Annotated in this window: 54 protein-coding genes and 1 tRNA gene (2 of these 55 running past the window's edge); 28 read left to right on the plus strand and 27 right to left on the minus strand. The window is 48.6% G+C overall.

From position 1 onward, the window contains the following. The 5 genes from AAGC78_RS03425 to add all read right to left on the minus strand — a co-directional run. Positions 1-287: the 5' end (the start) of a nucleoside hydrolase gene (locus AAGC78_RS03425; RefSeq protein ID WP_435782633.1), read on the minus strand. It extends 793 nt beyond the left edge of the window; 287 of the gene's 1,080 nt are visible here — the first part of the coding sequence; its start codon is at positions 285-287; the stop codon falls past the left edge of the window. A gap of 74 nt (positions 288-361) precedes the next feature. After that, complete coding sequence (locus AAGC78_RS03430) at positions 362-1,405, minus strand: purine nucleoside permease (RefSeq protein ID WP_435782634.1); 1,044 nt, start codon at positions 1,403-1,405, stop codon at positions 362-364. A 140-nt stretch (positions 1,406-1,545) separates the two neighbouring features. Further along, the gene (locus AAGC78_RS03435) at positions 1,546-2,565 is read right to left on the minus strand and encodes a hypothetical protein (protein WP_435782635.1); all 1,020 of its coding nucleotides are present in this window, start codon (positions 2,563-2,565) and stop codon (positions 1,546-1,548) included. An 89-nt stretch (positions 2,566-2,654) separates the two neighbouring features. Continuing rightward, a complete protein-coding gene (gene mtnN / locus AAGC78_RS03440; protein WP_435782636.1) occupies positions 2,655-3,497 on the minus strand; it encodes a 5'-methylthioadenosine/S-adenosylhomocysteine nucleosidase in 843 nt (280 codons plus the stop codon). A 45-nt stretch (positions 3,498-3,542) separates the two neighbouring features. Beyond that, the gene (add, locus tag AAGC78_RS03445; RefSeq protein WP_435782637.1) at positions 3,543-4,571 is read right to left on the minus strand and encodes an adenosine deaminase; all 1,029 of its coding nucleotides are present in this window, start codon (positions 4,569-4,571) and stop codon (positions 3,543-3,545) included. Positions 4,572-5,025: 454 nt separating this feature from the next. On the opposite strand from add, the gene AAGC78_RS03450 reads away from it, so the two are divergent. The 4 genes from AAGC78_RS03450 to AAGC78_RS03465 all read left to right on the plus strand — a co-directional run bounded on the left by AAGC78_RS03450 (position 5,026) and on the right by AAGC78_RS03465 (position 7,461). Continuing rightward, positions 5,026-5,101, plus strand: a tRNA-Phe gene (locus AAGC78_RS03450). Between the two features lie 96 nt (positions 5,102-5,197). Next, positions 5,198-6,391, plus strand: a complete 1,194-nt coding sequence (locus tag AAGC78_RS03455) for a DUF418 domain-containing protein (protein ID WP_435782638.1) — start codon at positions 5,198-5,200, stop codon at positions 6,389-6,391. A gap of 53 nt (positions 6,392-6,444) precedes the next feature. Beyond that, positions 6,445-6,936, plus strand: a complete 492-nt coding sequence (locus AAGC78_RS03460; RefSeq protein WP_435782639.1) for a DUF1456 family protein — start codon at positions 6,445-6,447, stop codon at positions 6,934-6,936. 108 nt (positions 6,937-7,044) lie between these two features. After that, a complete protein-coding gene (locus AAGC78_RS03465) occupies positions 7,045-7,461 on the plus strand; it encodes a PilZ domain-containing protein (RefSeq protein WP_435782640.1) in 417 nt (138 codons plus the stop codon). A gap of 75 nt (positions 7,462-7,536) precedes the next feature. On the opposite strand, the gene AAGC78_RS03470 is transcribed toward AAGC78_RS03465, so the two are convergent. From AAGC78_RS03470 to AAGC78_RS03480, 3 genes are all read right to left on the minus strand, one after another. Continuing rightward, positions 7,537-8,868: an MFS transporter gene (locus tag AAGC78_RS03470; RefSeq protein ID WP_435782641.1), complete on the minus strand. Its 1,332-nt coding sequence runs from the start codon at positions 8,866-8,868 to the stop codon at positions 7,537-7,539. 308 nt (positions 8,869-9,176) lie between these two features. Beyond that, entirely contained in the window at positions 9,177-9,707 is a 531-nt protein-coding gene (gene ppa / locus AAGC78_RS03475; RefSeq protein WP_435782642.1) for an inorganic diphosphatase, read from the minus strand. Between the two features lie 93 nt (positions 9,708-9,800). After that, complete coding sequence (locus AAGC78_RS03480) at positions 9,801-10,631, minus strand: FHA domain-containing protein (protein ID WP_435782643.1); 831 nt, start codon at positions 10,629-10,631, stop codon at positions 9,801-9,803. A 141-nt stretch (positions 10,632-10,772) separates the two neighbouring features. On the opposite strand from AAGC78_RS03480, the gene AAGC78_RS03485 reads away from it, so the two are divergent. Together AAGC78_RS03485 and AAGC78_RS03490 are read left to right on the plus strand one after the other, a co-directional pair. Next, positions 10,773-11,117 carry a SelT/SelW/SelH family protein gene (locus AAGC78_RS03485; RefSeq protein WP_435782644.1) on the plus strand — a complete coding sequence of 115 codons (345 nt, stop codon included), beginning with the start codon at positions 10,773-10,775 and terminating at the stop codon, positions 11,115-11,117. Between the two features lie 165 nt (positions 11,118-11,282). Then, entirely contained in the window at positions 11,283-13,925 is a 2,643-nt protein-coding gene (locus AAGC78_RS03490; RefSeq protein ID WP_435782645.1) for an efflux RND transporter permease subunit, read from the plus strand. 94 nt (positions 13,926-14,019) lie between these two features. On the opposite strand, the gene axe2C is transcribed toward AAGC78_RS03490, so the two are convergent. From axe2C to leuS, 5 genes are all read right to left on the minus strand, one after another. Further along, complete coding sequence (axe2C, locus tag AAGC78_RS03495) at positions 14,020-15,087, minus strand: bifunctional acetylxylan esterase/glucomannan deacetylase AxeC2 (RefSeq protein ID WP_435782646.1); 1,068 nt, start codon at positions 15,085-15,087, stop codon at positions 14,020-14,022. A gap of 61 nt (positions 15,088-15,148) precedes the next feature. Further along, on the minus strand, positions 15,149-15,898 hold the full coding sequence (locus AAGC78_RS03500; protein WP_435782647.1) for a GDSL-type esterase/lipase family protein: 750 nt from the start codon (positions 15,896-15,898) through the stop codon (positions 15,149-15,151). Positions 15,899-16,024: 126 nt separating this feature from the next. Next, a complete protein-coding gene (gene holA / locus AAGC78_RS03505) occupies positions 16,025-17,074 on the minus strand; it encodes a DNA polymerase III subunit delta (protein WP_435782648.1) in 1,050 nt (349 codons plus the stop codon). A 1-nt stretch (position 17,075) separates the two neighbouring features. Then, positions 17,076-17,597, minus strand: a complete 522-nt coding sequence (gene lptE, locus AAGC78_RS03510) for an LPS assembly lipoprotein LptE (RefSeq protein WP_435782649.1) — start codon at positions 17,595-17,597, stop codon at positions 17,076-17,078. A gap of 78 nt (positions 17,598-17,675) precedes the next feature. Beyond that, on the minus strand, positions 17,676-20,138 hold the full coding sequence (gene leuS / locus AAGC78_RS03515; protein ID WP_435782650.1) for a leucine--tRNA ligase: 2,463 nt from the start codon (positions 20,136-20,138) through the stop codon (positions 17,676-17,678). 196 nt (positions 20,139-20,334) lie between these two features. On the opposite strand from leuS, the gene AAGC78_RS03520 reads away from it, so the two are divergent. The 8 genes from AAGC78_RS03520 (at position 20,335) to AAGC78_RS03555 (ending at position 27,679) form a co-directional block, all read left to right on the plus strand. Further along, on the plus strand, positions 20,335-20,700 hold the full coding sequence (locus AAGC78_RS03520; protein WP_435782651.1) for a hypothetical protein: 366 nt from the start codon (positions 20,335-20,337) through the stop codon (positions 20,698-20,700). 94 nt (positions 20,701-20,794) lie between these two features. Next, entirely contained in the window at positions 20,795-21,724 is a 930-nt protein-coding gene (locus tag AAGC78_RS03525; protein WP_435782652.1) for an alpha/beta hydrolase, read from the plus strand. A gap of 113 nt (positions 21,725-21,837) precedes the next feature. Beyond that, entirely contained in the window at positions 21,838-23,877 is a 2,040-nt protein-coding gene (locus tag AAGC78_RS03530) for a putative bifunctional diguanylate cyclase/phosphodiesterase (protein ID WP_435782653.1), read from the plus strand. Positions 23,878-24,033: 156 nt separating this feature from the next. After that, positions 24,034-24,351, plus strand: a complete 318-nt coding sequence (gene rplU, locus AAGC78_RS03535; protein ID WP_133681513.1) for a 50S ribosomal protein L21 — start codon at positions 24,034-24,036, stop codon at positions 24,349-24,351. A 16-nt stretch (positions 24,352-24,367) separates the two neighbouring features. Continuing rightward, on the plus strand, positions 24,368-24,628 hold the full coding sequence (gene rpmA, locus AAGC78_RS03540) for a 50S ribosomal protein L27 (RefSeq protein WP_007640051.1): 261 nt from the start codon (positions 24,368-24,370) through the stop codon (positions 24,626-24,628). Between the two features lie 167 nt (positions 24,629-24,795). Further along, positions 24,796-25,998 (plus strand): Obg family GTPase CgtA, encoded by a 1,203-nt coding sequence (gene cgtA / locus AAGC78_RS03545; protein ID WP_435782654.1) that lies wholly within the window; start codon positions 24,796-24,798, stop codon positions 25,996-25,998. Between the two features lie 127 nt (positions 25,999-26,125). Further along, on the plus strand, positions 26,126-27,250 hold the full coding sequence (proB, locus tag AAGC78_RS03550) for a glutamate 5-kinase (protein WP_435782655.1): 1,125 nt from the start codon (positions 26,126-26,128) through the stop codon (positions 27,248-27,250). 99 nt (positions 27,251-27,349) lie between these two features. Beyond that, positions 27,350-27,679 (plus strand): hypothetical protein, encoded by a 330-nt coding sequence (locus tag AAGC78_RS03555; RefSeq protein WP_435782656.1) that lies wholly within the window; start codon positions 27,350-27,352, stop codon positions 27,677-27,679. A 1,004-nt stretch (positions 27,680-28,683) separates the two neighbouring features. On the opposite strand, the gene AAGC78_RS03560 is transcribed toward AAGC78_RS03555, so the two are convergent. Continuing rightward, positions 28,684-29,289 carry a PEP-CTERM sorting domain-containing protein gene (locus AAGC78_RS03560; RefSeq protein ID WP_435782657.1) on the minus strand — a complete coding sequence of 202 codons (606 nt, stop codon included), beginning with the start codon at positions 29,287-29,289 and terminating at the stop codon, positions 28,684-28,686. A 51-nt stretch (positions 29,290-29,340) separates the two neighbouring features. Next, positions 29,341-31,857, minus strand: coding sequence for an ExeM/NucH family extracellular endonuclease (locus AAGC78_RS03565; protein WP_435782658.1), 2,517 nt, complete (start codon positions 31,855-31,857; stop codon positions 29,341-29,343). A gap of 319 nt (positions 31,858-32,176) precedes the next feature. Between AAGC78_RS03565 and AAGC78_RS03570 the strand changes: the two genes are divergently transcribed. From AAGC78_RS03570 to AAGC78_RS03580, 3 genes are all read left to right on the plus strand, one after another. Beyond that, a complete protein-coding gene (locus tag AAGC78_RS03570; protein WP_435782659.1) occupies positions 32,177-32,773 on the plus strand; it encodes a GNAT family N-acetyltransferase in 597 nt (198 codons plus the stop codon). 119 nt (positions 32,774-32,892) lie between these two features. Continuing rightward, the gene (locus AAGC78_RS03575) at positions 32,893-35,205 is read left to right on the plus strand and encodes a TonB-dependent receptor (protein WP_435782660.1); all 2,313 of its coding nucleotides are present in this window, start codon (positions 32,893-32,895) and stop codon (positions 35,203-35,205) included. 22 nt (positions 35,206-35,227) lie between these two features. Continuing rightward, positions 35,228-36,556, plus strand: a complete 1,329-nt coding sequence (locus tag AAGC78_RS03580) for a PepSY-associated TM helix domain-containing protein (protein WP_435782661.1) — start codon at positions 35,228-35,230, stop codon at positions 36,554-36,556. Positions 36,557-36,568: 12 nt separating this feature from the next. On the opposite strand, the gene AAGC78_RS03585 is transcribed toward AAGC78_RS03580, so the two are convergent. Beyond that, positions 36,569-37,306, minus strand: a complete 738-nt coding sequence (locus AAGC78_RS03585) for an alpha/beta hydrolase-fold protein (protein WP_435782662.1) — start codon at positions 37,304-37,306, stop codon at positions 36,569-36,571. 190 nt (positions 37,307-37,496) lie between these two features. Here AAGC78_RS03585 and AAGC78_RS03590 point away from each other — a divergent pair, with 190 nt between their 5' ends. Next, positions 37,497-38,183 (plus strand): MgtC/SapB family protein, encoded by a 687-nt coding sequence (locus tag AAGC78_RS03590; RefSeq protein WP_435782663.1) that lies wholly within the window; start codon positions 37,497-37,499, stop codon positions 38,181-38,183. 7 nt (positions 38,184-38,190) lie between these two features. On the opposite strand, the gene AAGC78_RS03595 is transcribed toward AAGC78_RS03590, so the two are convergent. The 5 genes from AAGC78_RS03595 to AAGC78_RS03615 all read right to left on the minus strand — a co-directional run bounded on the left by AAGC78_RS03595 (position 38,191) and on the right by AAGC78_RS03615 (position 42,777). Beyond that, positions 38,191-38,541 carry a cupin domain-containing protein gene (locus tag AAGC78_RS03595; RefSeq protein WP_435782664.1) on the minus strand — a complete coding sequence of 117 codons (351 nt, stop codon included), beginning with the start codon at positions 38,539-38,541 and terminating at the stop codon, positions 38,191-38,193. Positions 38,542-38,571: 30 nt separating this feature from the next. Beyond that, complete coding sequence (biuH, locus tag AAGC78_RS03600) at positions 38,572-39,276, minus strand: biuret amidohydrolase (protein WP_435782665.1); 705 nt, start codon at positions 39,274-39,276, stop codon at positions 38,572-38,574. A gap of 69 nt (positions 39,277-39,345) precedes the next feature. Continuing rightward, the gene (locus AAGC78_RS03605; protein ID WP_435782666.1) at positions 39,346-40,947 is read right to left on the minus strand and encodes a hypothetical protein; all 1,602 of its coding nucleotides are present in this window, start codon (positions 40,945-40,947) and stop codon (positions 39,346-39,348) included. An 83-nt stretch (positions 40,948-41,030) separates the two neighbouring features. Beyond that, positions 41,031-41,723, minus strand: a complete 693-nt coding sequence (locus AAGC78_RS03610; protein ID WP_435782667.1) for a cysteine hydrolase family protein — start codon at positions 41,721-41,723, stop codon at positions 41,031-41,033. Positions 41,724-41,736: 13 nt separating this feature from the next. After that, positions 41,737-42,777, minus strand: coding sequence for a porin (locus AAGC78_RS03615; protein WP_435782668.1), 1,041 nt, complete (start codon positions 42,775-42,777; stop codon positions 41,737-41,739). A 247-nt stretch (positions 42,778-43,024) separates the two neighbouring features. Between AAGC78_RS03615 and AAGC78_RS03620 the strand changes: the two genes are divergently transcribed. The 3 genes from AAGC78_RS03620 to AAGC78_RS03630 all read left to right on the plus strand — a co-directional run bounded on the left by AAGC78_RS03620 (position 43,025) and on the right by AAGC78_RS03630 (position 44,415). Beyond that, positions 43,025-43,168: a hypothetical protein gene (locus AAGC78_RS03620; protein ID WP_435782669.1), complete on the plus strand. Its 144-nt coding sequence runs from the start codon at positions 43,025-43,027 to the stop codon at positions 43,166-43,168. A gap of 44 nt (positions 43,169-43,212) precedes the next feature. Next, positions 43,213-43,887 (plus strand): GntR family transcriptional regulator, encoded by a 675-nt coding sequence (locus AAGC78_RS03625; protein WP_435782670.1) that lies wholly within the window; start codon positions 43,213-43,215, stop codon positions 43,885-43,887. Between the two features lie 63 nt (positions 43,888-43,950). Then, a complete protein-coding gene (locus AAGC78_RS03630; RefSeq protein WP_435782671.1) occupies positions 43,951-44,415 on the plus strand; it encodes a DUF2721 domain-containing protein in 465 nt (154 codons plus the stop codon). A 1-nt stretch (position 44,416) separates the two neighbouring features. On the opposite strand, the gene AAGC78_RS03635 is transcribed toward AAGC78_RS03630, so the two are convergent. The 3 genes from AAGC78_RS03635 to AAGC78_RS03645 form a co-directional block, all read right to left on the minus strand. Beyond that, positions 44,417-45,436, minus strand: a complete 1,020-nt coding sequence (locus AAGC78_RS03635; protein ID WP_435782672.1) for a cytochrome d ubiquinol oxidase subunit II — start codon at positions 45,434-45,436, stop codon at positions 44,417-44,419. Between the two features lie 10 nt (positions 45,437-45,446). Further along, positions 45,447-46,814 (minus strand): cytochrome ubiquinol oxidase subunit I, encoded by a 1,368-nt coding sequence (locus AAGC78_RS03640; RefSeq protein ID WP_435782673.1) that lies wholly within the window; start codon positions 46,812-46,814, stop codon positions 45,447-45,449. A gap of 106 nt (positions 46,815-46,920) precedes the next feature. Continuing rightward, on the minus strand, positions 46,921-47,490 hold the full coding sequence (locus tag AAGC78_RS03645) for a GbsR/MarR family transcriptional regulator (protein WP_435782674.1): 570 nt from the start codon (positions 47,488-47,490) through the stop codon (positions 46,921-46,923). 303 nt (positions 47,491-47,793) lie between these two features. Here AAGC78_RS03645 and AAGC78_RS03650 point away from each other — a divergent pair, with 303 nt between their 5' ends. The 5 genes from AAGC78_RS03650 to AAGC78_RS03670 all read left to right on the plus strand — a co-directional run bounded on the left by AAGC78_RS03650 (position 47,794) and on the right by AAGC78_RS03670 (position 52,103). After that, positions 47,794-47,961, plus strand: coding sequence for a CsbD family protein (locus AAGC78_RS03650; protein WP_435782675.1), 168 nt, complete (start codon positions 47,794-47,796; stop codon positions 47,959-47,961). 297 nt (positions 47,962-48,258) lie between these two features. Beyond that, on the plus strand, positions 48,259-48,699 hold the full coding sequence (locus tag AAGC78_RS03655) for a hypothetical protein (protein ID WP_435782676.1): 441 nt from the start codon (positions 48,259-48,261) through the stop codon (positions 48,697-48,699). A gap of 44 nt (positions 48,700-48,743) precedes the next feature. Continuing rightward, positions 48,744-49,367, plus strand: a complete 624-nt coding sequence (locus AAGC78_RS03660) for a DUF4166 domain-containing protein (protein ID WP_435782677.1) — start codon at positions 48,744-48,746, stop codon at positions 49,365-49,367. A 30-nt stretch (positions 49,368-49,397) separates the two neighbouring features. Beyond that, positions 49,398-50,870 (plus strand): TIGR01777 family oxidoreductase, encoded by a 1,473-nt coding sequence (locus AAGC78_RS03665; RefSeq protein ID WP_435782678.1) that lies wholly within the window; start codon positions 49,398-49,400, stop codon positions 50,868-50,870. Positions 50,871-50,873: 3 nt separating this feature from the next. Next, positions 50,874-52,103 carry a class I SAM-dependent methyltransferase gene (locus tag AAGC78_RS03670; protein WP_435782679.1) on the plus strand — a complete coding sequence of 410 codons (1,230 nt, stop codon included), beginning with the start codon at positions 50,874-50,876 and terminating at the stop codon, positions 52,101-52,103. Between the two features lie 66 nt (positions 52,104-52,169). Here AAGC78_RS03670 and AAGC78_RS03675 read toward each other — a convergent pair whose 3' ends face one another. Then, positions 52,170-53,438: a glycerophosphodiester phosphodiesterase family protein gene (locus tag AAGC78_RS03675; RefSeq protein WP_435782680.1), complete on the minus strand. Its 1,269-nt coding sequence runs from the start codon at positions 53,436-53,438 to the stop codon at positions 52,170-52,172. Between the two features lie 252 nt (positions 53,439-53,690). On the opposite strand from AAGC78_RS03675, the gene AAGC78_RS03680 reads away from it, so the two are divergent. Then, entirely contained in the window at positions 53,691-55,685 is a 1,995-nt protein-coding gene (locus AAGC78_RS03680; protein ID WP_435782681.1) for a phytanoyl-CoA dioxygenase family protein, read from the plus strand. Between the two features lie 57 nt (positions 55,686-55,742). Here the strand turns inward: AAGC78_RS03680 and AAGC78_RS03685 are convergent, their stop codons facing one another. Both AAGC78_RS03685 and AAGC78_RS03690 read right to left on the minus strand, forming a co-directional pair. Beyond that, positions 55,743-56,624, minus strand: coding sequence for a substrate-binding periplasmic protein (locus tag AAGC78_RS03685; protein WP_435782682.1), 882 nt, complete (start codon positions 56,622-56,624; stop codon positions 55,743-55,745). A 391-nt stretch (positions 56,625-57,015) separates the two neighbouring features. Continuing rightward, positions 57,016-57,318, minus strand: coding sequence for a YebG family protein (locus AAGC78_RS03690; RefSeq protein ID WP_435782683.1), 303 nt, complete (start codon positions 57,316-57,318; stop codon positions 57,016-57,018). A gap of 245 nt (positions 57,319-57,563) precedes the next feature. Here AAGC78_RS03690 and AAGC78_RS03695 point away from each other — a divergent pair, with 245 nt between their 5' ends. Further along, on the plus strand, positions 57,564-57,671 hold the beginning of the coding sequence (locus AAGC78_RS03695) for a TonB-dependent receptor (RefSeq protein WP_435782684.1). Its footprint extends 2,088 nt past the window's final position; 108 of the gene's 2,196 nt are visible here — the first part of the coding sequence; its start codon is at positions 57,564-57,566; its stop codon lies off the right edge, out of view.

The following is a 57,671-nucleotide window of genomic DNA, read 5'->3' on the forward strand; positions in this document are numbered from 1 at the left end:
ACAAAATAGCCATCCAGCGGATAATCGTCACCACAGGCAACAGGAATATCTCTTTTTACTTTGCGGGATAAATTCAACAGCGCATTGGTATTGGCAAGCCCCGGTTTGCAATGTGATTCACCGCTGGCCGCGATGGTGATTGCGATAACTTCGCTCTTTGGATGGTGAAGCAAATACAAAAGTGCGGCCCAATCATCGATTGCCATATCGTTATCAAAAATAATCGGCTTGGCATTAGCAAATACACTCATGCTTAATAAGATTGCGGTCAGTAGATATTTTTTCATTGTTGTTTACTCTTTGCCGTTTTGTATTGGCCAAAAAAACAACGCCCGCAATAAGTGCGGGCGCGGTGAAAATATTATTTTGCTGCAGGAATTGTGGTTTGGTATTTATCCCAGCCGCGCAATAATTCTTGTACGACTATATTGCCCAAGCCGTAGGCTGCTTCAATGGCAGGAAGGCCCTTATCTGGATAAGGTGCAGTGGTGCTCCAAGCAGCAGTTTTGCCCGGTGGTGGGAAGCTGAAATTACTGACCGTGCGCAATACCAGTACGCGATTGGTATCCACCAGTTTTGCTTTGGCTAAACGGTGCAGCGCCGTCAAGCTACCGTTGTCTTCCATATTGGTGGTCATAAAATTACTGTCTTTTCCTGCGTGCAAATGCATCCAGTCGTTCGCCCAGTTATTTAATAATTCACCGTGCCAGTAAGTGCTCGAACCGAGTGTATCGCCGATAGTAACGAAGGGCGGGCGCAGTGCTTGCGGAAAGCCTTTGTATTGTTCGCGGAAAGATTTCATTGCTGGTGTATCAGCAACAGGGCTGTCTTTAGTAAGTTGGTAAGCCCAATTAACCAGCGTGGGATTTAAGTGATAAACGATGGTGTCGACGGTCCAGCCAGTAGATTCCTGATTCGGTTCTTTTGCGCCGAGCGGAATTAATCCGTACTTCCAACCTTTGGGAATTTCGCGGCCATCAATTTCATACAGCAGATCGCCATCGACAACATGTTTTGCCCACACGCCTGTGCCGAGCGATACATCAAGTGGATCGCCACCACCAATGCCGGCAATTACCCAATAGGCTTTGGATAAATCAAAACGCGGATCAGTACCCAGCGCCATAATCGATGAAGTAGCGTTAGTAACGCCCCCTCCGGTGCATATAGCGAGCACGCCTGCATCATTCATGTGCAAGTCGTAAGCGCCAAGCGGAAAAGCAAATTTTTTATTAAGCTTCTGGCGTTCAATCCACAGCTGGTATTCGCCAGCTTCATCGCCAGTCACTTCACCATTTTCAAACATGCTTACTACAACAACTTTTACCGGAATCGCAGCGCTGGCGCTGAGTGCGAGCGCAAAGCTGGCAAGTATCAATAATGCACTGCCAATTAAATTCAACATAAATTACCTCAGATAATAGCTTTCAAATTTTAATCACTGCACTTGCTCAAACGGATGTAAGAAAGGCAGCTGTTGTTTGTATGCAAATCATTAACCACTTGGACAATTATTTGCGCAAAGATATGTTTAGCTTTTTGAGGTTATTTGTAGCCACCTTGTAGATAGCGATGAAAGGCCAAATTGACCCAGATTGCAGCAGGTTCAGCCGACCAGGCGGGATTTAATTGCTGGATTGCTTTAACCAATGCGGGCGCTTGATTGGGCAGTGCCAGCAGCAAAGCGGTTTCCTGACCATTACTGACAGCAATTTGCGTGGCGCTGGCGAAACCATCAGCCGCCGTTTTGCTGCGATAAAAGGGTTGCCACCAAGCGCTGCGAATTAAGCCGGTTTGGTTGGCGGAATCTTTTTTTGCATAGCGATCTACTGCTGCAACAAATTTTGCTTTGTCAGTGGCAGAGGGAAATTCAAAGTGCAGGTCATATTCACTCGCTTCAACAAGACGGCGTTTGTTACCCAAATCAATCAATGACTGGCTGAGCGTGCCCCAGTCATCGCGATACAAAAATGCCGAAGTTTTGCGTGAAAAGCCAACGCGTGCGCTCAGCCCTTCGCTCGCCAATAAGGCAAGTAATTGCTGTGCATGATCTATGTCGCTGTGGCCATAAGTAAGCTGACGCTCTGCTGCAAATAGCGGCCAGGGCGTAGTAATCAGGTTGTAGCCAGTGGCAATGCCTTGTCCCACTAATTGGCGCAACTCCAAGGCAAATGCCGAGGGTTTGGCCGCCGGTTGGGTTTTCCAGATGCTTTCAATGCGCTGGTAAATAGACGGCTCATTTAATTGGCCGATATATGCGGCATCTGGTTGGTTGTATTGCGCAATAAATTCCGCGAGTGCTTTTGGGCTTTCTGTTGCTAAAGGCGCACCGAGTAATTGCAAGGTAGCTGCGGCTTGCAGCTCGGGGAGTGATAATTTTTCTTCATCGGGCAAAGTGCTAATCGCAAGTGCTTTATCGCGGCTAAATGTGGCGGCGAGTTCACTAAAGCCCAGTTGTGCAACGGCATCCTGATAAGTTGCTGCGTTGGTGATATTGGTAAAAGAGATGGAGCTGATAAAAAATGCAGCGAGAAAGGATTTGGAATTGAGCGAGCGTATCAACATAAATAGATCCTGAGCGGCGTATATACAAAATAAAAAAGCCCGCAGAGCGGGCAAAGTACTACTACGGAGGAGAGAACAACAAAAATCAGTTACAAAAACTTCATTAAGTGCAAAGAAAATTTTGCGGCTTCGCGCGCGGCAATCGGGCCGAGGCGTAAATAATCATCATTAGGTGCTTCCTGGGCGATATTGCTGCCAGAGCGCACAATCAAGTAGGGCACACCGAGTGTTTCACATACATGGCCGAGTGGGGCTGATTCCATTTCCATAATGTCGGTTTTGAAATTGTTGCGCAGTGAGTCGATACGCACTTGCGGTACGCCAAATAAATCCGACGATGACACCACACCATAGCGCACCGCATTTTTGTAAGTGCTGCCGTTGGCGGTGACAGTTTGTGCTTCGTAAGTGTCCATCGCTTTTTGCGCTACCGCGAGCAGTGATGCGGTTGGTTTGAATTCATTTTTTACTTCTTTGCCATCGTCCGGGCTATTCATCGGGCGATAGACCATATCGTTTTTGGTCAGGCTGCCGTAATCATGTTCATAGGTGTGGGTAGCGACTATGACATCGCCAGTGCGCAGTTGTTGGTTGATGCGTGCACCTGTTCCCGTCATCAACACCAAACGTGGTTTGAATTCAGTAATAAATAATGTTGTGGTCATGGCGGTGTAGGTTTTTCCGATACCGGTAATCGCAACCACCACGGGTTTGCCGTGTAATTTTCCTTGCCAGTAGGGAATACCCCACAGGGATTTCTTTTCCGGTTTTTCCAGTGCGTTGGTCAATACCGGAATTTCTTGCGGCACTGCGCCGAGAATCACAACCGTATCGCTGGGTTCATAATAGGTTGGCTTTTCACTCGCCTCGCTGACATCGATATAAATCGTAAAAGCACAAGCGCAAACAATAATCTGGAAAATAGCTTTCATGATTGTCTCTGAATTGTTTTTTCGTTGTTGGTTCTGCCGAAAAAGTTACTGCACGGTTTCTGGTTGCAGTGAGTAGTTTTGAATGTAAGTTCCCAGCTTGGTCAGGTAAGCCATTTTCTCAGCATCGGATATCCATGAAACACGAAACGCATTGCCAACCAGTGTGGCAATCTCTTCTTCGGTGAAATTGCCTTCGCGCTGTAACTCAATCAGGTTCTCATTCAGATAAGCACGGAAATACGCAGGGTCGTCAGAATTAATCGTGGCCAACATGCCTTTATTCAACATGCTGCGGATTTCGTTGGAAGTCAGTGATTGCACTACAAAACGGTTGGATACCGGGCACACAGTCAGGCCCAAACCTTTAGCTTTGATGGCTTCGCAAAGTTCATCGCTTTCCAGAGAGTTAACGCCGTGGTCAATGCGGTCAACCACGATTTCATCGAGGCATTGCCCGATATGCAATAAGGTATTTTGTTGGTTTACATCGCAGTGCATGGTGAGTTTTAAACCCATCGCGCGCGCTTTTTTGAAAACCTCCGCAAACTTGACGGGCGGGTTATTTTTTTCATCGGAATCCAGTCCCACACCAATGAGCCATTCGCGATAAGGCTCGGCCATTAATAGATGCTCCATCGCCGATTCTGCGCTCATGTCGCGCAGGAAACACATAATCAGTTGGCTCTTGATGCCGAGTTTTGCTTCAGCATCTTCTTGCGCAGCGCGAATGCCGTGCATGATCACACTAAACTCTACACCGCGGCTGGTGTGTGCTTGCGGATCAAAAAACAGTTCAGCGTAAACCGTATTTTGGCTGTAAGCCTTGCTCAAATAATTCCAGGTGAGTTGGTAAAAATCGGCTTCATCGCGCAATACTTTCATTGCGCCGTAATATATTGTCAGGAATGAAGGCAAATCATAAAAATCGTAGGCAGCAATTAATTCTTCCGGTGTTTCGTATCCCAATTCAATATTGTTTTTGCGTGCGAGCGCAAAACTCAATTCAGGTTCAAGTGTTCCTTCGAGGTGAACATGTAATTCTGCCTTGGGCATATTTTCAATAAAGGCTTGCATAAGCAGCTCCATCAAAATGGTTAATGCAATCGTCTATCGGCGTTATTGCAAATCCCGTTCCCGATTTATCAAATTCACTAAATTAGCTGACCAAATGGACAGAAAATTAAATTCCTGACCGATTTGATGATTGTGGGTGCACTACTTTGTTTCGTGTGTGCAGCTGATTGCGCGAATAGCGGTCATTTTGTGCTGTGGTGCGGATTGAAGGGGCTGCGGGTAGCGGCTATCTGATGTGCGGGATTACAAGAGCGATTTGCTCGTGATTTAAGCGTGCTGTTCTTCGTTTAAACAATAGCTGGATTGGGCTTATCCAAAAGCGTTTTGTGCACAAATTAACCATTGATAAAAAAGGACTTTTTTTTCTTTTCGGTATTGACTCAAAAAGCCCAAGCGGGTTTAATACGCGCCTCTTGCAGCCCAGCGCCAACGGCCAGGTTAGTAAGTAGGACACGCCCAGATAGCTCAGTCGGTAGAGCAGTGGATTGAAAATCCTCGTGTCCCTGGTTCGATTCCGGGTCTGGGCACCATATCTAAACCCGAAGTTCGCGAGAACTTCGGGTTTTTTATTGCCTGCCCGTTTGTGTTTTCATTGTCTCACGCAAAGCATCAGGATGAGTTTTAGGATGGACAATAACCCGGCCCCCAATTTACAGCGCATTCCGGCATTGGATACTGCACGTGGTATCGCCGTGTTGGGCGTGCTGCTCATCAATATCTATTCCTTCGCGCTGCCGGAAGTGATGCGCTCCAATCCGTTGTTGATGATAGATGCCAGCCGTTTGGATGAGGCAATCTGGTATCTGCTCCATATCTTTGCTGATACCAAATTCATCACCATGCTCACCGTAGTTTTTGGCGCTAGCCTGTGGTTTTTCGGCGCGCATAAAACTGGCGATGATCCGGCGCTCGCCAATGGTCTGCAGTTGCGCCGCAGCTTGTGGTTGATGGTATTCGGCCTGCTGCATGCCTATCTGATATGGGATGGCGATGTGCTCTTTAGCTATGCGGTCTGTGCGTTGATCGCGTGGCATTGGCGGCAGTTGGGCGATGGCGTGCTAATGAAAATAAGCGCGGCCCTTATTGTTATCGGCAGTTTGCCAATGTTGCTGATCGCCGCTGCGTTTCCCGAGGTGATGGATGAGTGGATGACTTTTCAAAGCGCCGATGAAATCGCCAAGGAGGTCGCCCATTATCAGCAGGGCTGGTGGGACTTGGCGCCGGATCGTATCCGTGCGGCAATAGATATGCAGCTGGGTGTGATTGTGTCCGGCTGGTCATCGCTCGCGCTGATGTTGGTAGGGATTGTATTGGCGCGGCGCGGGTTTTTAACCCTTCAGGCGAACGCAGATGCTTATCGCAAACTGATTGCGATAACTCTGGTGCCCGGCTTGTTGTTGGTGAAGCTGGGCTTAGGGAAAAGTATCGAGCACGATTTTGCTGCAGCTTACATTTACACCTACGGTTATGAGCTGCATTTTTGGGGCAGTACCTTGATGGGGATCGCCTATGTGTTGTTGGTGATGCAGTGGTCGCATGCAGGCAGCGGATTATTTTTGCGCCGCATTCTGGCTGCGGTAGGACGCATGGCGTTAAGTATTTACATCATGCAGTCGATTATCTGCACCTGGTTATTTTACGGCTATGGGCTTGGCTGGTTTGGTCAATTGCCGCTTACGCAACTTCTGCTGGTGATTGGTGCTATTTGGTTGTTCCAGTGCATGTTCGCTTGCTGGTGGCTCAACCGTTTTCACTATGGGCCGCTCGAATGGTTGTGGCGTAGTTTGGTATATCAACAATCGCCATTACTGCGGCGCTAAACACGGTTTTGATGCGATAATAGCGGCCGCACTTTTCATTTCAGGGTTTTACTATGACCAACAACGATATCCTTCGCCGTCTGCGTTTTGTTTTTGATTTTGGCGATTCGCAAATGATGTCCCTGTTTGCATCGGCCGGATTTTCTGCATCGCGTGAGCAGGTGAGTAATTGGTTGAAGGGAGATGAAAACCCGGATTTCAAACCGCTGCGCGATGTGGAGCTGGCCTATTTTTTAAATGGCCTGATCAATAAAAAGCGCGGCAAGCGCGAAGGCGAGCAACCGGCGGCTGAGAAGGTGTTAAATAACAACATCATCCTGCGCAAATTAAAAATCGCGCTGGATTATAAGGATGAGCAAATCCTTGAGGTGATGGAGCGCGCTGAGTTCCCCTTGGGCAAGCATGAGCTGAGTGCCTTCTTCCGCAAGCCCGGGCACAACAATTATCGCGAGTGCCAGACGCAAGTGCTGCGCAACTTCTTACGTGGGTTGCAATTAACCTTGCGCGGCGCTACGCGTGACCATTCCGACACTACCGAGCAATAAACAAACGTTCTAACGCGTTAGTCCCTTCATAGCAATTGCTTCCGTTAAAGCGAGTTTGCTGGATTACACTCTAACTGTGACCAGCAAATTTGTTGCGAGTAATTGCCGATGCGAACATACATACGACATCCCACTTCAATACCCATTCAGGTCTGCGCGGGCGGCGACGAAGACTCGCGTGTGCGTGTGCGCAACCTGAGCGCGGGCGGTTTGTGTTTTGTCACTGACCAGCCGGTTAAAGTGGGCACCTTCGTTGAGTTTGATATTCCGGTGACCAAGCCGGATTACCACGGACGCGGCGTTATTGTGTGGCGCCGCGAACAATTATCCAAACAATATGAAGTGGGCGTGCGTTTTACCAGCGACGACGAATATTTTCGTACGCGCATGGTCGAGCAGGTGTGCCAGATTGAAGATTATCGCCAGCGTCTGGCGTTGCGTGGCAGGCAACTCAGTAGCGAAGAGGCAGCGATGGAATGGATCGCACGTTACTCAGCGGATTTTGACGGTGCGGCGCAGAATTAAGTTTGTTGATGCGGAAATAAAAAAACCGGCGTTGTGCCGGTTTTTTTATTTTATGCGAAAAATATTTTCGCAGTGTTAGTCGTGTTTGTGTGGGAAGGGTGCAAACCAGCAAATCAGGAAGGATGGAATGGTGGCGGCCATTACGAATACAAAGTAGCCGATGTAACCCATAGATTGTTGCAACACGCCGCTGACCATACCGGTAAGCATCATACATAAACCCATCAGTGCAGTACCGAAGGCGTAGTGAGTGGTGGCGTATTTTCCTGGAGCAAGTTGTTGCATCAAATAAATCATAAAGCCGACTGAGCCGATACCAAAAAAGAATTGCTCGATAATGACGCCTGCACTAATGAGCAGATGACTTTCTGGTTGGTAAATTGCCATCAACAAGAAAGTGACGTTAGGAATGTTGACGCAGAGGCAGAGCGGGAAGAGTGCTTTTTGCAGGCCTTTTTTAGCAACGTAAGCGCCGCCAATTAATGAACCTATCAGCAAGGCAACCAAACCGAAGGTGCCGTAAATAATGCCGAACTCCTGATTGGTAAGTGCGAGTCCGCCGTTATCAACGGTGTCTTTCATAAACAGCATACTTGGTGCGTTTAAAAAGCCGAAGCTGATGCGGAACAATAATGCAAAACCAATCATCATCCAGATGCCTTGCTTCTGGAAGAAGGTGATGAACGCATCCATCAAAGTGCTAATCGCTTCTTTCGGATTTCTTGGTGTGTTTTCAGCGCGCGCGCCATCGGGCATCACTCGCCAGTGCCATGCGGCCATGATCAACATCAGCACGCCTAATAATGCAAAAACGATTTGCCAGGATTTAATCCACTCGGGACCGGATACATGTGGGTCGAGTTTGAAATAGTGTTCGTGCAATACACCGCTCAACACCACCATCACACTCATCATCGCAAGCTTGCCCAAGTTCCAGCTCAGACTTTGCCAGCCGCAATAAAGTGCTTGGGATTTTGCATCAAGCGATGTGACGTAAACGCCGTCAGTGGTGATGTCTTGTGATGAACCTATAAACGACAGCACCCAGAAGAACAGCAGCATCAAGGTGATGTAATTGGGCAAGTTCATTACCAGCGCGACGCCGATAAAACCTACGCCCAAAATAATTTGGCAGAGCAATACAAAAAACTTTTTGGTTTTATACATTTCCAAAAAGGCGGCGAAAAAAGGTTTGACGGTGTAAGCAAGGCCAAGTGCGCTCGCATAAGCGGCCGCTTCCGCGTTATTCATGCCGAGGTTGCTAAACATAACCACTGCAGCGGCAGTCAGCATGTTGTAAGTCAGGGCCATCGTAAAATAACCGGATGGAACCCAAAGCAAAGGATGTTTTGTTGCAGGGGCAGGGCTGGTAGCAGGAGTGGGTGTCAGGGCAGAGTCAGAACTCATGGTAAGTACCTTGTGTTTTTTCTTGCTGTTGTTTTTTTGTGATAACGGCGGCCTGCGTATTTTGGATTCAAGTTTTGTTTGCAGGTTATGGGTGCGTTACTCACTGCCACTGGTTTTATTCTGATCGGCCTAATCCTTGCCGCAATTTTTTAAACTGCTGGTATTACCCGCTTTTGAAACCGCGAGCCATTCAGTGAATGGCTCGCGGTGATCTCTCTCACCTGATCAAGCGGTTGATACTGCTTTTTCGGTTTTACTTTGTTGTGCTTTTTAGCACTATTTTTTTGCCGTCGATGCGGCTTTTGGTATTACTTGCCAGCTTTGTAGGTTTCAGCGGCTTTCAGGATTTCTGCGCGCGCTTCTTCCAGATCGCCCCAACCAGCGACTTTTACCCACTTGCCTTTTTCCAGATCTTTGTAGTGTTCAAAGAAGTGTTCGATTTGCTTCAGGGTAATTTCTGGCAGGTCTTGCAGGGTTTTTACATTGCTGTAAATGGTGGTGAGCTTGTCGTGCGGAACGGCAACGATTTTTGCATCTTCGCCCGCTTCGTCAGTCATCTTCAATACGCCCAATGGACGGCAGCGAATAACTGAACCCGCTTGTACTGGTTGCGGGAATACCACCAACACGTCGGCTGCATCGCCATCACCGCACAGGGTGTTAGGGATGTAACCGTAGTTGCATGGGTAGTACATAGCGGTGCTAACCAAACGGTCAACAAACAGTGAATTGCTGTCTTTGTCGATCTCGTATTTGATGCCGCTGTTCATCGGGATTTCGATCACAACGTAAAAATCGTCGGGCAGGCTTTTGCCGGCAGGGACAAGTTCAAAACTCATGGTATGTTCCTGAGGTTTATGGTTGAAGATAAAGGGTTAAACGTTATTGGATTACGGGTATTGAGTATTAATAGAGCTGATAGGCGGCGGATTCTACCACAACAAAAAGGCGGCGATAGCAGCGACCGCTACTGTGGCGACCATCAGTGCCAGCCATGCTTTGCGGCGGTTCTGGTGCAGGCTTGGTTCGATGCGGTTGCCCGGTGAGGTAGGGCGGGTTTTCCAGCGTTTGGGTTCGCTACTAGGGAGTTTGCGCTCAACCGGTTTGGCCAGCTCATCAATCGGTTTGCGGATACGGGTTTTGCTGTCTTCGAGGTCAGGTGCAACTATGCGGAAGGTGTAAACATCGAGGCGCAGGCGGTCGCCATTGTTGGCGGTGGCATTGTCGATACGCAGTTCGTTCAGAAAGGTACCGTTGGCTGAGCCCAGATCCTTGATACGTAAGTGATTTCCTTCGATGCTGATTTCGGTATGGCGGCGCGATAAATGGGTGCCCGGAATAACAATATCGCATTGGTTGCCGCGCCCGATAACCATGCTGCGCTCCGGCGGCAAGATAAAATGCTTGCCCGCCAACCAGCTGCTGTCCGAGACAAGGCGCCAGGGAGCGACATAGGTATCTTTGGATTTGTCGGGCAGGCTGCGCGGATCGAGCACGATAATTTCGGCATTGCCAAGTTTGATAATATCGCCCGGCAGGATTTCTTTTTGGGTAATGCGCTGACCGTTGACGAAGCAACCGCTGCTGCTGTTGTGGTCTTTGAGAAAATACTTGGTGTTTTCCTGGATGACTTTGGCGTGGAGCGGGTCAATATCGTCTTCATCTATGACCAGATGGTTGTCGGCTGCCCTGCCAATCGAGAAGAGTTTCTCAACGACCCACACGGGTGGACGTCGATTGTCCTTAAAATGAAGTTTGAGCATGGCAGATTCCGTATTTTTGTCGTGAAAAACATTATTTATGCAACTATCTACCCTGAATTTGCCTTGTGTGTGGCGCCGATCCTGTGATCTTGAAGACCTTATTACTGAATTCTATTAACTCATAACCCAAAGGGCAATCATATGACCGATATTAGCGGGCAATCGTCTCAATCTACATCGATTCCGGCGGTTCCCACGGCCAAAAACAAGGTGGTCATTCACTATTGCAACCTGTGCCGCTGGATGCTCCGCTCCGCATGGCTGGCCCAAGAGCTACTGACCACCTTCGATGGTGAGTTGGATGAGGTGGCTCTGCATCCGGGCACGGGTGGAGTCTTCCATGTGTGGCTAAATGGTGAGTTGATCTGGGACAGGGTTAGCGATGGCGGCTTCCCTGAAGCCAAGGAACTAAAGCAGCGCGTGCGCGATCTACTTTGCCCGGAGCGCTCGCTTGGGCACAGCGATGGGCACAAGAAAACGGACTGACTTTTGTAACAAATCGTTTCGCTAATGGTTAGTTTTTAGCCTTTTTACTGTTTTACGCGGGGGTGGCTGGCATAATGGCGCCTGTCCTCCGTCCCGGGTTATATACGGCAATCTTGGGTTGATAAAGGTTGTTGCCCAGGGAACATTCACCAATCGGATTTATTCATGCAGCTACTTTCTCCGTTCTACCGTTTGCTTGACAAATTCTACCGCGCTGTCGTTATCAATCGTCCCTTCCTGATGCTGGCCTTGTTGGCGGTACTGACTGTCTTGTCGATAGTCGCCATGAAAAACCTGAAGTTGGATGCCTCCTCTGACTCGCTCACTCTTGAGCACGATACCTCCATCGATTACTACCGCGAAATTTCCAAGCGTTACCAGAACGGCGACTTCCTGGTGCTGACCTACACACCCAGGGTTGATATTTTTTCCGATGAATCGATTGACCTGCTCAAGCAGCTGACCGACGAATTGGAAAAAGTAGATGGCGTGGCCAGTGTTTTCTCTATGATCGATGTGCCGCTGTTGTATAGCCCTATGCGTCCGCTTGCGGAGCAGAAAGCGTCGACCCGCACCTTGCTGACACCGGGCGTAGATCGCGCGATGGCCAAGCAGGAATTTTTGAATAGCCCGATCTACCGCAAGATGTTGCTCAGTGCCGATAGCAAAACCTCGGCGATCCTGCTCAACCTTAAAGTGAACAATGAATACATCGAGATGGCGCGTCATCGCGATGCCTTGCGTTTAAAGCGTGATACCACCGGCTTAACACCGGAAGAAACCCAAGAACTGGAAAAAGTTGCGGCTGACTTCCTTGCCTATCGCACCCAAGCGGCAGTTAAAGATGGCGAGCGGGTAGAAGTTGTGCGCGGCATTGTGGCGCGCTACGAAAATAAAGCCGAGATATTCCTCGGCGGCGTGAGCATGATCACCACCGATATGATCACCTATATCAAAAGCGATTTGGTGGTATTTGGTGCGGCGCTGATTGTGTTTATTGTAGCGATGCTCGCGTTTTTATTCCGCGAATGGCGCTTTGTGATTTTGCCGCTGACTGCGTGTTTGATGTCAGTGATTTTTATGCTCGGCTGGTTGAGCTGGATCGATTGGCGGATGACGGTAATTTCGTCGAACTTTGTAGCGTTGCTATTGATTTTGGTATTCGCGTTTACGATTTATCTGGTAGCGCGCTACCGCGAAATCCAGGCGCAATCACCGGAGCTTGAGCAATCGGAATTGGTAATGGCTGCTGTGCGCGCGATGGTGGTTCCCTGCTTGTATTCGGCGCTCACCGCGATAGTTGCGTTTATGTCATTGGTGGATAGCGGCATTCGTCCGGTAATTGATTTCGGTTGGATGATGACAATTGGATTGGTGGTTGGCTTCTTCCTCACTTTCCTTGTTGTGCCTGCGGGTTTGATGGCATTGCCTAAAGGTGAGCCGAGATTGAGCGCAAACAATTCATTGCCAATCGCTGGCCAGTTTTCGCGCTTTACCGAAAATCATGGCGGAAAAATTCTGATCATTGCGCTGCTGTCGATCCTGTTTAGTGCCTGGGGTGTGAGCAAGCTCGAAGTTGAAAACCGTTTTGTTGATTACTTCAAGAGTGACAGCGAAATCCATCGCGGCCTGACCGTAATTGATCGCCAATTGGGAGGTACGGTAACCCTCGATATTATTCTCGATGCCGAGAAAAGCGATGTACAAGTTGTTGCATCGGATGCAGCAGCGAGCAGTGAGCCAATTGAAGTTGATGGCGAAGTTTTATCAGATGATCCATTTGCCGATACTCCCGTTACTGCAACCGATTCTGCGGCAGCAGAAAGTGCGGGCGATGAAGAAGATCCATTTGCAGATTACGGTGATGACGATGCCTTTGCGGAAAATGGCGCGACAGCAAAAGCTGAACCGAGTTACTGGTTTAGTGTTGCTGGCCTTGATCAAGTTAAGCAAGTGCACAACTATCTCGAATCTTTGCCCGAAGTAGGTAAGGTGCAATCACTTGCCACCGTGTATCAATTGGCACACGACATTAACAAAGACAAATTGAATGACTTTGAATTGAATGTGTTGCGCAACATGTTGTCCACCGATATCACCAACTTTCTGATCAAGCCTTATCTGGTTGATGAAAAACAACAAACCCGTATCACCTTGCGTGTTATTGAAACCACCGAAGGATTGAAACGTGCTGAGTTGGTTGAACGTATTCGTTCGCACATTATTAACGATATTGGGTTGAAGCCGGAGCAAGTTCACTTCACCGGTATGTTGATCCTGTACAACAATATGCTGCAGAGTTTGTTTGACTCGCAAATCGCGACCATAGGTTTGGTGTTCACCTCGATCATGATCATGATGCTGCTGTTGTTCCGCTCGATCAGCATCGCGTTCACTGCAATCCTGCCGAATATTCTGGCCGCCGGTGTGGTGCTCGGCGCTATGGGTTTTGTAGGTATTCCAATGGATATGATGACCACAACTATCGCAGCGATTGTGGTGGGTGTTGGGGTAGACCAGTCGATCCAATATATTTACCGCTATCGCGATGAATTTAAAGTGGATCACAATTACATTGCTGCTATGCATCGCTCGCATGTATCAATCGGAAGCGCGATGTACTACACCTCGGTCACCATCGTGGTTGGTTTCTCTATTCTGGTGCTCTCGCAATTTATCCCGACTATTTACTTTGGTGTGCTGACTGCCTTCGCTATGTTTATGGCAGTGGTGGGCTCCTTGACCTTGCTGCCGAAATTAATCCTGCTGTTTAAGCCATTCGGCCCAGAGACAAAACCTGCTGAGTAATATCAGCAGGGATTCATTTCCTGCCAATAAAAAAGGGACGCACATGTGCGTCCCTTTTTTATTGTCTTAACGTTATTGTTTTTGAATAATCCTTCTACCAATCCATTAACGATTTTAATTGCGGAGCCAGATCTTTTGCCATGGCAGCATGCTGCTCTTTGGTGGGGTGTGCATCACTCGCATCGCCGGGATAATACGTTGAGGTTACCTGATGTACGCGTGAGTCATTCACGCGCGAAATTGCCTCGCGGATATAATCAATCAAGGCCGCTTTTTTCTCGCTGTTCAATATTGATCCTTCTGTTAAGGCAATGTGCGCCTTGGGATGATTGGCCAACAATTTATTGATCAGTTTCACGTAGGCGGTAACGTAGGTTTCGCGATCGGGAATACCTTGGCTGAAATCATTGGTGCCAATTGCACTCACAATAAGATCCGGCTGATATTGTTTGTGATCCCATTTGTAGGCTGGGTTGTTATCACCCACCGCATATTCATAAAAATCCGGCAGGTTGGCGTCATCGGTTTTACCGTTCCAGCTGCGGATTAAGCCGCGGCCGCCCCAACACACTAGATTCACTTGTGCATTGAGCGCTTTTGCGGTGAGCATGCCGTAGGACTCGTGCGCATTCCACCAGCGGGTATTTTTTTCTTCACCGGCAACGCGATCAATTGCTTCGCCGCAGGTCACTGAATCCCCCAGCACTAACATCTTGCGTTTTGGTAATGCGGCTGGAACAAAAAAAACGCCATCCGTTACCGCGAAGTTATTGAGCGTGACACTGCCGTGCCAATTTTCCGAACGATGGATAATTTCTACGCGATGTTTTGCGGCGCTAGAAAAATTAAATAATTCAATATCAGTGGCTTGCTGCGGGACCCTGATGGTTTGCGGTGTGCCGCCATCGACGATTACATCAATCCAGGAATTGCCTGCGCTGCTTTGCAGGTTCGCGCTCAGTTTTGAGCCCTCCACTTCGGTAATAAAAGTTACACCGGGAAAACCAAAGGTTTGGCTTTTATCCGCGTTGGTATGCGTGCGGCCGATGCGCGTAATAAAGCTGTCACTGGCGGCAATGTGAGTAGTAGCGGGTGGAGGTGGTGCGCTGGTACAAGCATTAAGGGTTAACATGGCGGTGGCCAACAGTAATAATTTTTTCATGGGTATTTATTCCTCCAGTAAAACAAAAAGCGCAATCTGCATTGCGCTTTCAAGGAAGTAGTCAGGGTTTCAGTAATGCCTCAATATCGGGGGTCATTGCATTGGCCCAAATCTCGTAACCTTTCGGGGTTGGATGCAAAAAGTCTTTCATGATATCTGCGGGAATGCTGCCGTCTTTTGCCAGCAGTAGCGGGCCGTAATCTTTAAAGAAAATGATTTTGTTGTTGCCGAGTTTGCCGATGATTTTATTCAGCTGTTTCACTTTAGCGCGGTTGGGCGATTTGGCATCTTGATCAAACGGGAATACGGCGTTTAATAAAATTTTGCTGTTAGGCCAGGCGAGTTGCAACTGCTGCACTACGCGTGTAACACCATCGGCTGCTTGTTCAGGTGATTCTTGCAATCCGCCAACGTTATTCACACCAATCAGCAACACAATTAATTTCGGTTGCAAATTGCCCACTGCGCCATGCTGCAAACGCCAGAGCACATTGCCGGTGTTATCACCGCCGATACCGAAGTTGGCTGCGTTAAGTGGTTTGAAATTTTTCTCCCAGATTGCCCAATCCCAACCAGCGGTAATCGAGTCGCCAACAAAGAGTACATCGACAGAATCATATTGTGCAGCGAGCACATCTTCCGCGTGCATTTTGTCCCAGGTGTTTACTGACATCCACGGATAATCAATGGTGCGTTTGGTTGGCGTAATGCCATTGGGTGGAGTGGGTGATAAAGCGCTGCTGAATTGGCAAACAGCAGCAAGGGCGATGCCGGAGCAAAAGCGGATCAGGTTTTTGTGGTGCAAAATCATTGTAATTATTCCTGCTCAATAGTGGTTGGAAAATTACTGTCGCATTGTTTGTAGCTTTTAACGATGCGACAGAACTGTATTGCAGGCCGTGTGTTTTTTAATGCGTGCACATAAATGTGCTTATTGTTAATTTCGCAGGCTTAAACGTTCGTTTTGTACATTTAAACTTTGTACGCCAGCGATATTTAAAATCAAATCGAGCAGCTCATCCCAAGGCTCGGCGTTGCGCATGCCTTTTACTGCTTTGTCGATGCCGTTGGCTTTGCGCAAGAGTTGCTGTAGCTGTGCGGGTTTTAGTCGGCGCAGTGCGGCTTGTATCAGTGGTTGGCGTTTATCCCACACGCCGGCTTGTTTGGCTGCCCATTCAAAATGTTTGCCTTGGGATACCGCTTGTGAAATTTGCACCAGCGCGCGTATCTCGCGCGTAACTGCCCAGAGCACATTAATCGGTTCGGTGCCTTCGGTTTTTAAACCTTGCAGTGTGCGCACGGCTGCGCGTGCATCGCCGTGCAGTGCTTTATCGGTGAGACCAAAAACATCGTAGCGCGCGCTGTCGGCAACTACAGATGCCATTAATTCATAACTGATGCGATTATCGTGCGCGAGCAGTTTTAATTTTTCAATTTCCTGCGCAGCGGCGAGTAAGTTGCCTTCAATACGCGAGGCGAGCAAATCGATTGCATCGCTATCGGCTTGTAAACCGGATTGCTGCAAACGCACGCCTATCCAACGCGGCAATTGCGCCGGAGTGACCGGCCAAATTTGGATGTGTTGCCCGGCATCTTCAATCGCTTTAAACCATTTACTTTTTTGCGTGGCGCCGTCGAGTTTTTCAGTGACGATTAACAGCAAATTATCGGGGGCGGGCGATTGTGCGTATTCTTGCAGAACTTTGCCGCCTTTATCGCCCGGCTTACCGTTGGGCATGCGCAGCTCGATAATTTTTTTCTCGGCAAAGAGAGAGAGGCTGTTGGCTGCTGCGAGTAGCTGACCCCAATCGAAACCCGTATCGGCGTGATACAGCTCGCGCTCGCTGAAACCATTTTTGCGCGCGGCGGCGCGGATCTGGTCGCAGCATTCCTGAATTAATAAAGGTTCGTCGCCCGACACCAGATAAATTTGCGCCAGCTGTTTGGAGAGGGCGGCAGTTAACTGTTCGGCGCGCAGCTTGGGCATGTTATTGCGCTGCAGCCGGTGCAGGTTTGGTGCTGAGATTTTTCACACGGCGCAAAATAGTTTGGGCAAGTTCGCGACGCATTTCGCGCAGCACTAATTCTTCTTCCTGTGCCGCGCCGTTTGCATTATTAACGTTGTAGTTGTAAGTGCGGGAAACGCGCGCGCTGGTATCGAGTGGCGTGATGATGGTGCCTGCGTGACTGATGCGGTAATCCACGCGCAGGATCAGTTCGTAGGCGCTGGTCAATGCATCGCTGCCAACACCGGCAGTGCGTTTGTCCAAAATTTCGCGGTCGAGCGTTAGCGTGAAGCCGCTGGCGGATTCGGTAACTTCATTAATCTTGTAGGTGCCCAAGGATTGACGTAAGGCGTTTATCACCGGGCTGTGGTTGTCTTTGGTTTCAATCACCAAATCCATTGGTGTGGTCATGGCGAGTTTGTCGTTGCCACCAGCGCTGCCGCGCAAATGCCAGCCACAGGCAGAGAGTGTGAAAAGTAACACGGTGACAATAATTTTATTCATAACACTCTCATGTCCGATGGGCGTAAATCCCTTTTTGGTAAAGGGGATGAAGGGATTGGGTTGCAATCCCTTCCGGCATTAATTTGCGACGATATTGACCAGCTTGTTAGGGATCACAATCACTTTGCGCACGGTGATGCCCTCAAGGAAGCGCTGCACGTTTTCCTGTGCGAGTGCATCGGCTTCAAGCTGTTCTTTTGGTGTATCAATTGCGACATCCAATTTGCCGCGCAGTTTCCCATTCACTTGAATAACCACTTCAACGGTAGAGCGAGTCAATGCGCTTTCATCGAGAGTTGGCCATTTTTCATTGAGTGGAATGCTGGTGTGGCCGAGTGCGCTCCAGAGCGAGTGACAAATGTGCGGCACGATTGGCGCGAGCAACAAAATTGCAGTTTCCAGTGCTTCTCGTTCAACGGCTAACCCAAGCGGATTGGCGCGGTCGGCGAGTTTGCTGGTCTCGTTAAGCAATTCCATGGTCGCAGCAATGGCGGTGTTAAAGGTTTGGCGACGGCCATAGTCATCGCTGACTTTTTGGATAGTCTCGTGGGTTTTGCGGCGCAAATCTTTCTGTGCTTGCGGTAAATCTGCAACGACTAACTTGCCCGCCGCACCGGCATTGATATGGCCTTCTACCGCTTTCCACAAGCGACGCAAGAAGCGGTTTGCACCTTCCACGCCGGAATCGCTCCATTCCATGCTTTGCTCTGGTGGAGCGGCAAACATGGAGAACAAGCGGACGGTATCGGCGCCGTATTGGTTGATCAGCTCTTCCGGGTCAACGGTGTTGCCTTTGGATTTACTCATCTTGGTGCCGTCTTTCAACACCATGCCTTGGCAGAGCAAGCGCTCGAAAGGTTCATCGCAGCTCACCAGACCTTCGTCGCGCATCAACTTGTGGAAGAAACGCGAGTAGAGCAGGTGGAGGATGGCGTGTTCGATACCGCCAACGTATTGGTCTACCGGCAGCCAGTAATCGGCTGCGGCTTTGTCGAGCATGCCGCCTTCAAAATTCGGGCAGGTGTAGCGCGCGTAGTACCAGCTGGATTCCATAAAGGTATCGAAGGTATCGGTTTCGCGCTCAACGGCTTTGCCATCCAGCTCGGCTTTACGCCATTCGGGATCGGCTTTGATCGGCGAGTGAACGCCGTTCATCACTACATCTTCTGGCAGCAACACTGGAAGTTTATGTGCAGGAACCGGAATCTCGCCGCCGTCGGGCAAGTTGAACATAGGGATAGGTGCGCCCCAGTAACGCTGGCGGGATACGCCCCAATCGCGCAGGCGATAGTTGGTTTTCACTTGGCCTTTGTTGGCCATTTCCAGAGTGCTGGCGATGGCATCGAAGGCGGCGTTGAAATCCAGTCCGTCGTATTCGCCCGAATTAACCAGCACGCCTTTTTCGGTGAAGGCAGCTTTGGTCAGGTCAATCGCTTCGCCATTTTGCGGGGCGATAACCTGAGTGATTGATAAATCGTATTTCTTGGCAAATTCGTAATCGCGTTGGTCGTGTGCGGGTACGGCCATCACCGCGCCTGAGCCGTAGTCCATCAACACATAGTTGGCGATCCACACCGAAACTGGCTCGCCGGTAATCGGGTGCAGCGCTTTAATGCCGGTATCGATCCCGCGTTTTTCCATGGTCGCCATATCGGCTTCCGCGACTGATTGCACTTTGCATTCAGCGATAAATTGCGCGAGCGTTGAATTCTTCTCGGCCAGCAACTTGGCAATAGGATGCTCGGCCGCGAGGCTCACATAAGTCACGCCCATGATGGTGTCGGGGCGCGTGGTGTAGATATCGAAGCCAGTGAACTCGCCAACAGGTGACGCCAAATCAAAATGCATATCCAGACCGCGACTCTTGCCGATCCAGTTGCGCTGCATAGTTTTGACTTGCTCAGGCCAGTTGGGCAGCTTGTCCAGATCGCCCAATAATTCTTCGGCGTAATCGGTGATTTTAATAAACCACTGCGGGATCTCTTTGCGTTCCACCAGCGCATCAGAACGCCAGCCGCGACCATCAATTACCTGCTCATTGGCGAGTACGGTTTGGTCGACCGGGTCCCAGTTCACTGTCGCCATGCGCTTGTAAACCAGACCTTTTTCGTAAAGACGGGTAAAGAACCACTGTTCCCATTTGTAGTATTCGGGCTTGCAGGTGGTCAGTTCGCGCGACCAGTCAAAACCAAAGCCGAGCTGCTTCAGCTGGCTGCGCATATGGTCGGCGTTGGAGTAAGTCCAGGCAGCAGGCGCGGTGTTGCGCTGCAGTGCGGCGTTTTCTGCGGGTAGACCGAAAGCGTCCCAACCCATTGGATGCAATACGTTTTTACCCTGCATGCGCTGGTAGCGGGCGATCACATCGGTGATGGTGTAGTTGCGCACATGCCCCATGTGCAGCTTGCCGCTCGGATAGGGAAACATCGCCAGGCAATAGAACTTTTCTTTGCTGCGATCCTCAATAACTTTGAAGCTTTGATGTTCTTCCCAGTACTGCTGGGCTTGGGCTTCAACTTCGGCGGGAGTGTATTGATCTTGCATGGGGCGCTCTTGCATTGATTGTACGGCCTATACTTAGGTTGGATTGTGACCAAATGGAGTTGTGAAAGGCGGTGATTATAGAGGCTGTACCGCCTGCTGGGTATAACTAATATCGATTCATTGAAACGGATCGATGTGTGCTGCAGAACCTGTTCTTTAGATCCCTTTACCGGCGAGCTGCTGAGGAGAATTTGCCATGAAACCTACCAATAATTCCGGTTCAAAACCGCTCGATAATCCCTACCACACCCACCAAATCAACTTGCCGCTCAACCCGGATGAAACCAGCGCGCTCGGAACCCTGCGCAGCGGGATCGAGCATGAAGTAGAAGATCTGGTGAAACTTGAACTGACCGCCGAGCAAATGGTGGGTGACGAAGTGCGCCTTGCGCGCGAATACGTTGCTGAAGATACCGGCCATTTCTGGCATGACATAAAGCAGGGGTTTATTGATTGGGAGCTAGCGACTGGCCAGTTGCTGCTAAGCGCCGCCGACCCCACGCGGGTGGATTGGCAAGAGCATCAGTGGTGGGGTGATGAGGAATCGCAGCTGCGGCACTAGATTGTAGCGGTCGTCGCTTAACTACATTTATCCGATAAGTTTGCTAAGCTCTCGCTCACCTGAATTTTTTAAAAAATAATGAGCGAGAGTCGCCATGTCTTTTATATTGCAACGTGCTTTGTCTGCAGTCGTTCTGTTTTTATCCTGCCTGCCTGTTATTGGAGTTGCTGATCCTGTGCCTGAATTGCCTGTTGACCCCATTTACCTCTGGGCTGAAAAACCATTGGTATCGCCTGATCGCGAGCATATAAAAGACCAGCGAGTCTACGCGGTAGATAATCCCTCCATGATTCCCTACTGGCCTGCAGCGGAAAAAGCCAATGGCACAGCGGTAGTGATTTTTCCGGGTGGTGGTTATGTACGTCTGGCGATTGATCATGAAGGGCACGATATCGCCAAGTGGTTTGCCGAACGCGGCGTTGCGGCCTTTGTGGTCAAGTATCGGATGCAAGAGCATGGTTTTCCTGCGCCTTTGCTGGATGGCCTGCGTGCCGTGCGTTTGGTGCGCCAGAATGCTGCTGACTGGGGGATAGATCCCGCCAAAATCGGTGTGATCGGCTTCTCGGCGGGCGGTCATTTGGCGGCCAGTGTTGCCACTCGCTCTGACTTCACCTTTGCGCTCGATGATCCTTTGGGTGATGTCAGCGCCCGTCCGGATTTTGCGATTCTCGGGTATCCGGTCATCGCCCTCTATGGTCCGGATGCGCACGCGGGATCGCGCAAGGCGCTGCTGGGGGAGAACCCCGACCCCAAGCGCTTGCATGACAATTCCTTACAATTTCAAGTTAAGGCAAATGTACCACCGGTGTTTATGCTTCACGGCATTGGCGATCAGGCCGTGCCGGTCGGCAATAGCCTGGCGTTTTTCAGCGAGGTGCAAAAGCACAACAAACAATCTGAATTACACATCTATCAAACCAGTATTCACGGGGTGGGGATGATTCAGGGGCAGGGAACCGTATCAAGTTGGCCGCAGGCGCTCGAAGCCTGGATGAGCCAGAACCAATGGATGGGAAAACAATAATCGGTGAATGGGTTGTTTCACATTCATTAATCGTGTCATCCACGTGTGCAGAAACGTTCGTGTTGTAATCACTGTGTGGGTGATGCGATTTTGTAGCATCGGGAGATGCCTGTATGGCGCCATTATCGTCATTGTCGTTAAGTGAACGGCAGGTTGTAGAAGTCCAGTTAATCCGCGATAAAGCATTGGTGATGTATCGCCAATTGCCCAATGTGTTGATTTTTACTTTTGTCGCCACCTCCGCCCTGATCCTCTATTACCGCGAGGTGGAGCAGTTGTGGTTTTGGTGGGCGGGCATGCAGTTGGTGACCGCGATGCGCTTTGTCACCCTGATGTTCTGGCGCCGCCACTGGTCGACCACCGGTGTGGTGGCTGACTCGCAAAAAGCCATCCGCTTGTTTGTGGCGTTTTCGCTTATCTCCGGCCTTCTGTGGGCGGTCTTTTCCATCTCCTTTTTTGCTGCTTCTACCTCGTCGCAGAGGTTGGTGATCGCGCTGGTCATGGCGACTGTCGCGGCGGGCAGCGTTAATGTGCTGGCGTTGGTGCCTTGGGCAAGCCGACTGTTTATTGCCTTTTTGATTGCTCCTTTGGTGGTGCTGTTTGCCAGTACCGGGCAGATGGATGATCTGGTTGTCGCCGGATTGGGGATTGCCCTGTTTATCGGTCTGACCGGTTTTGCCAAAGTTGCCAGCGGTAGCGCGAGCCATTTATTGGTCGCGGCGCAGCAGCGCGAATTTCGTCTCGCCAATGCCGCCAGCCAGCGCGATGAATTGCTGCGCGATAAAAATTCACTGGAGTCGCGCCTCGCCGAAAAAATCGAGCGGCTGGAATTCGAGATCACCCTCAAAGAACGCTACGCCCGCGAGCTGTCGCGTATGGCGGAGCTGGATACCATGACCGGCCTGCTGAACCGCAGTGCGTTCGAGCGGGAGCTGCATCATCAATTGGATTGGGCCACTTCTGCCGATGCCCCAATCGCGATTTTTGCACTCGAAATTCTGCGTTTTGATGTGCTGGAGTTGCAGGGCGCTCGCGCGACTGAGCAGATTCTGGTGTCCATGGCTGGCCGTTTGCGCCGCTTTTTTGGTGAAGATGTATTGATCGCCCGCTGGGGTGGGGCGGAATTTGCGGTAGCAGTGCCTGACCCTGAGCAGCGCTGGAATGATCGCGGCCTGTTCCTGCGCGCCAATCTGCAAGAGGCAATTGAAGTAGATGATGGCGCACTGCGCGTCGATGTGATGATCGGCATTGCCCCGGTGATGTATGCGGTAGATCTCGATACCTTGATCTATCGTGCTTCCGTCGCCAAACACAGTTTGCGCCAGCAGGGCATTGGCGGCGTTAAAGTGTTTGATGAAGCGCTGGATGTGGTGATCCGCCAGCGCCAGAAGTTGCGTCGTGCGCTCCATGCCTCACTGGAAACGGATGATCTCAAGCTGGTGTTCCAGCCGATCGAACCCTGCGCAGCGAACACTGGGGGCAAAATTGTCCCGCGTAAAATGGAAGCTTTACTGCGTTGGGATGAGCCTGAGTTGGGGGCGGTATCACCTGCCTTATTTATCCCCGTCGCCGAAGAAAGTGGTCTGATCATGCCTTTGGGGCGCTGGGTTTTGCTGGAAGCTTGCCGTACTGCGCTCGCCTGGCCGGATGCGGCGATAGTCTGCGTTAACGTATCGGTGCAGCAAATACTGGCGGGTGATTTGCTGCAGGATGTCAATCGCGCGCTGGCGATCTCGGGGCTGGTGCCTTCCAGGCTGCAAATTGAAATCACTGAAAGTGTGTTCTCCCAGGATATTGATCGAGTCTGCAGTGTGCTTGAGCAGGTGCGCAAACTGGGCGTTACCCTTGCGATTGATGATTTCGGCACCGGTTATTCCTCGCTTGCATACTTGCGCCATTTGCCGGTCGATGTGATCAAGATTGACCGCAGCTTTATCCAGGATCTGGATCAGGGTGCGAGAAAATTATTGGTGGCGATGGTCAGTATGGCGCGCGGGCTGGGTTTCCGTATTGTTGTTGAAGGGGTGGAAACCGTCGAGCAGCAAAACCTGCTAATCAGCATGGGGGTGGATTACTTGCAGGGTTACCTGATTGCCCGCCCCATGGCCGCGAACGATGCAAAAGGGTGGCTGGCGCGCGGAAAACAGGGGTGAGATGATTACAAATTACCCAAAATCCAGCTTGCAGTTGGCTATTGGCTTCGCATACAATCGTCGCCCCTGAAAACCTGTATACGACGCTAGTCCCAAACGCCATGGCATGTCGCCAAGCTACTTCGTGTCGTCCAAGTGTTTATTGGAGCAATGTAAATGAGTGCATACGCAATTTTTGAAAGCGGTGGTAAGCAACATCGCGTAGTTGTGGGCGAAACCCTCAAACTCGAAAAAATCGATTTCACCACTGGTGGCGTTGTTGAATTCAACAAAGTGTACCTGGTTGCTAACGGCGCAGACGTCAAGATTGGCGCTCCTGTTGTTGAAGGTGCAACTGTTACTGCTGAAGTGGTTGCTCATGGTCGTGCCGACAAAGTGAAGATCATCAAATTCCGTCGTCGTAAGCACCACATGAAGCGTCAAGGTCATCGTCAGTGGTTCACTGAAGTGAAAATCACTGCAATCAACGGTTAATTGAGGAGGCTAGAAAATGGCTCACAAGAAAGGGGTAGGTAGTTCCCGTAACGGTCGCGATTCAGAAGCGAAACGCCTTGGTGTTAAAGCCTACGGCGGCGAATTGATCTCTGGCGGCAGCATTATTGTTCGTCAACGTGGTACCAAGTTTCACGCTGGTGTAAACGTAGGTCTGGGTAAAGACCACACTCTGTTCGCGAAAGTGGACGGTACCGTTAAGTTCGAAATTAAAGGCGCGTTTGGCCGTCAATACGTAAGCATCATTCCTGCTGCTTAATATTGCGCTAAAGCGATAGCCAAGCTTACTGCTTGCAGTGGGCAGATGAAGAACAATAAAAAAGCCCTGTCGTTCACGATAGGGCTTTTTTATATTCAGGGCGGCACTCTGCGCCCTAGCATGAATAAGTTGTTGTTTTCTTTTTTTAAGTCCTTCTGGAGTTAGCTGTGAAATTTGTTGATGAAGCACCCATTCATGTCGAGGCCGGTAATGGCGGCAACGGCTTCATGAGCTTCCGGAGGGAAAAGTTTATTTCCAAAGGCGGCCCCGACGGCGGTGATGGTGGCGATGGCGGCAGTGTATTTCTGGTTGCCGACGAAAACCTGAACACGCTGATTGATTATCGCTTTGTGCCGAAATATCGCGCTGAAAATGGCGAGAAAGGCGGCAGTAAAGATTGTACCGGTGCTAAAGGTGCGGATTTATTTTTGCCTGTTCCGGTAGGCACTACGGTTATCGATACCGATACCGAAGAAGTGTTCGGCGATTTGACCCAGCACGGCGAAAAATTAAAAGTGGCGCAAGGTGGTTTCCACGGTTTGGGCAACACCCGTTTTAAAACCAGTACCAACCGCACGCCGCGCAAAACCTCTCCGGGAACGGAAGGTGAAATGCGCAATCTGAAACTCGAATTAAAAGTACTTGCCGATGTGGGTATGCTCGGTTTGCCGAATGCCGGTAAATCCAGTTTTATTCGCGCGGTGAGTTCAGCAAAACCAAAAGTGGCGGATTATCCGTTTACTACTTTGGTGCCGAATCTCGGTGTAGTAAAAGTGCAGCAGCACCGCAGTTTTGTGATCGCCGATATTCCCGGTGTTATTGAGGGTGCAGCAGAAGGCGCTGGTCTCGGTGTGCGTTTCCTCAAGCATTTAACCCGCTGCCGCGTGTTGATGCATATGGTCGATATGGCGCCGGTAGATGAATCCAATCCGGCCGAAAATGTGCGCATTATCGCCAACGAATTGGAAAAATTTAGCCCGACACTCGCCAAGCGCGATCGCTGGTTGCTGCTCAATAAAATCGATTTGTTGCCGCCCGATGAAGTTGAAGCGCGCTGTCAGGCAGTGATTGATGAGCTGGGCTGGACTGGTCCGGTATTCCGTATCTCTGCTTTGAATCGCGATGGCACTATGCCGCTCGCAGGCAAGGCGATGGATTTACTCGAAGAAATTTGGGAAGAGGAAAAATCCAATCCTGAAGCGCGTGAGCGCGAACTGGAATTGCAAAACCAAATGGCGCAGGAAGCGCGTGATCGCATTGAAGAGTTGCGTGAGCGTCAACGTGAAGCGCGTCGTGCACGCGGTGAAGATGACGATGACAACTTCAATGAAGATGATTACGACGTTGAGGTGATTTACGTTAATCACTAATTGCCGCTGCTCAGTTTCAGCTGCAAAATAGTGTAACCTTGCGCCCGGGTCCTTGCCCGGGCGTTTTGTATCTGTAGTACGATGATTTTAAAAACTTCACTTATTTATTCTTGAGCACATCCTATTCATGAGCAAAAGAGAGATTATTCCCCACGCCAAGCGCTGGGTAGTAAAAATTGGTAGCGCACTGCTGACCAATGACGGTAAAGGTTTGGATGCAGAAGCCATTGCCGGCTGGGTCAAACAAATGGCCGAGTTGCGCTTGCGCGGTATTGAATTGGTATTGGTGTCGTCCGGTGCAGTTGCTGCTGGTATGCGCCGTTTGGGCTGGACCACTCGCCCGACTGAAATTCATCAACTGCAAGCGGCGGCGGCAGTGGGTCAAATGAGTTTGATCCAAACCTACGAAGTAGAATTCCAGCGCTACGGTTTGCTCACTGCGCAAGTGCTGCTCGATCACGATGATCTCTCTTCGCGCCAGCGCTATTTAAATGCGCGCTCCACGCTAAAAACCCTGATCAGTTTTAATGTGGTGCCGGTGATTAATGAGAACGATACAGTTACCACCGAAGAGATTCGCTTTGGCGATAACGACACGCTCGGCGCACTGGTTGCGAATTTACTTGAAGCTGATCTGTTAGTAATTCTCACCGACCAAAAAGGTATGTACGACAGCGATCCCCGCTCAAATCCCGATGCGCAATTGCTGGGTGAAATTGCAGCTGATGATACGCGCCTCGAACAAATGGCCGGCGGCACTGGCGGTGCGTTGGGGCGCGGCGGAATGATTACCAAAGTGCGCGCTGCCCGTGTTGCGGCGCGTTCAGGTGCTGATACGGTTATCGTCGGTGGTCGTATCGACAACGCATTGCTGCGCATTGCTGCGGGCGAAAACCTCGGTACTTTTTTGTGGGCCGAACAGCAGCCGCAAGCGGCACGCAAGCGTTGGATTTCCGGGCAATTACAAACCCGCGGCACCATCGTTCTGGATGACGGCGCCGCGCGCGTTGTGCGTGAACAAGGCAAAAGTATTTTACCAGTCGGCGTAAAAGAAGTGCGCGGCGATTTTACGCGCGGCGATATGGTTATCTGCGAAGATCTGAACGGCAAAGAAATTGCGCGCGGTTTAATTAATTATCACGCCGATGAAGCGCGCAAAATTATCGGCAAACCCAGTAGCCAAATCGCCGATATTTTGGGTTATCAAGATGATAATGAATTAATTCATCGCGACAACCTTGTTCTAAGTTAAAAGGTTAGTATTGAGTTAATTGATGTTGAATCCCTCTTGTCGTATTGATAAGAGGGAGATTTTTTTGCAAGCAAGGCATGAAGCCTGTAGGGAGTCTGTATGAACAAGGTGTTGGTAATAATTGTAGTATTTGCCGCTGGTGCATTGTGTGGCTATCAATTTTCAGTGGCTACAGATAAGTCTTCTCCCTCTCCGCTTCCCTTTCTAAAAAATAATCCAGTAGCTGATAATGTGGCGTCAGTGAATGAATCGCCCTCAGTGACTGCTGCAGTTGTTAAAAACGATCCCGATGAGCTAATAAAATCATTGAGTGTGCAAACGCCAAAAACTCAATTTGAACGTTATCGGGCTTTTCAAAAACTGGATCAATTATCAGTTGATGAAATTGAACAGCTGTTGTGTCAATCGATGATTCCCAGTTGGATTTAAAGCGGCAGGTTGCCTGGTTTTTCAGTGGAAAATTTCCTGAGGCCGCGTTTGATTTTATGGAAGCGTCTATGGGCGATAATCAAATGCCCCTCGCGCAGATGTTATACGAGAACCTCACCAGCAATCATCCCGAAAAGGTATTTGATTGGCTGCAAAATAATGAAAATGATTTTGTGATGCTATATCCCGTAGCCGAACAGAAATTTGAACGCAAGATGGGATTGTTCCAAGCGCTCGCAGCGCTCCCTGATTGGAAATGGACTGCCTATGAAGCGGGGTTGAAGTTGGTTAAGGAAAGTATGCGTCCGCAAGATAATTGGACTTCACAAACCTTGGCTCAAGCAGTGGCGCAGGCTAATCCAATGGATGCTATCAACTATGCATTGGCGCAGCATAATGGTGCTGTGGACAAGCGCCTGCTCAATGGTGCTTTAATTGCTTTAGGTAAAACAAATCCAGTCGAAGCGAAAAGGCTGCTGGTAGAAAATCAGGCTCATCTTGACGAACTCGCGGTGGCTCCAGTCGTGCATGACTTGATGGCTCGTGGCGAATTTAATGAGCTTTATAGTTTGACTAACTCGTTGACCGACAAAAAAATGGTTGAAACTGCTGTCTCTAACACAGCCAGTGGCCTGCACAGTTACGGTAGCGAAAAGGTTGTTGAATTTATCGGTGCCATTAAGGACCCAGCGTTAAAAGTAACAGCCGTTAATTCTGCTACCAGCTATATGTCGGTTGCGGGCTACCCAGTTGAAAAACAGCTGGAAATTATAGATGGGGGATTACAGGGGGTTCCTGTGGATCAAAAAGTTTTTAGCTATGCATGGACCATCCAAAAGGGTTACAAGGAAAATCCCCAAGCTGCAACCGCATATCTGAATCAGATGAAAATTCACAACAAGGAGTTGGCCGTAAAAGTTGAAGATTTACTTACTATGCTTAAGGAGTCGCAAAAAATAAAAAGCCCGCGCAAAAAACGTGGGCTTTTTTATTGGTTGAGACTATTACCGACGTTGTGCCGATTTTACGCGCAACATGCCTATCGCCAAGATGCCTACCAACAGCAGCAACACGCTGGATGGTTCAGGTACAGATACAGCACCTGCAGTTACTTGAGTGCCATTGATCTGGTCGGCAACCAGATTATCGCCGTAAGCATCGCCCAGAGAATTGGCTACCAGTGAAAAATTACCAGTACCGGCGGCAACGGTATTCAACAGAATACTGAACAGTGTGAACTCACCAGATTGCAGCACATTTAAATCCAGTGCATCGTCAAATGACAATTCAAACAAATTCAACCATCCGCTGCCACTAGAGCTATCTTGCAAGCTGCCAAATCCGGAAAGGTCTAATTGGTTTCCTTGCGCAGAATCGCCCCAGCTAATGCTATCAAAAGTAAACAAGCTGTTATCAAATTGGAAGTTAACATCGTACACACCGAGTGACGGTGCGTTTGCATCATTTAATCCGCTGATGCGCACCGCAACTTCAAGGCTATCGCCAACGCTCACAACTGATTTATTGGCAACCAAATCGATGCTGATGGCGTTGGCATTCAAGGAAAGGCTTAATCCCAATGCGCATAAACCGATAAAAAACTTTTTCATAATAATCTCCGTGTGAATTAGCGGCCCCTGTAAAAACAGAGGCTTTTTTAATTAATTGGTGGCGCAGCCAGGACGAGTGCATTGCAAAGTGAGTGCGCGTGTATCCAGCGCATTAATAACGCCGTCACCGTTGACATCGCGTTGATCAAATGCAGTTGGAATTACGCCCCGTGCATTGGTAACTATTTGCACATCCTGTTTATCCACATCGCCGTCACCATCCAGATCCAGCACTAATTTCAATGAAACCAGCAGCGGGTCATGGTCAGACGAGCGGTAGGCATCGGCTGAGTAGAAGCTATTAATTTGTGCAGAGGATTTGTATTCGGTGTTGTAGTCCAGGCTGATAGGTTCATCGGCGTTGATATGCCAGTCAGCTGCGAATAACACTTGTGGTGTTAATGCGGCGCTTGCAAGGCCGTGATCCAAATAACCTGCTTGTCCATCAAACACGTAAGAGTAAGTTGCATCGCCGCCAAATAGTTTAATCAAGTCGGAATAACCAGCATTCAGGATTTGCGCGATCGGATTTTCTTTGGCGTAGGCATTCAGGTCGCCGATGATTAAATAATCGCGGTCATTTACACCGGTTGGATTGGTGTTCAACCAATTCACCAATGCGGTTGCTGCCTGGGTGCGAGTGATATTGCAATTGCCTTGGCCGTCGCCGATATCCAAATCACCAATGTCGTTACAGTCAGAACCTTTGGATTTGAAATGATTGACCACTGCGGTTGCGATAGCGCGATTGCTATTCACACGGAAACTTTGCGCAAGTGCAGGGCGGTTTTTGTTGTCGATAAATAGCGAGTCAACACTGGAATCCAGGATTGCTGTTTTACCGATTGCAGTGGCTTTGTCGCTGCGATAAATAAAACCGACTGCAATTTCATCAGTACCGATTTTATTTACACCCGGGTTAATAAATTTCCACACGCCGGTGCCGGTCGCGGTATTTAATGCAGCTGCTAATTCAGCGATTGCACTGTTGCTGCCGTAACCGTCGTTTTCAATTTCGATAAGGCCGATAACATCCGCGTCCAAACCAACAAGCGCGCTAACGATTTTGGTTTTTTGGCGAGCAAATTCTGCCGCAGTATTTGCACCGCGCGCCGTTGGGAAGCCGCCGCCCATGCCGTTACCGTTGAAGAAATTCAACACGTTGAAGCTGGCTATTTTTAAATTCGCCGCTGAATCAGCAATAGGTGCTAATGGGCGTGGATTGCTGTTAATAAATTCCGGCGCAACGGTTGGTATAATACGGTAGATACCAAAATCATAAGTGATCACGCCGCGCAAATTGGCAACAGTATCGCCGCTGCGCAATGTGTTTTCGGCAGACAAGCCCGGTGCAGGGAAAATAACCGGATCAGGATTTTGCAGGTTGCTCGCATCATCCAGCATCAATTTATTTAAATTGTTTTGTGCTTGCAGTGCGTTGGCGGCAGCGCCGGGTTCTGCAACATGGGTTGGTTGTTGCAAGCGACCGTTGGCGAGTAACACTTGGCCGTAGCGACCGAGTTGATAGGTCTCATTCACGGTCAGTGCCTGCGCAATCGCGACTGACATTCCTTCAATCGCTTCGAATGCATCAAGCGATGCTACCGGCAATGAAATGGTTGCCGGTGTCGGCAGTGGCTGGTTGCTCGCACACACAGTGACGTTGGTGTTGCTGAGTTGGGTTAACTGAAAAGTTTCCGCAACAGTGCCGTTCACACGCACGCGGTCGCCAACGGCAACAGGCGTGGTGCTGGCGATGTAAATACCTTCAGATGTTGCCGGATTGTTATCGCTGTGGATATCGGCATCTTGCACAAAGAACCCGCCCAGCTCATTCGAGTTTTGGTAATCGGCAACCACAATCGCTTCAATACTAACGCTGTTGCCCACTAACGGACTGCTCGCACCTGCGCCCTGGATTTGCGCGATGCGTGTTGCTGCTTCGCCGCAATTTCCACCGCCGGTGTTGCCGCCGTCATCGCCACCACCACCGTTACTGCTGCCTTGGTGAGTGCCGAGGTGATCGAAGGTGTCTTGTGCGTAACCATCCCATTCGGTGGCAGGGTCAAATGCATTGGTAGGATTGGTGTCGCCGCTGGCGATAGAAGTTTTGCGACGCAAGGTATTGTCGGCGGTGCTAGTGATGCCGGTGCCCCACTCGGTGCCTGGGTCTACGCCTACCTGGCCGATGCTATCCAAAATGGTGTTGCCATTTTTCAACACAATTGCATCGTCGCCATTGAACCAACCGGAGCTGTTAGTTTGGTTGGCTTTCGCCAAAATGGTCACATTTGCGCTGCCGTGCGCAAGTACGAATACACCGTTCGCTGGAATGGTGCCGCTCAGGTTTACCGTGAGCCCGGCGCTGTTGCTGCCGTTGAAATACATCTCTACTTTGTAGCCGCTCAAATTAATCGCGCTGGCGCTGCTGTTGTAGATCTCCAGCGCTTTGTTATTGCTGCTGCCTTCAATGTATTCAGAAAAGTACAGATCGGCGCTGGCGGGCAGGGCGCTGAGGCTGGCCATTGCCACGGCAAGTAAGAGTGGCTGGTGAGGTTTGTATTTCATAACTGGCTCCCTTGAAGTAGTGGTTTATTGATCTTGGAGCGCAGCATAGGTGGGCTATGTTACGGAGCTGTGGCGGGATTTAGACGGTTTTGTGATGTTTTGATGAATGCGGCCTGCAATGGTTAATAAATTGGCTATAGCGAATAGTTCTACAAGGAAATGTAAAGATGGGGAACTTCAGCGGAAACAGGGTAGTCCGAGCTCCTCATCCTTTTTTATTAGTCCATCGCTCGATAGGGTTAATCAACTTGAAACGATAACGCTGTGATCTGTACGTCTGCATCTGTGTAGACAAAGACGCTGTATGGAGGTTTTTTTCATGAACACCAGAAACGATCTTTTGCTCGATAAGATTGAATTCCGCGCACCCCTCGCCTCTGATGGTGACGCGCTCAAAGGCCTGTTGGATACCACCCCCGTCCTCGATGGCAACTCCGTGCAATGCACGCTCCTGCAATGCGGCCATTTCGCAAAAACCTCGGTGGCGGCTTTTCTGCACAATGAATTGGTTGGATTCGTGTCCGCCTATTATCCGCCCAATGAGCCGGGAACCCTGTTTGTGTGGCAAGTGGTCGTCGACCAATCCCTGCGCGATTTAGGGCTGGGCAAGAAAATGCTGCACTGGCTGATCGCGCAACCGGCCTGCGAGCAGGCGACCAGACTGGTCACTGCTATCGGCATTAAAAACTCGGTCTCCTGGTCCATGTTTGATAGTTTCGCGCGCGACATAGGCGCACTGCCGATAAAATCCTTCGTCACCCCCTTAACCGACAAGCAGCAAACCACTCCCGACGAATACCTCTTGCGTATTTCCCCGCTCCCTCAGCGCACTGAACAAGTCGCTCCCAGCCCGTTGGAAGGCCTCAGGGCAAGTGGCGGTTCGCATATTTCTGCGATGCGCCGCTGGCTGGATTAAGCTCCTATTGGTGCGACTCTCTGTCGCACCCCTGCGACAATTTGTCACTGTGCGTGGCGTTTGAAAGCGCCTAAAGTCCTGCCTCACAACTAGTGTAAAAATGGTGAGGGGCAGGGCAAGTGAGACGGGTCAAACTGGCATTAATTATTGCTGCGGCAAATTTGGGGCTGACAGGTGTGGCGAGCGCCCACGATGAAGTCCTTCATGGTAAAAAACCGAAAGTTGAAGAAGTCACCGTATGGGGCGAAGCGCGCGATAGCTCGCAGTCCGGCTACACCAATCCCACCAGTGTGCTGACGCAGGAAGATATCGTCAGCATCAACGCCACCACCACCGAAGACATTGTTAAATACGAACCGAGCATCGTTATTCGCAAGCGTTACATTGGCGATTCCAACGGCACGCTCGGCTTGCGCGGCTCCAATATGTTTGCCACCGCGCGCTCGATGGTATTTGCCGACGGCGTGCCCCTGCATTATTTATTACAAACCCGCTGGAGCGGCGCGCCGCGCTGGACCATGGTGAGCGCTAGCGAAATTGCGCAAGTAGAAATTCTCTACGGACCTTTCTCCGCCGAATACAGCGGCAACTCCATGGGCGGTGTGGTGCTGATCGAAACTGCAATTCCGCAAGAGCGCGAAGTGCATGTGGATCTGGATTATTTCTCGCAAGATTTTAATGCCTACGGTTTTGATGATCGCTTGAGCGGTTACAAAACCTTTGTCTCCTACGGCGATAAGTTTGGCGATCTCAGTGTTTATCTTTCCTACAACCATTTGGAAAACGATAGTCAGCCGCAGTCCTATTATTTTGATGCGCGCACGCCGGCAGCCAATGCTATTCCAGTAACGGGTGCGGTAGTTGATAAAGATGTATTTGGTAAGCCCGGCTATTATTTTGGTGATACCGGTGTCGAGCAAGCGACGACTGATAATTTCAAATTAAAACTCGGTTACGATTTTGAAAACTGGTCAACTCTATTAAATCTTGCTTACGAGGACCGCACTACGTTGCGCGATTCCCCCAATAGTTATATTCGCAATGCCGCAGGTGAAACACTTTGGTCTGGTAATTTTAACCAGAATGGCGTGGGCATGAATGTAGCGGCCAATCGCTTGGGTGTCAGTGATCTTGAGCGCCGCAGTTTATCCACCGGGTTCCGTGTTAAAGGCAATCTCACTGACAGCACCCGCTTTGAAGCGAACATCAGCGACTTCCGTATTTTGGAAGATAACAGCCGCGCATCCAGCCATTCGTTGCAAGATCCTTTATTTAAAGGGCGCGGGCAAACGACAGATTACGAAGACACAGGTTGGCAAACACTGGAAGGAAAATTTGTATTTTCCGATCTGGGTGTAAAAGGTTTGGAATTAATTACCGGCGCGCGCTACGAAGCCTACGAATTAAATATGGATGTATTTAATTCAGCTGATTGGACCAAAGGTGATAACGCCGTTTACGCCAGCCGCAGCGGTGGTGAAACCAATATCAGTGCGGCATTTGTGCAAATGAATTGGGATATTGACGCGCGCTGGGATTTGGCGATTGGTGGTCGTTATGAGCGCTGGGAAAGTCACGACGGCTATTTCAATAAAGACCTTCCATCTACTCCTGAATTTGATTTGGTCGACGTACCTGAAGCATCCAGTAGTCAATTCTCACCCAAGTTTTCTCTCGGCTATGTTCCTGCCGAGGATTGGTTAGTGCGTTACTCGCTCGCAAAAGCCTATCGCTTCCCAGTCGTGGAAGAGTTGTTTATGCAGAGTCAATCCTATTCAACTGTTGTTGAAGCAAAACCAGATCTCAAACCGGAAAATGGTTTGCATCACAACCTGATGCTTGAAAAACAATTTACGACTGGCTATGTGCGCGTGAATTTATTTACTGAAACTATTCAGGATGCAATTGAATCCCAATCCAATTTATTGCCCGGTGGTGGTTCAATTACAACCTTCTCTGCTATCGATGAAGTGCAGACCGACGGTGTGGAATTGATTGTGAATCGCTACGGTGTATTGGTGCCGGAATTGGATGTCCGTTTCAATGTTGCTTACACCAAATCCATTATTGAAGATAACAGCACAGCAGAAGGCGCTAATCCAGCCAATAGTATTGAGGGTAATGATTACCCGCGTATGCCGCGCTGGCGCAGCAATTTAATGACGACCTATCACCTGAGTAGTCGTTGGGATATAAGTGCAAATGTGCAATACGCCGATAAAAGTTTTGGCCGCTTGGATAACACCGATATCGCCGAAAGCGTAATGGGCGCGCAGGACGGTTACACCCGTCTTGGCATGAAGACAACCTACGATATTAACGATCAAATTGAAGTGGGTTTTGGAATTGATAACGTCACTGATGAAGTTAGTTATGTGGCGCACCCATGGCCGGGTAGAACTATGTACTTAAGTTTTTCTTACGATATGTAACCTGCGCTAAGTGAGAAAAATAATGGCCGATAATTTCTACAACCAAAAAGCCCTGTATCGCACAATCTGGCGCTGGCATTTTTATGCTGGCCTTTTTTCTATTCCGTTTGTCATTTTGCTCGCATTAACCGGTGCGATTTATTTGTTCAAACCGTATTACGAGCAATGGCAAGAAAGCCAATTTCATCATTTGTCAGTAAGCGGCGAACGCTTATCAGCAAACGAGCAAATCCAGGCTGCGCTCGATGCAGTGCCCAATGGAAAATTTCTCAGCTATCGTTTACCGCAAGCTGAAGATGAATCGGTATTAGTCAATGTACAAGCGCAGGAAAACTGGCAAGTATTTGTAAATCCCTATAGCGGTGAAATTACCGGCAAACAGGAAAGCGGTTTGCAATTGATGAATATCGTCAAAACTATTCATGGCGAATTATTGCTTGGAAATGTTGGTTCGATATTAGTAGAACTTGCGGCCTGCTGGGCGATTGTATTGATTGTTACCGGTTTGTATTTGTGGTGGCCGTGCAATGCGCAGGGCATGGCGGGAATTATTTATCCACGTTTGCGCGATGGCAGTCGTACTTTTTGGCGTGACATCCACGCGGTTACTGGTATCTGGATCTCCGCACTCGCCTTATTTTTATTAGTCACCGGATTACCCTGGGCGCTGGTGTGGGGGGCAGCATTAAAAGAAGTGCGCAGTTTTGAAATGACACCAGTGCAGCAGGATTGGACGCAAAGCCGCGCGCAGGAGCATCAACATTGGCGTGCACAGGCTGCGGATGTATTCGATCTGGCTCCAGATGTATTGCGCACTGCCGAACAATTGCAATTAGCATCGCCGGTAGAGTTGAGTATCGCTAGTGTTCACCATATGCACGCCCCTGAAACTCACGCGCACACTAGTCACTATACATGGAAAGCATCGTCGCAAAGTGCAAACCGTCCGTTGCGTGCAGATGTATGGATTAAAGGTGATGGCAGCGTTGAAAAACAAAGTGGTTTTGCGGAGAAAAAATTATTGGATAAAGCCATAGGCGTAGGTATTGCTGCGCACGAAGGTTATTTGTTCGGTTGGTTTAATCTGGTGTTAGGCGTACTCACCTGCGCGGGGTTAATCCTGATCAGCGTTAGCGGTTTTATTTTGTGGCGCAAACGCAAACCGCAATCGGCATTGGGTGCGCCACCAGCAATGCCTGCACGTGTTGGGTTTGCAGTAGTTGCCATAACTATCGGCTTGGCGTTGTTCCTGCCATTGCTGGCAATTTCTTTGATTGCATTATTGGCAATCGAATTCTTGCTCTTGCGTCGTGTGGACAGCTTGAGCCAATGGTTGGGTTTGAGTAAATAAATTCAGTTGGATTTATTGCTTGGCTACGTCCGGCTTTGCTAACAAAGCCGGCCATAATTGCTCCCATGTTTTCCAATGGTGTTTTCCGCGCTGCACTAAGACTTGCTCCGGAGAAATATACTTAGCCAGCAAGTTATTCGATGTGGCAAATTTATCCTCAGCGCCATAGGCCAGATAAATTTTTTGACGTGTTACATCGGGCAGGCTGGTAAGCCAGAGCCAAATGCTATTTTCCGTTGGTGCCGCTGTTGTCGATATCTCTTTCGTAGAGTCGGCAAGTAAATAATCATAGTCCTGTGCTTCGCCAAGATAGGGCGCCATGATAAATGCCTTGGCGATATCCTCCGGATATTGTCGGAGGTAAAGTAAAGAACCAAATCCCCCTAGCGAAATCCCGCCTAAATAAATTTCCTGATATCCCGCATCACGTGCCGGTTTGATAATGTCGGTGCGTAGCTGCTCGGTAATAGTCCGCGCTTGGTAATATTTTAAATGAGCGTTTACTGCAATCACGTCCATGTCCGGATATTTGTGTTGAATCATATCGACAACACCGTGCTGGTAAAACTTTTCTGCTCCATCACCTATTCCAGGTAACAGCACCATAAGCTTGCGCTGGCTGTTATTTTTGTCAGTTCCATTTTTAGAGAGATAACTGACCGTCTCCATTGGCGTGGATGGACTTTGCAGATAATAACAACCACTCAGTAAAAAGATTAACGAAAAGGATATGACTGCCTTTAATTGCATTTGATTTCCTTAATGGCTAAATGGCATTTCATTATGTTGATGCGCAAACAGCCCTATAGTTCACCAGCTCTCCGGCAATAAGTATATAAGCAAATAGTATTTTCCCGTCGAAACAGGCCTCAGTTAGGATCAGGAAGTTTAAGGTGATGCGAAGCGGGGCACATGATGGACGTAAATGTGGTGAGCGTGAGTGCTGATCAACTTGAAATTATTGCCCATTTGTTTGGAGCGCTTATTGCGGGCGGGATTGTCGGGTTGGAGCGCAGTTATCATGGCCGTCCTGCGGGGATTCCGCACGCACACGCTCGTATGTCTCGCATCCAGTTTGTTAATGATGATTACCTACTTCCAATGGAAATGGTTGCCCGCAGTACCGCCGGATACGGTGCGTGCTGATCCAACAAGAATGGCGCAAGGGATTATGACCGGTATTGGTTTTCTCGGTGCCGGCGTTATTTTCAAAGAAGGGTTGAGTGTTCGTGGACTGACTACGGCGGCGTCGATCTGGATTACGGCGGCAATTGGAATCCTTATTGGTGTTGGTTTTTATTTTCCGGCGATTATTGCCACCATCATGACGGTGAGTGTGTTGTCGCTATTTCGCATCATAGAAGCGAAGTTGCCCGGCCAATGTTATGTTCATCATCAAATCAGTTTTGATCGCGATCAGGTCATGCCGGAAAAAGAATTAATTGCGCTGTTGCAGCAACAGGGATTCAGTGTTGCAAATACCAGTTATCGTGTTACCGAAGAAAACCAATTTGAATATCGCATGGTCATCAGAACTGCTGATCTTAAAAATGTTTCGCGTTTGTCTGATCTGTGGCGAACGCAAAATACCGTGCGCGAATTTCGTATTTCACCAACGGGTGATTAGCAGGACTTCAATCTACAAACTCAACCGGCTTTTCCCACACCGCTAATACCACACAGCCTTCTTCGCTGGTGATTTCATGGCTGGTAGTGGCGGGGTTAATGAGAAACGTACCCTTGTGATATTCGCCGCGTTCATCGCGCTGGCTGCCACGCAGAATCAATAAAAATTCCATGCCGACATGTAAATGCCGTGGAATGTGCGCGCCGGGGTGATAGCGAAGCAGGGCAGAGGAGCACCCCTGACTTGGATTGCCATAGAGCGGAAGAATATCCACTCCATCGCGGAACTCTCGCCATTGTAATTCGGGATCATCAAAGTTCCTGTTGATTAAATCTGCCCAAACCAGATTTTTTTCCACAAGCGTCTCCTATATCAATTTTCCAGTTCACTATTTTTTCAATGTGTTTAATACATCTAGCGATGTGGCCACTGCACCAAAAACACCGCCTTGCATTTTGATCATTGCCAATGCGGCGGCATGATTGGCGGGGTCGGTTGCCGCGCAACAGTCAGAGAGCAATACACATTCAAATCCGCGATCATTTGCTTCGCGCATGGTGGTATGCACGCAGACATCGGTAGTGATGCCGGTGAGTAATAAATTGCGGATACCTTTGGTGTGCAACACCAATTCCAGATCGGTCGCGTAGAAAGAACCTTTGCCAGGTTTGTCGATAATAATTTCACCTTCAAGCGGCGCCAGCTCGGGAATAATTTCCCAGCCGGTTTCGCCGCGAATTAAAATTTTTCCGCAAGGGCCTTCATCGCCAATGCCTGCGCCAATTTGGCGTGAGCGCCAGCGTTTATTTGCAGGTAAGTCTGCAAGGTCTGGTCGGTGACCTTCGCGGGTATGAATAATATGAAAACCCAGCTCGCGCATCACCGGCAGTAATTTTCGCAGTGGCTCGATAGGCGCGCGTGTTAAATTGATGTCGTAACCCATGGTGTCCACGTAACCGCCTTTGCCGCAAAAATCGGTTTGCATATCGATAATAACCAGCGCCGTGTTATGCGGATGCAAGTTGCCATCGTAAGGCCATTCATAAGGCGTGCTATTGAGATAGCGCGGCGAGTTATTTAAAAAAGAATTCATGGTTGCTCCTTAATTAATGCATACCTTTTAGTTGATGTCTTTTAAGTGAGGTCTTTTAATGGAATCTGCTTAATGCACAGGTTCAATTACATCAGTATCGTGGTGTTTGTCGGGAGCTTTGCTGGATTCCACGCTAAATTTCGCGCAGGCAAACAACACGCCGGCAACGGCGAGATACGCAAAAGCTACAGTGGGTGATTCGGCAATTCCAATCGCTTCGCCGTGCATTAATCCAAAGAAAGTCAGAACTGCACTCGCGCAAGCGAAGAGGCCGGCTTTATTAAAACTGCGGTCGATAATAAACGCGGTAATTGCACCGAGCATTAATCCGCCCAGAATCGCTCCACCACCTAGCACCGATAAACCTTCATAGAGCACACCATTTTGTGCGAGCTTATCGAGACCGACAGCGGCGGCATTAGTGCCTGCAGCACCGAGCACATTATCTATTTGCAATTTCCCCCAGGCAGCCAGGTGCGGCATAAGTGAAACAATAATCGCGGGCGCGTGAGATTTTGGGCTCTCTTGAAATGCTTGCGAACCGATCAACATGCCGATGTAAAGCAAAATAGGTGAGATGGCGACCAGCGGAATTGCGGATGAAAATACCGCGATAATTCCAAACCAACAGAGAATTAAAACGGATATTCCTGTCGCTGCCGAATAACCAATTCCACCGCCCATGGATTTCCAACCGGGATGCCCGATGTAAACAGCGTTGATAAATGGATTGCCCATGCAGCAGCCGATCAAACTGATTGCGCCATCGGCGGTGAGTACACGTGTTGTCGGATAACTATCGCCCGCTACTGCAGCGCTCTCTACGTTGTCCATGGCTTCGACTAAATCGTAAATGCCGAATGGAATTGCGGTAACTAAAATAATCCCGATAAATTCAAAGCCGGAAAATACATGGCCAACAGCGGGAATCGGAATTGAAAATCCAAAACTGGTAAGTGATTGCGTGAGTTTTTCCAAACTCAATCCGCCAAAATTCAAACCGATTGCAGTTGAGCCCCATGCGATTAATGTGCCCACTGCAATAGCAACTAATCCCGCCGGAATGCCTTTGAAGTAGCGCACTCCACCAAACCAGCTCAGTAAAATAATGGCAAAACACACCACACCGATCACCGGCGTCATAAACATTTCCAACGCGGGGCGCAGCGAAATAAAAGCGATCGACACACCGGCAAGTGTGCCCAGCAGTGCAGCGCGCGGTGTAATTTTGCGAATGTAGGGCGCGATATAACCGCCGAGCATCAACACAAAACTTTGCACAAACACCCAGGTTAATCCCGCTTCCCAACCTTTGATTGGATCGCCGGTGGTAAGGGAGATCGGCAGCATGATGACAAATACCACCACAAACATATGCGGCACGCTAATACCGGAAGGCAGGGCGCATACATCAGTGCGGCCAGTTTCCAGTGTTAATTTGTACGCGAGGTAGGCATAGTAGAGTGTGCTCAAACACATCATTAAACCTACGGCGGGAAGAATGCGGCCAAACACAATGTCGTCTGGCATTTGCAGCACAAAACGCAGCAGGCCGGTGAGCACTAACAGGTTTACCAAAATATTGGTGCCGAAACCGAAGAGCGCGTTCCAGTCGCCGGGTTTCCACAATTTCACATTACCGGGCATATTTTTATTAACGATGGTAGTCATGGTCTTATCCTCTCCTGTTCGTGTAGTTGGCTAGCAGGGACGGCGTTTAAGAAAAATATTTTTTGAAAAATGTATATGTTGGTTTAAGAAATTACGGTGCTGGACATGCGTTTGGGGGCGAGCGCCGCGACAACGGCGGTGCTGTTGCTCACCCAACCAAAAATGCCGCCCTGCGCAGAAACCATCGCAAGGGCAACACGGTGGAACTCGGGGAAATAAGAGGCGCAGGCATCACCGACCACAACGCAGCGATAGCCGCGGTCATTGCCTTCGCGCACAGTGGTGTGTACGCAAACTTCGGTAGTGACACCGCACACTAATAAATTTTCGATGCGCTGTTCTTTCAGCACATCATTTAATTCGGTGCGATAAAAAGCGCCTTTGCCGGGTTTATCGATAATGATTTCGCCTGTGACCGGTGCTAGCTCCGGAATAATTCCGTGACCCGGCTCGCCGCGCACTAACACCCGTCCCATAGGGCCGAGGCTGCCGATACGTAGCTCCGGTTTTCCACGCATCACTTTTGCAGGTGGTGCATCACTTAAATCTGGCAAGTGACCTTCGCGGGTGTGAATTACCAGCATGCCAATTGCGCGCGCTGCGGTGAGCAATGCCTGACAAGGTGCAATCGCCGAGCGCAATAAACTCACATCATTGCCGAGGCTTGCGCCGAAGCCGCCGGGTTCGAGGAAATCGCGCTGCATATCGATAATCACCAGCGCAGTGTGTGCGAGTGATAAATCAATGGCTTCGGGTTGTGCGCTCAGGCTGATCATAGTCTGGCTCCTGTTAAAAACGATAGCGGCCACCAAGCCCCAAGGTGCGTCCCTTCTGCTCAACACCATCCGGGTCATCGCTGGTGAAACCGGCGTAGAGGTCAGTCTCTTTACTGAGTGGCAAGTTGTAGACGATGGTGTAAATGCTGCGGTCAAAATCGCCGCTGTCGGTGCTGGTTTCGGTAAGGCCATAGCTGAGATAAAACGCGCCCGAGCCGGCGGTGATAGAGGCGCTGAGCACCAGTGTGTCGCGGTCGATATCACCCACGGCAAGTTCATCGCGCATCATTTGATACTGTGCGTAGACGGTGCTTTTGCCTATGTCGTAACTCACACCGAGCAGCGAGGTTGTTTGTTCATCGTCGGCGCCAAGTCCAGTCGCACCGGTTTGGGTGCCGGAAATTTTTTGCACAGCGGCGGTAAAACCAAAATCACCCGCTTTATAAAAAGTATTGGCAGCCATTTTGTTGGTGCTGGTTTCACCTTCTTCCTCACCAAAGGCGTAAGCCAGATTGGAGGTGAAGCCGCCGAGTGTTGGCGTGGTGTAAGCGATGGAATCGCTCCAGCCGGTATCGCCATACAATCCCCCGCCGCCATAACTCATCAGGATCATGGGAGAGAATGCAAAAGAGTCGCCAAAGGGATTAAACGAAATCGCAGAGATAAAATGGGCAGCGGCAACGCGTCCAATTTTTACTTCACCAAAGTTGCCGCTCAGGCCGACATAGGCGCTGCGCGCAAAAAAGATATCGTCCTCAAAGCGGCCATATTCGGCTGAGTCGGGGCGGAAAAACATTTCTACTGCCGCTATGGCTTTCAGGTCGTCGTTGAGTATGTGTTCGCCATGAACGCCCAGCCATGAGGTGGTCATGCCATTGGATTCAACTCCCTGAGTGCTATCACTATCGGCGCCTGCGGCTTGGTAGTCGCGGAGGTAAATATCCAGTTCGCCTTTAAAATCCACAGAAGATTGGGCTGCTGCAGTCGCTGCCAATAGGAGGCAAACAGCGCTGGCGGATACGCGAAATAGCATGCTTGTTAACGCAATTCTCATAGTTGTTTCCCTCGGCGAAAATCGGTGATTGAAAGTGGTTGCCTGCAATGGATGCGCGCTAGCCAGTAGTGGGCTGGCGCGACTGACCTCCTTGTCGGTGTATAGGATGTTAGTTTTTAGATCATCGTTGTATACAACGATGTGTTTGCATAAGCTGTGCCAGACGAAAGTGAGGTCGTCTTTTATCGACGCAAGCAGATGAATTGCTTGGGAATTTTGGTTGGGTTCGAGTAAGAGAGATGCAGCTATGAGCCATGTTCTGACGCTGGAAATGGCACTAAAGCAATGCTCGTCAAATACGCTGTGCACTGGCGAAGTGCGCCGGTTCGGCAAAATCGGCGGGTTGGATGAGTTGGTTTACAAGGTGGTAGTGCTCGCCTACCATGCATGAACAGGTGCGCGCGCAAGCGCAGTTAAGTAGACGGAGCAGGTTCTTTGACAACCCCTAAATCAGCTGCACAACTGGTATACGACCAGCTCAAAAAAAAGATTATCGATTTCGAAATCTACCCCGGCACCCGCATCACCGAGTCTGAGATCGCTGAAGATTTCCAAGTCAGCCGCACACCGGTGCGCGCTGCATTGCAACGGCTGGAAACCGAGGGGCAAATCACCATCATGCCCAAGCAGGGCTGCTTTGTACGCTCGGTGGATATTGAAACCATCAGCCAATATTACGATGTGCGCATCATGTTGGAGGCCAGCGCCGTCGAACTCGCGTGCGACCATATGGAAGATGAGGATCTGGATGCATTGCAAGAAGATTGGAATGCAGAGCGATTGGACGATGAGTTGGATATGGAAGAAATCAAAGCGCGCGAAGAGGCATTCCATATTGGCATTGCGATTGGCAGCGGCAATCCGGTGCTCGCCAATTATCTGCGCGATATCAACAATAATATCCGCATACTGCGGCGCTTGGGCTTTCCGGATCGCCAATCGGTAATCGAAACCTGCGAAGAACATTTTTCGATTTGCCAATTAATCCGCGAAAAAAATAAAACCCAGGCCCGCAAAGCTATGACCAAACATATCCGCAAAAGCCAGGAGCTTGCCCGCAGTGTTACCTTGAGCCAGTTGCAACAGGCGATCAAACGGCATAAACCTTAAAACAAATCGAAAATAGTCAGTTGCACAGAAACTATTAAGAAAAACAGTTTATCGAGACCAATAATGAATTCCATTCCAGAAGCCGCCATGAATTTTGGCGATATCACTCATGCAATCCAGCTCGCACTTGCGCCAGTATTTTTACTGACCGGTATTGCCGGACTATTAAATGTGATGGCGGGTCGCCTCGCGCGGATCATTGATCGCGGTCGTAGTCTGACTGAAAAAGAATTGCCGCAACATCTGCAGGATTCTGATGCACTACATAAAGAATTAAATCGCCTGGAGCGCCGCCGCCACTACGCCAGCTCGGCTATTACCGCTTGTACTTGCTCTGCGTTGTTGGTGTGTATGGTAGTTGCAGTAATCTTTTTGCAGGTGCTGTTACAGGTTGAACTGAAGTGGGTGATTAGCGCACTGTTTACTGCGTCAACAATTACCCTGATTGTCGGGCTGGGTTACTTTTTGCGTGAAGTGCATCTTGCTACGCGCACAGTGAGAATCCAGGTCATTGCGCGCGCTAAGTAAATTAATAATATTTCAGTTGCGTCGCCTTGCCGTGAAATACTTTGTACGCAAAAAAGGTGTAGCCGAGAATGGTTGGTAGCACCACGATCACACCGTACAAAATAAACATCAGTGATTCCGGTGCGCTCGCTGCTTGCCATACATCGAGTTTGTTGGGCACCACGTAAGGGTAGAAACTGTAAGCCAAGCCGATAAAACTTAATAAGAAAATCATTGCGGCTGATGCAAAAGGAATCCAACAACCGAAATCGTTCGCGTAGGGCGCGCGACGTAAGTAGCGGTCGGCGATAAAAAATAATACGAAGCAAAATACCGGAATTACCCACAGCACCATTACCAGTGGCGAACCAAACCATTTATCAAAAATAGTGCGACTGACGAGTGGATTGACGATTGATACCGCGATAATTCCCAGTAGCATCAACCATGCACAGCGACGTGCCCACCAAGCGGCGCGCTTTTGTAATTCACCTTCAGTTTTCATCACCAACCATGCGGCACCGATAAAGGTGTAGCCCGCGGTTACGCAGATTGCACTGAGTGCAGCAAATAAATGTGCGGCGGCGGTATCTTCAAAACCCATTACAAACAGGCCAAGCATATAGCCCTGTGCAAGAGTGGCGAGTAAGGAACCAACCTGAAACGCTCGGTCCCACAACTCTTTGTGATCTTCTGGCGCTTTGGCACGGAAGTCGAAGGCAACTCCGCGCAATATTAAACCTGCGAGCATTACCGTTACGGGTAAATACAGATTAAATAAAATCATGCTGTGTGCTAATGGAAATGCAATTAGCAAAATTCCCACGCCTAGTACCAGCCAGGTTTCGTTTGCATCCCAAAAAGGGCCGATGCTGGCGATCATGGTATCGCGCTGCGCTTCGGAATCTTTGGGCAATAAAATGCCAACGCCCAGATCGTAGCCATCAAGAATCGCGTAGATAAAAAAGGCGAGCCCCATCAAGCCAATAAAAATAACAGGGAGCCAAAATGCTTCGCCGGATAAAGTGCTGATATCGGTCATGGTGTGTTCCTCACAGATTTTTTTCGACGAGTTTTTCTTGCAGGGTGTCGACTTCTTCAGGGCGATCCACCAGCACAGATTTTCTTGCCATAACAAACAGTGTGCGAATATAGGCAATCAGTAACACTACATAGAGTGTTAAATAAATAGCGAGTGATGTTCCAACGTTGCTCGCGGGTGTGCTGGTTACTGCATCTGCTGTTTTTAATACGCCGGTTACCAGCCAGGGCTGACGGCCGATCTCGGTGACATACCAGCCGGATAGTGTGGCGATCCAACCAGAGAAAGTCATGCCGACAAATACTTTCAGCATTAGCGGTGATACTTCTTTGCGGCGATATATTTGCCAGCAGCCAACCCAGGATACCAGCAACATCAACATGCCTACGCCAACCATAATACGGAAGCCGTAAAACAGCGGTGCTACAGGCGGATGCGCATCGGGAAACTCATTCAACCCTTTGAGTTCGCCATCCGTTTTGTGCGTTAAAATAATGCTCGCCATGTTGGGAATTTGAATCGCGTATTTATTGCTTTGGGTTTCTTTATCGGGAATCGCAAATAGCACTAAAGGAGCGCCTTTTTCGGTGTGCCATACAGCTTCCATCGCCGCAATTTTCGCGGGTTGATGATGGAGAGTATTGAGACCGTGCATATCGCCGAGCAATATCTGGATTGGAATTAAGATCGCAGCGGCAGTGGCTGCGGTTTTTAGTGCAAGGCGCGGCGCAGGTTTGTGATCATCTTTTAAAATGCGATACGCGGAAATTCCCGCAATTAAAAATGCAGCAGTTAAACCGGATGCCATCAACATATGCGCTAAACGATAAGGCATAGACGGATTAAAAATAATTGCCCACCAATCGAGCGGAAAGGCTTTCATGGTGTCGCCCACCTGACGCATTTCAAAACCGGTTGGCGTTTGCATCCAGGAATTGAGCGCGATAATCCAGAAGGCCGACATACTGGTGCCGAATGCCACGAGGAAAGTTGCGAGTGTGTGAATGCGATTGGATACTTTGTTAATACCGAACAGCATGATCCCTAAAAATGTGGCTTCCAGAAAAAATGCGGTCAGCACTTCATAACCGAGCAGTGGCCCCGCAATATTACCCACAGTTTCCATATAGCCCGGCCAGTTGGTGCCGAACTGAAAACTCATGGTGATGCCGCTCACTACTCCCAATGCAAAGGTCAATGCAAATACTTTTACCCAGAAACGATAGGCGCGCATCCAGACTTCGTCGCCGCTGCGGTTGTAACGCACTTTGAAATAAAATAAAAACCAGCAGAGCGCGATGGAAATAGTGGGAAATAAAATATGGAAGGAAATATTGGCGGCAAACTGGATGCGGGACAGCATGAGTGTTTCGAGCATAAAAGTACCTCGATGAAAATGGAGCAATCCTTTTGATAAGCGTCAGCCGTGGACGTTCTCCGTAAAAAATTGTAGTGCGTGTTGCAAAATAATTACGTCGGATTGATTACTTGGTCGTTTCTTTTTTGCCGGAGCCCAACAGGCGATCTTTCATATCCAACACTTTGCCGATACTGCTGCCGAGTTTGAGCAGCTTGCCTAAATTAGCGGAGTCGAGGCGTTGGATTTCCTGCGTCCATAGCGTAATCATCTCAATCAGCTCGTGCATTTCGCGCATCCGCTCTTGCGCATATTCCTCATCAGCATTGGCCGGTGTTTCGATTAGCAGATTGCGCAAAGTGGAAAGCGTTGGGTCGATTTCACGCTTGCGGCGCTGCTCGATCAGGATTTTCGCGATATCCCACACATCCCCCGGTGCCGAGTAGAACTCTTTGCGCTCGCCGGGGCGATGCTGCAGCTTTACCAGCTCCCACGACATCAGCTCTTTCAGCCCCATGCTGGTATTGGAGCGGGAAATTCCCAGTGCTTCGGTAATGTCGTCCGCACACAGCGGCTCTTTGCTCAATACCAGCAGGGCGTACATTTGCCCCACAGTGCGGTTTATCCCCCATCGACTGCCCATTTCACCGAAATGGAGGACGCAGGATTGGATCATTGGGGTCAGTTTTTCGGACATGCTGTAATTCCTGAATTTTCAGTATTTACTGAAATTACAGAATTTTTTGATCTGCGTCAAGCAATTTACCTATTTCTCAGGCGTTGCGGCAGGGTTTTATTTGAGCACTAAAAAAGTGGATTTTATGTTTGGTTGCGCACCGAGGCAGGGCAATTTTGTGGATATCTTGGAATCGTTGAATGCTATTCCGATCTGGATATGAACTTCATACACAAGATCAGAGTCAGTATTCTAGAGGGAGCTATTTATTGTTACTCATTGAATAACTCCTATTGAACTTTAATTCATCGAGAGGTAATTATCATGAACAAAGATCAAGTGAAAGGCTCAGTGAAGCAGGCTGCTGGTAAAGTGCAGCAAAAAACTGGCGAAGCTATTGGCAGTGAAAAGCAACAGGCCAAAGGCATCGCTAAACAAGTAGAAGGTAAGGTCCAAAAAGGTTACGGTGATTTGAAAGATAATCACAAGTAAGTTGCTTTTAAGTAAGCGCCTTTTTAAAAGTGACGGAAAACTTTCGATCTACCGACGCAATGGATTGCGTTAACTCCCTCGCTAAATAATCCCGCCTGTAATAAGTTTCCGTTTTAACTTTCCCTTCTGTTGCTCGGTTTACTTCGCATCAATCCATCTGGCTTCACAAACAATCCCTGCCGGTCTTTCTTCATCCGCGCTAAAAATATTTTTCACTGCTATTGGTGTTTTTTGAATTTTCAGTATATTCTGAAATTACAGAATATTTTGATTTCAATCAAATGGAGTGATGGACAAATGCCAGCAAGCGCGTCAGTGCGGTCTTGGTTAGTCAGTTGGTTATATCTGGTTGCTGTCGGGCATTTTGTTATTGCGCTCGGTGTTACCTGGTGGAGCGACGCTTCGTGGTTTGCTGCCTATCAACAATCCATTCTGCATTCTTTTGGTTTCCCGCAAGATACTGGCACGCTTGAATTACAGTTGTGGTGGATCTCGCTTTTCGGCGCAACTCTCCAAGCCTTTTCTTTATTTATGTTGGCGCTGATGTATTTGGCTAATAAACATCGGCTTGCATCTATCTGGTTAATTCTCGCGGGCGTAATTTTATTATGGGCACCGCAGGACATTATTATTTCTATTCAAAAAAATGTGTGGAGTCACGCATGGATCGACTTGGCTGCGATCATCGCGCTAGTGCCGACTCTCTTAATTTTGTGGCGGTTGGATCGTGTTAAATAATTTGAGATTGAAGATTAAAAAATAAAAAATAATGGAGGTTTTTTGTGCAATTAGTTGTATCTGAAGGTGAGCTTTTTCGCAGGATTTTGGGCGATGAGTGGCTTAAATTGCATCCTGATATTCAGGAACGGTTCGCTAAAAATCCGGAGCCAGGAAAACCACTTTATTATCGTGGTGAATTAAGTGAGCTGAGTTGTTCGCGATTTGGAAAGTTTCTCGGTTTTATTACTATGCCTCTTATTAAGGGAGCATTGATTCCATTTAATGACCAGAATTTTCCGGTTGATATTGAAGTCTATTCCAAGAAAGATTGTCCCTTTATTTTCAAGCAGCGAATTTATCGTTTGAACAAGCGCAAGCCTATTCAATTCACCTCTTATATGCGTGAAAGCGAAAAAGGTGAAGTGTTGGAATATGTGGGGAAAGGTTTGGGAATGAAGCTCAAGTTACATGTGCAAGATGGAAACTTGCACTTTACCAGCGATGGATATTTTTGGGATGTGTTTGGTGTACGCATTCCGCTACCCGGTATTCTAACCCCAGGTAAAACTTTCTTGTGTCATCGCAATGATAATCCTAGCCAATTTAATATTCGCATCGAAATACAGCACTGTTTATTAGGCAGGACATTTGCTCAGGTAGGTGTATTTCACGATCTGCAGCATTAGTAAGTTCGTTAACAAATTCAGGAGAGTGTGATGGATATTCATCTGCTGGCATTGTCGTTAATGGCTGCGCAAGGATTAATGGGCGCATTCGATACCCTTTATCACCACGAGTTAACGGAAACACTTGCACAGCGCACCAGCGCAAGGAAAGAACTTTCAATTCATGCCCTGCGTGCGGTTATTTATTCGCTGCTGTTTATTGGGCTTTCCTCGTGGATATGGCAGGGATGGTTTGCACTTGTTTTGATGTTGTTATTTGTTGTGGAGATTGTATTGACCCTGTGGGATTTTGTGATTGAAGATCAATCCCGCATGCTGCCGGCAACAGAGCGCGTAACCCACACACTGCTTGCAATTAATGGCGGTGCTTTTATTACGTTACTTGCATTGCAAATACCCTATTGGTGGAGTCTCCCTACCGCATTGATGTGGCAGCCGCATGGAGTATTAAGTGTTTTCCTTGCGCTTTGTGGTATTGGTGTTGGGCTTTCGGGTATACGTGATGGATTAGCTGCAATACAACTCGGAAAAATAGTTAATAAGGATGCGCATATGTCACCTTTGCATTTTAGTAGTCAACGCCAGCAAGTGTTAGTGACTGGTGCAACAGGATTTATCGGGCAGTTATTGGTGCGTGAATTATTGGCTGATGGGCATGATGTTATTGTGCTGAGCCGTAATCCAACTGCTGCCGCTTTTTTGTTTTCTGGAAAAACAAAATGTATTGCCAGTATGGATGAGTTGCCTGCAAATTATCCTGTCGATGTTATTGTTAATCTTGCTGGTGCGCGGATTCTCGGGTGGCGCTGGAGTGAATCGCGCAAAAAAGTATTACTGGCCAGTCGTGTCGATTTAACAAAAAAACTGGTTGATTGGATTGCCCGTGCAGAGCGAAAGCCAAAATTGTTGCTATCGGCTTCAGCAATTGGTTATTACGGTATTCAACAGCAAGGTGATGTAACGGCTTTAGTCGAAACAGATTCTCCACAACCGATTTTTATGTCGCAGTTGTGTCAGGAATGGGAAGCTGCAGCGCAGCGTGCCAGCCAATACGGTGTCAACGTCGATATTATGCGTTTTGGCTTGGTGCTGGGGCATCAGGGTGCATTACCTATGATGTTGATGCCGATTAAATTGGGCATGGGTGGCAAGTTGGGTACAGGCAAGCAGTGGATGTCCTGGATTCATGTGCGCGACCTTTTGCGCGGAATTGCCTATCTGTTCCAGCGGCACATAGAGCCATCCACGGATACTTCCATTGGTATTTATAATTTCACCGCCCCTGATGCATTGACCCAATTAGAGTTTAATCAGCAGGCTGCGTCTGTTCTGCATCGACCATGCATTATGCCGACACCGGGGTTTATCGTGCGCTGGCTACTGGGCGAACAGTCCGATTTATTATTGGAAGGGCAGAGGGTTATCCCGCATAATTTGCTGAATGCTGGATTTTCGTTTGAGTTTCCGAACGCTAAATCCGCGCTGGCAGATATATGCGGATGAATAATGAGCACAGTTATGGTTAATGATAGTTCCAATCCTGATGTAGAAAGTTTTTTGGCTGATTGCCAGCAAGCATTTGCTAAGCATGCTTTGCAGCGTTTGGTGCTATCCAAATATAAAGGCACAGATGCTGAACTTACGCGCATCACGATTCGTTCGGTGCAAATCAAAGAGCAAACTCTGCTGTCATTTTTATATGAGTATCGTACGAATCATGTCACTAAAAATTTTGCAATTGACGATGCCATAACTCAATTACAGCAGTGGCTGGGCAGTGATTTCCACAATGCCCATATGATTACCGATGATTGGGAAACGCAATTGAGTTTTAGCAAAAAGGGAAAGGTGCTGATTAATAAAAACCGTAACAAGAATTCAGCGGTAGCAACGGAAAAGCAAATCGCCTCACCGGAGCTTGCGCACAATCGCAACAAGCTGCGTTATGTAGAACAAAATCGACCTTATTTGCGTGAGCTAGGCATTACCGATGCCAATGGTCAAATTATTCCTGCTATGTCGCGTAAGTGGAAACAAATCAATAAATTCATTGAAGTGCTCTCTGCTGCTATTCATCACACCAGCCTTGATCAGCGCAGTGAATTGCATATTGCCGACTTTGGTTCGGGCAAAGCTTATTTAACCTTTGCAGTGCATGATTATGTAAGCGCAAACCTGGGTGTAAAAACGCAAGTGACCGGTGTTGAGCTGCGGCAAGGGTTGGTTGATTTATGCAACCAAACTGCGCAGAAGTTATCGCTGGGCGGAATTAAATTTGAGCAGGGCGATGTACAGCATTTTTCGGCGCAGGGCATCAATATTATGATTGCTTTGCATGCATGCGATACTGCAACTGATTATGCCCTTAATATGGGGATTCGCACCGGTGCTGAAATAATTATGTGCTCGCCTTGCTGCCACAAACAAATCCGCCCGCAACTAAAAAGCCCTGCATTGCTTGCACCGGTATTACAACACGGCATTCATTTGGGGCAGGAAGCAGAGATGATTACCGATGGTTTGCGCGCGCTGCTATTGGAAGCCTACGGTTACGATACACAAGTGTTCGAGTTTATTTCGCTCGAACACACTAGCAAGAACAAAATGATCCTTGCACAAAAACGCAAAAAACCACGCGATAATGCTGAGGTTTTGCAGCAGATTGCCGCCATCAAAGAGTTTTATGGAATTCAGGAACATTGCCTCGAAAGTTTATTGCAGGCATCGCCGGTTTAATTTCTCTTTACAAATAAAAGCCCCGATGCTGTAGGTAATCGGGGCTTTTTATTTTAGGGGTTTTAATTACTTCAAATTCATACAGCTCGCATAATAACTAACAGTTGCTGGCCAATCGGAAAATACCCCAATTACACCGGCATCTTTTGCAAGTACATGTAATACGTTCATCATATCGCCATCATTGTTCAGTGCGGGGCTGATTGTTTGGTAATACCAGCCGCCGCCATTTTTTAATGGACCAGCGCGCTCAAATGACCAGGCAATCATTTTCAATCCAGCTTTTTTAGCATTGGCGGCATAATCAGACGCGATAATTTTATTGTTCTTATCCAGCGTCACGAGCGCCCAGAGTGGCGGCGCAACTATATTGAATCCTTCGTCGGCATACATCTGCAATTCATTGGCTGTCGGTAATTCAGCGATGGTATTCGCATCATCCAAGAATACAGCTTGCTTACCAAACTCAGGCTCATTACTGATCCAGTAGCGCACGTCCTGGATATCAAAAGATTGCGGCCATACATCGCGCGCTTTAACGCCTGCTTTGCGATATTCGTCAATCAATTGTTGTGCGTACATAGCTTGGGTGTAAGTGCCCTCGAACGGCATAGCAACGCTGGCCGATTTAAGTTCGGGAGTCATTTTTACGCCGAGCTTTTTAAACAGCTGGATACTTTCGGCGTGGGTAAGCAAAGTGCCTTTGTCAGCATATAAGTCGGTGCGCCATGCGGGTGTACCTTGCAAGTATTCAGCAGCGGTGGTCGCTTTAGGATTAAAGGCGTCCATTTTTCCTTGCAAGGTTTTAAATTCGGCGAGGGTGATGTCGCTGGTACAACAATTAGCGCTGGCTGCTTTACCGCTCACCGGATCAAAGGGGGAAAAATTCTGGCTGCATTTACTCGCTAGTGGTGAGGTGAGAATGTTGGTGGTGGTGTGCAGATCACATTGCGAATGACGACAGACAAGTTGTTTGTCTTTGGTAAAGGTAACATCGCACTCCAAAATTCCTGCGCCCATTTTCGCGGCTGCTTCATAAGACTCTTTGGTATGCTCGGGAAATTGCAGTGGTGCTCCGCGATGCCCGATAGAGAAATTGGTTTTCTTCAGTGGAGCTTTTTCGCAGCTCTGTAATTTCTTTTTTAACGCGCTTTCATCCATGTCGTTGACTAAATAAAAGGGTCGTGGTCCGACTTGTATGCCCGGATTTTTATCATCATGTTTATACCACTGCTCATCTTTGTTGCCGTGAGCGCAGGCGGTAAAAGGAATAGCAAATATCAGCACTAGCGCACTGGTCAGCAAATGGGTCTTTTGCAACATTTTCTGCAACATGGAAACCTCCTTTTGTAAGTTGGATTGAGCTGCAGTGATACAACTACAGCGATACAACCCTAATGAGCTAATGTGAAGGTAATTTGCTTATTTTATGACAGCTTTGCAATCGTTAGCTGTTTTGTGCACCGATTCGCAATCCATTGAAATGTCGTGAAATACCCAAACGCTGAATTTGCGCTAACCTTAGCGACAATTATTGCATGCCAGTTTTTATTTGGCCCCTTTCATATTATTCAAGGATTTTGACATATGACCATTGACGCTCTGGTTACCAAACTGCTCGCCTGCACCAATACCGGTGAAGCCAAGCCCATTGTAGATGCGTTGGTGAAGCTGCTTTGTGAAATCACTGGTTTGGAATTGCACCCTGCAATGTTCCTTGATGAGCATGCAACTATCACTGCCCAAGGCAAGGCAGTTTCACCCACGACAGCAGCTCAGTGTGCAGAGGATGTTGCGCGTACGCGAATATTTATGCAGGGGATGCACGCGGCGATTCAGAAAAAATTGCAACACAATAATAATCAACCTATTGATGTGCTTTATGCGGGTACTGGTCCATTCGGTTTGTTGTTGATCCCACTATTGCCATTGCTGGATTCTGCGAGTATACGAGTGACCCTATTGGATATTCACACGGAGTCCTTGGAAAAATTACAGCTACTCATTAACTATTTACACGTTGGTAATTTTGTCCAGAAGATCGAACTGGCAGATGCTTGTGTGTGGGAATCATCGCAGCAGTTTGATTTGATTATTTCCGAAACCATGCGCCAGGGATTAATACAAGAACCGCAGGTAAGTATTTTTAATCATCTGCAACGTTTTTTAAAAAACGATGGTTGGCTGATACCGGAAAAAATCCGCTTGGATCTATGGTTGAGCGATGGCGGTTCGACTGTCGGCGAACCAGTAAAAAATCCTGATTTATATTTAGGTGAAATTTTCACTTTGAACAAAGATACGGCAACGCGCATGGGGCGAGGGGATGTGTCCTGCATGCATGGGCATTTGCAGGTTCCGGATTATCCCGAGGTGTTGCAGCACTTAAAGCTGACTACCTTTATCCAGGTGTTTGGTGATTACCAGTTAAGCACAAATCAATCGCAGCTTACGTTGCCGCTGTACGAGCGCAATGCGCGAGTACAGCCGAATTCACTGTTGCGCTTTCGCTACGAATCAGGCGTTTATCCTCAATGCGTATTTGCTTATGAAAAAATGCCCGAGCTTGCGGAGTCTCCTTTACCTGACAGCTTGGAAAAAAATGGGCAAGGTATTTATCATTTGAAACGGCTTTGGCACAAAATCCAATTGCGCAAGCAGGCGAGTTTTTCTGCGAAAGCTGAGCAGAAACTAGCACAGGTTCCTGCGAGTGAATGGCTGTTGGATCGTGTTTTGTTGGATGAGCTGTGCGCGGGGCTTGAACCTGCTATGCAACAATTGTATTCCGCCCATTCTTTAGCTGATATTGAATGCTGGTTTGAAGCTGCCAATGATGGCGTAATAACTGATGCACAGGTTCAGCGTGTAAACCATGCAATCGTTAATTTTATTGACGGGGCGCGGATTGAGCTGGATGCACAGATTTCTCCACCATTGACTTCGCAACAACTTGCGCAATGGGATGAGCATGGTTATCTGATTATTCCTGCGGTGCTTTCGAAAAGTGAGGCCGCCGCTGCACGCTCCGCTATCTGGGATTTTTTGGATATGCGTGAAGACGAGCCGGCCAGCTGGTATCAACCTTCATCGCAGATGAAAAAAATTATGGTGCAATTATTTTCCCATCCTGCACTGGAGGTGGCACGAACATCTGATTATATTCGGCGTATTTTCCAACAGCTTTGGCAGCGCAGTGATTTGGTAATGACCACTGATCGTGTTGGTTTCAATCCTCCAGAAACCGCGCAGTGGAAATTTCCAGGCCCGGGAATTCATTGGGATGTTGAGTTGGTAGCACCAATTCCTTTTGGGACGCAAGGGTTAATTTATTTAACCGATGTGGCTGAAAATCAGGGCGCGTTTTGCTGTGTGCCGGGCTTCCATAAAAAATGTGATGATTGGTTGGCTGAACAGCCATTGGGAGTTGATTTGCAACAACAGGATTGGTCGCAGTGGCCAGTTAAACCTATTGCTGCAAACGCAGGTGATTTAATTATTTGGCATCAGGCTTTGCCGCATGGCAGTAGTCCGAATCGCGCTGGCTTTCCGCGTATGGTGCAATACCTGAATATGTATTCCTGAGTGCAATTATTGATGATCGAAAAAAACCGGCGCTTGGCCGGTTTTTTTGTGCGGGGTTTATTCGAGCGAGTAGGGGTCGAACCAAAGAGATTTATCCTCAAGCGGGGTTTTTTCTGGAAGTCCCGGATTTTCCAAACGAATTAATGTCCGGTTTTTCAGGTTTGCTTTGGTGATTACATCTTTAACCGTTGGGTCGTTCATAAAGTATTCGGTGAAGCTGCCGTCTTCAATCGCAATACGCAGGCCGCGTTCAATATTTTTGGCTAATTCAGTATTGTTTTTGCTGACAAAGAAATAAAACGGATTGGTGTAGGAGATCAGCAGGTTCTTCTCTACATCCAGATCGAGTTTGGGGTAGCGTTGCATTTCGGCCCAGGGTTCGTGCACACCGCGCGGATAAGCATCAAAGCGGCCACCATCCAGCATATGAAATAAGCCTTCGTATTTCAGTACTTTGACCACGTTGAGTTTGTTTGCTTCCAGAACCTGAGTGTCGGCCCAGAAGCGCCCCTGGCCGAGCGAAACCTTACGTAAATCTTCGAGTGTTTTTATATTGTCGAATTTCGCTTGGGTGCCTTTCCTGATCATCAATACGCGATAGCCCAGTAAACCCCGATACATGGGAATGCGGATTGGCAGCAGCCGTTCTTCAAGGTTTTTGGTTGATGCATACCAGACAACATCAAGTTCGTTGTCGATAAGCATCTGTACCATGCGCTCTTCGCTCGTATTGGGAACAGTTTCCTGCCAGTCGTATTTTGCTGGCACTTTACTTAATGCGAGTTTTAGCAACCCCTTGGAGTAATTCTCAATGCCGTTATTGCCTGACACCATGCGTAAAGGTTTGGCTTGGGATGGCAATGACAGGGCGAGCAAGCAAATAACCAGGCTGGATGTGAGCCATTTGTGGTAATGGAAACGCGGACCGAAGTGAGCCATTTATTTTATTTTCCTCTGCTCGTTTTTGTAGTGTTCCCTAATCCTAGTTGATTTGGGCGCAATTGCATGAGGGTTTTAATATCGAAGAGTGATAAAAAACCACTGCACCCGTTGAGGTTCCATAAGGAATAGATGCAGTGGCGAAAGCAGCTTATCGCCCGCATCTGCTGTGGCTGACAGCAGGGAAGGGATAAGTGATTGGAAGCAGGTGTGTAAACCAATATCTGTACAGCTGCTGGGGAGTAGCTGTCCGGTTATCGGCAAACACACCTAAACACGTACAAACCGCTGAAGGGTAATTCAGTTGTTTGTATTGTTAATGGTCGTGTGGGCAACCATTAACGGCACCGGCGAGTGTGGGCTTACCGGCACATACAGCAATCGCCTCTACCTAGTTGTCCTTGTCCGTGGTGGTGGCAGTTTTACTGTTCAGGGTTACAGGCTTTTCGTAAGTGAAAGGCTGTAATAATTCATCCGGCTTGCCCTTGCAGGCTTTAGCCAGTAATTCGCGACGTTGGGCAAGCAAAATACCAATGGCTTCGCTGTACTGCTCATCAATACCGGGAATATTTTCTTCAATCAATTGGGTGATATTGGCGGCCAGTTCCAAATACTTATCGTGTTCTTCTGCGACTTTTTTATCTTCAAACATACTGCCATCCCGATCACATAGCCAAACGGCGATTACTGCCATTGCGTAAATCCTCAAAGTTGTTACTGTTTTTATATACAGTAAATGCCGGAGTAGGAGTTGTCAACCTTTTGTGTTTGTCTTTAGGAGGAGGGCAAATGCGGGATCTTTCTTAAATTCTGGCGATTGGTTTTTATTTGATCAAATAGTAAGTTATTCCAAATGAGAATATTTTTTATTTAAAAAATCGCCTCACCTAGGTATATTGACGCCATTTTCAACCTGACGACAATTTCTTGGGGATATTTATGTCAAGTCAAACCAATCGCTTTAACCAAACGGTTTTAGCGCAATCGATCCGCGGCGCCATGCTGATGTTGCTGGGCGGTGTAGCAGGCTTTTCTTATGCGGCAGAT

The organism is Cellvibrio sp. (assembly GCF_039207905.1).
Classification (GTDB): domain Bacteria; phylum Pseudomonadota; class Gammaproteobacteria; order Pseudomonadales; family Cellvibrionaceae; genus Cellvibrio.

What these genes read in the sequence shown, in the direction of transcription:
- rpmA (WP_007640051.1), top strand. Translation starts at nt 24,368, where the DNA reads ATGGCTCACAAGAAAGGGGTAGGTAGTTCCCGTAACGGTCGCGATTCA.
- AAGC78_RS03645 (WP_435782674.1), bottom strand. Translation starts at nt 47,490, where the DNA reads ATGTCCGAAAAACTGACCCCAATGATCCAATCCTGCGTCCTCCATTTC.
- ppa (WP_435782642.1), bottom strand. Translation starts at nt 9,707, where the DNA reads ATGAGTTTTGAACTTGTCCCTGCCGGCAAAAGCCTGCCCGACGATTTT.
- leuS (WP_435782650.1), bottom strand. Translation starts at nt 20,138, where the DNA reads ATGCAAGATCAATACACTCCCGCCGAAGTTGAAGCCCAAGCCCAGCAG.
- lptE (WP_435782649.1), bottom strand. Translation starts at nt 17,597, where the DNA reads ATGAATAAAATTATTGTCACCGTGTTACTTTTCACACTCTCTGCCTGT.
- AAGC78_RS03500 (WP_435782647.1), bottom strand. Translation starts at nt 15,898, where the DNA reads ATGATTTTGCACCACAAAAACCTGATCCGCTTTTGCTCCGGCATCGCC.
- AAGC78_RS03665 (WP_435782678.1), top strand. Translation starts at nt 49,398, where the DNA reads ATGGATATTCATCTGCTGGCATTGTCGTTAATGGCTGCGCAAGGATTA.
- AAGC78_RS03470 (WP_435782641.1), bottom strand. Translation starts at nt 8,868, where the DNA reads ATGAGTTCTGACTCTGCCCTGACACCCACTCCTGCTACCAGCCCTGCC.
- biuH (WP_435782665.1), bottom strand. Translation starts at nt 39,276, where the DNA reads ATGAATTCTTTTTTAAATAACTCGCCGCGCTATCTCAATAGCACGCCT.
- AAGC78_RS03565 (WP_435782658.1), bottom strand. Translation starts at nt 31,857, where the DNA reads ATGAAATACAAACCTCACCAGCCACTCTTACTTGCCGTGGCAATGGCC.
- AAGC78_RS03640 (WP_435782673.1), bottom strand. Translation starts at nt 46,814, where the DNA reads ATGCTCGAAACACTCATGCTGTCCCGCATCCAGTTTGCCGCCAATATT.
- AAGC78_RS03480 (WP_435782643.1), bottom strand. Translation starts at nt 10,631, where the DNA reads ATGCTCAAACTTCATTTTAAGGACAATCGACGTCCACCCGTGTGGGTC.
- AAGC78_RS03560 (WP_435782657.1), bottom strand. Translation starts at nt 29,289, where the DNA reads ATGAAAAAGTTTTTTATCGGTTTATGCGCATTGGGATTAAGCCTTTCC.
- AAGC78_RS03650 (WP_435782675.1), top strand. Translation starts at nt 47,794, where the DNA reads ATGAACAAAGATCAAGTGAAAGGCTCAGTGAAGCAGGCTGCTGGTAAA.
- AAGC78_RS03605 (WP_435782666.1), bottom strand. Translation starts at nt 40,947, where the DNA reads ATGACTACCATCGTTAATAAAAATATGCCCGGTAATGTGAAATTGTGG.
- AAGC78_RS03465 (WP_435782640.1), top strand. Translation starts at nt 7,045, where the DNA reads ATGCGAACATACATACGACATCCCACTTCAATACCCATTCAGGTCTGC.
- AAGC78_RS03525 (WP_435782652.1), top strand. Translation starts at nt 20,795, where the DNA reads ATGTCTTTTATATTGCAACGTGCTTTGTCTGCAGTCGTTCTGTTTTTA.
- AAGC78_RS03675 (WP_435782680.1), bottom strand. Translation starts at nt 53,438, where the DNA reads ATGTTGCAGAAAATGTTGCAAAAGACCCATTTGCTGACCAGTGCGCTA.
- AAGC78_RS03585 (WP_435782662.1), bottom strand. Translation starts at nt 37,306, where the DNA reads ATGCAATTAAAGGCAGTCATATCCTTTTCGTTAATCTTTTTACTGAGT.
- AAGC78_RS03630 (WP_435782671.1), top strand. Translation starts at nt 43,951, where the DNA reads ATGAATTCCATTCCAGAAGCCGCCATGAATTTTGGCGATATCACTCAT.
- AAGC78_RS03455 (WP_435782638.1), top strand. Translation starts at nt 5,198, where the DNA reads ATGGACAATAACCCGGCCCCCAATTTACAGCGCATTCCGGCATTGGAT.
- AAGC78_RS03430 (WP_435782634.1), bottom strand. Translation starts at nt 1,405, where the DNA reads ATGTTGAATTTAATTGGCAGTGCATTATTGATACTTGCCAGCTTTGCG.
- AAGC78_RS03680 (WP_435782681.1), top strand. Translation starts at nt 53,691, where the DNA reads ATGACCATTGACGCTCTGGTTACCAAACTGCTCGCCTGCACCAATACC.
- holA (WP_435782648.1), bottom strand. Translation starts at nt 17,074, where the DNA reads ATGCCCAAGCTGCGCGCCGAACAGTTAACTGCCGCCCTCTCCAAACAG.
- AAGC78_RS03435 (WP_435782635.1), bottom strand. Translation starts at nt 2,565, where the DNA reads ATGTTGATACGCTCGCTCAATTCCAAATCCTTTCTCGCTGCATTTTTT.
- AAGC78_RS03620 (WP_435782669.1), top strand. Translation starts at nt 43,025, where the DNA reads ATGAGCCATGTTCTGACGCTGGAAATGGCACTAAAGCAATGCTCGTCA.
- AAGC78_RS03485 (WP_435782644.1), top strand. Translation starts at nt 10,773, where the DNA reads ATGACCGATATTAGCGGGCAATCGTCTCAATCTACATCGATTCCGGCG.
- AAGC78_RS03670 (WP_435782679.1), top strand. Translation starts at nt 50,874, where the DNA reads ATGAGCACAGTTATGGTTAATGATAGTTCCAATCCTGATGTAGAAAGT.
- AAGC78_RS03610 (WP_435782667.1), bottom strand. Translation starts at nt 41,723, where the DNA reads ATGATCAGCCTGAGCGCACAACCCGAAGCCATTGATTTATCACTCGCA.
- add (WP_435782637.1), bottom strand. Translation starts at nt 4,571, where the DNA reads ATGCAAGCCTTTATTGAAAATATGCCCAAGGCAGAATTACATGTTCAC.
- AAGC78_RS03655 (WP_435782676.1), top strand. Translation starts at nt 48,259, where the DNA reads ATGCCAGCAAGCGCGTCAGTGCGGTCTTGGTTAGTCAGTTGGTTATAT.
- AAGC78_RS03530 (WP_435782653.1), top strand. Translation starts at nt 21,838, where the DNA reads ATGGCGCCATTATCGTCATTGTCGTTAAGTGAACGGCAGGTTGTAGAA.
- AAGC78_RS03460 (WP_435782639.1), top strand. Translation starts at nt 6,445, where the DNA reads ATGACCAACAACGATATCCTTCGCCGTCTGCGTTTTGTTTTTGATTTT.
- AAGC78_RS03635 (WP_435782672.1), bottom strand. Translation starts at nt 45,436, where the DNA reads ATGACCGATATCAGCACTTTATCCGGCGAAGCATTTTGGCTCCCTGTT.
- AAGC78_RS03615 (WP_435782668.1), bottom strand. Translation starts at nt 42,777, where the DNA reads ATGAGAATTGCGTTAACAAGCATGCTATTTCGCGTATCCGCCAGCGCT.
- AAGC78_RS03520 (WP_435782651.1), top strand. Translation starts at nt 20,335, where the DNA reads ATGAAACCTACCAATAATTCCGGTTCAAAACCGCTCGATAATCCCTAC.
- rplU (WP_133681513.1), top strand. Translation starts at nt 24,034, where the DNA reads ATGAGTGCATACGCAATTTTTGAAAGCGGTGGTAAGCAACATCGCGTA.
- proB (WP_435782655.1), top strand. Translation starts at nt 26,126, where the DNA reads ATGAGCAAAAGAGAGATTATTCCCCACGCCAAGCGCTGGGTAGTAAAA.
- AAGC78_RS03690 (WP_435782683.1), bottom strand. Translation starts at nt 57,318, where the DNA reads ATGGCAGTAATCGCCGTTTGGCTATGTGATCGGGATGGCAGTATGTTT.
- AAGC78_RS03570 (WP_435782659.1), top strand. Translation starts at nt 32,177, where the DNA reads ATGAACACCAGAAACGATCTTTTGCTCGATAAGATTGAATTCCGCGCA.
- mtnN (WP_435782636.1), bottom strand. Translation starts at nt 3,497, where the DNA reads ATGAAAGCTATTTTCCAGATTATTGTTTGCGCTTGTGCTTTTACGATT.
- AAGC78_RS03555 (WP_435782656.1), top strand. Translation starts at nt 27,350, where the DNA reads ATGAACAAGGTGTTGGTAATAATTGTAGTATTTGCCGCTGGTGCATTG.
- AAGC78_RS03580 (WP_435782661.1), top strand. Translation starts at nt 35,228, where the DNA reads ATGGCCGATAATTTCTACAACCAAAAAGCCCTGTATCGCACAATCTGG.
- AAGC78_RS03685 (WP_435782682.1), bottom strand. Translation starts at nt 56,624, where the DNA reads ATGGCTCACTTCGGTCCGCGTTTCCATTACCACAAATGGCTCACATCC.
- AAGC78_RS03490 (WP_435782645.1), top strand. Translation starts at nt 11,283, where the DNA reads ATGCAGCTACTTTCTCCGTTCTACCGTTTGCTTGACAAATTCTACCGC.
- axe2C (WP_435782646.1), bottom strand. Translation starts at nt 15,087, where the DNA reads ATGAAAAAATTATTACTGTTGGCCACCGCCATGTTAACCCTTAATGCT.